Raw genomic sequence first — 57,406 nt, 5'->3', positions numbered from 1 at the left:
GCGCATCTGTCGAAGATCGAGCGTTCGCCGCTCTTTCTGCTCGTCGACCTCGAAGGCTCGGTGATGCCGCTTTCCGACTTGGGACGCTTGGCCGAAGTGTGCGAGCCGTCGGTTCAGGTCGTCGCGCTCGGGGAGCGCAACGACGTCGGCCTGTTCCGCAGCCTGCTCAAGATCGGCGTGCGCGACTATCTCGTCAAGCCGCTGACAGTCGAATTGCTGAAGCGCACCGTCAACGTGTCCGAGGGCAAGGTGAGCCCGGTCACGCTCGCGCGCGCGGGCAAGACCATCGCGTTCGCGGGCGCGCGCGGCGGCGTCGGCGTGACGACGCTCGCGCTCAATCTCGCGCGTTATCTGGCCGAAGACACGCACCGGCGCGTCGCGTACGTCGACCTGACGCTGTGCGGCGGCGCGGCCAACAGCATGCTCGGCACGCAGAGTAACAACGGTCTCGTCGACGTGCTGCAGAACGTGCATCGTCTCGATCCGCAATACGTGGAGCGCACGCTGGTCGCAAACGGCAGCCGCCTGTTCGTGCTGTCGGCGGATATCGATTACGGCGCCGTGAAGGAGTTCGAGCGGGGCGCGCTGCGTCGTGTGGTCGAGCTGCTGTGCGACAGCTTCCACTACGTGATTCTCGATATCGGCGATCCGAACGGCGCGCTGGCGGCCGAAGCCTTCGATCTCGCGTCGCGCGTCTATCTCGTCGCGGACCGCTCCGTGCATTCGACGCGCGAAAGCATCCGCCTTTTGCGCTATATCGAGGACCGCGACAACAATCCGCCGACTTCCGTGGTGCTCAACAATCCGAACGCCGCGGCCGCGGGCAAGGTGCAGCAGGCCGACTTCATGACCGCCGTGGGCCGCACCGTGCTACACGAAGTACAGTTCGAGCCGAAGACGCTCGCCACCGCCGAGAACCTCGGCGAAGCGCCGCGCGAGCGCGGCCAGAACAACTTCATGTCGACCATCGCGCGTATCGCCAACGATCTGACCGGCCAGCACGCCGCCGTCGAACGCACGTTCCTGAGCAAGTTCAAACTGAGGAGAGCGTGATGTTCGGACAGAAGCAGGCGCGCGTCACGCCGCCGTCCGAGCTCGCGGACGGCGCACCGCCGCAAGGCGAAGCGACGCCGCTTGCGCTCGTTGAAAAGCCGGCGGCCGTGCCCGTGCCTGCTCCCGCGCCCGCACGTTCGCAACCCGCCGACGGCGACGAAGCGCTCGTGCGCTCGGACCTCTTCAAGACGATTCGCGCGGGCGTATTCGCCGCGATGAATCCGTCCGCCGCGGTCGGAAAGACGCGCGAACAGATGAAGCCCGCCGTGGAGACGCTCGTGCTCGACGTCGCGGAGCGCGAGCGTCTGAACATCACGATCTCGGAGCAGGTGCAGATCGTCGGCGAGTTGTTGAACGACATGTTCGGCCTCGGCCCGATCGAACCCTTGCTCGCCGATGAAACCATCACCGACGTGCTCGTCAACGGCCCGGATCAGGTCTACGTCGAGCGGCACGGCCGGCTCGAACTGACCAACTGCAAGTTCCGCGACAACGCGCACGTGATCAACGTCGCGCAGCGCATTGCGGCGGGCGTCGGGCGGCGCGTCGACGAAAGCAGCCCGATGGTCGATGCGCGTCTCGCCGACGGCAGCCGCGTGAACGTCGTGCTGCCGCCGCTCGCGATCCACGGCGCGTCGATCTCGATCCGGAAATTTTCGAAGCGCAATATCACGCTGCATCGCATGTCGCAGCAGGGCAACATGTCGGCGGCGATGGCCAACGTGCTCAAGCTCGCGAGCACGTGCCGGCTCAACATCATCGTGTCGGGCGGCACGGGTTCGGGTAAGACGACGCTGCTCAACGCGCTGTCGCATTTCATCGGCCACGGCGAGCGCACGGTGACGATCGAGGACGCGGCCGAGCTGCAACTCGTCCAGCCGCATGTCGTGAGTCTCGAAACGCGTCCCGAGAATGCGGAAGGCCTCGGCTCGGTGACGCAGCGCGATCTCGTGCGCAACGCGCTGCGGATGCGCCCGGATCGCATCATCCTCGGCGAAACGCGCGGCGCCGAGGCCTTCGACGTGCTGCAGGCGATGAACACCGGCCACGACGGTTCGATGACGACCATCCACGCGAACACGCCGCGCGACGGAATCACGCGTCTGGAAAGCATGGTGATGATGGCGAACGGCAACCTGCCGCTCTTGTCGATCCGCCGCCAGATCGCGAGCGCGGTGCATCTGATCGTGCAGATCGAGCGCATGCGCGACGGCATGCGGCGCGTCACGCGCGTGACCGAGCTGGTCGGCATGGAAGGCGATGTGATCATCACGCAGGATCTGTTCACGTTCCGCTACGACGCGAGCGCATACAGCGAGGAAGTCAGAGGCGTGTTCGAGAGTGCGGCGGTGCGTCCGGCGTTCGCGGCGCGGGCGGCGTATTACGGTCTGGAAGACGCGCTGCTCGACGCGATGAAGCCATGAACCTCGTCAACCTCCTCACGGTCGCGTCTTTCGCCTGCGTGCTGCTCGTCGGCATCATGATCGTGATCATGCAGGACATGCGCAAGAGCCAGCCGCCGGTGCGGATCCGCGAGCGCATGCAGAAGAGTTTCGTGTCGCACGGCGTGCAGGCCGCGCAGACGGGCAAGCTCGACCTCGACGTCTTTCGCGTCAACCGCAACGACAACGCGCTCACGCGCTGGACCGGACCGCGTCTCGCGCGCCTGCGCACGGTGTCGGGTTCGAACGGCTTGCGCATCGTGATCGTCGCGGCGCTCGCGGGCGAGCTCGTCGCACTGCTGATGGTCAGGTTCATGCCGTTGCCCGATTTCACCAAGCCGCTTGTCACGCTGGGTTTGCCCGTGCTCGCACTGGTGCAGGCGTATCGCTTTCTCGTCGAGCGCTTTCGCAAGCGCTTTCTCGACGGCTTCCCCGATGTCATCGACATGATCGTGCGCGCGGTGCGCGCGGGCGTGCCGGTCACGCAGGTCATCGGCTCGGCGGCGAGCGAATGCGGCGAGCCGCTGAAAAGCGAGTTTCAGTTGATGGCCGACTCGCTGCAAGTCGGTCTCGACCTCGAAGAAGTGCTGACGGTGGCGATGCGCCGTATCGAGATCGCCGACTTCTCGTTCTTCTGCGTGTGTCTGCTGTTGCAGCGCGAGACCGGCGGCCAGCTCGGCGAAACGCTGGAGAACCTGTCGGGCATCGTGCGCACGCGCCGCGAGATCCGCCAGAAGACGCGTGCGCTGACGGGCGAGGCGCGCATCACGACGAAGATTCTCGCCGCCATTCCGGTGGTCATCATGGGGTCGATGTACGGCCTGAACCGCTCGTATCTGATGGTGCTTTTCAACACGCAGTCGGGGCACAAGCTGCTCACGTTCGGCGCGATCTCCATCACCATGGGGCTTATCGTCATCGGCAAGATGTCGAAGCTCGATACTTCTCGATGAACTCGAACAACAACGTCGAAACGCTCGTCAATCTGCTGATGCTGTTCGGCCTCTTCGCCGCGCTTGCGGTGTGGTGGGCGCACAAGCACGGCGGCAAGCGCGGGCGCATCGCGGAGCGCGCGCGCATGGCGGCTGCGACGCATCGCTTCGACAGCGCGTCGCTGCAGGTCGACGGCGAGACCACGTCGCTGCGCGAGCGCGCGTTGCGCCGGCTCGCGCGCATCGGCGACAAGATCCCGTTCTTCGACGGAAAGTACCGCCTCAAGCTGCAAAAGGAAATGGTGCGAAGCGGCTATCGCAGCAATCTCGCGGTGTCGATCCTGCTCGCGGTGAAGTTCTTCTGCGGACTCGCGTGCGCCGCGGCGACCGTGATGCTCGGCTCGAACATTCCGATGATCGGCGCCTACCCGGCGGCGCGCGGCATCGCGATGCTGATGGTGTTCATCGTCGGCATGATCGTGCCGGAGTACGTGGTCGCGTTCAAGGCGTCGCGCCGCCGCAAGGCGATGGGCGCCTGCCTGCCCGACGCGCTCGATCTGCTCGTCATCTGCACGAACGCGGGCAACAGTCTCGGCGTGTCCATTCGCCGCGTGGCCGACGAACTGAAGACGATCTGTCCGCCGCTCTCCGACGAGTTCTCGCTCACCGCCGACGAACTCAAGCTCTCCGGCGACAGCGCCCGCGCGCTCAACAACCTCGCCGAACGCATCGACCTGCCGTCGATCCGCGCGCTCATTTCGACGCTCACGCAGTCGATGCGTTACGGCACACCGATCACGCAGGCGTTGCGCACGCTGTCGCGCACCGAACGCGTTGCGCACATCGTGTCGCTCGAAGAGAAGGCCGCGAAGCTCGCGCCGAAGATGGTCGTGCCGATGATGCTGTTCATTCTCCCCGCGATCATCGCGATCGCGGCGGGGCCTGCCGTTATTCAGTTGCTTGCGTTCATCGCGGGAAATTCGACATGAAGTCATCCATTCAACAGGCCGCTCGCAGCGCTATTCTCGTCTGCGCGATCACGTTCGTATTCGCCGCCGTGGGCTGCACGACGACCACGCGCCAGGTCACCGATACGCGTCCCGTGCTGCGCAACTCCGCGCCGAGCACGATGAGCGAATTGCGTATCGCCGACACCGCGCTCGAATCCGGCAACTTCGACCTCGCGACTTCGCTCTATGAAAAAGCCTTGCAGGCCGATCCGAAGTCCGTGCCGGGTCTGACCGGCCTCGGCAACACGCTGTACGGCGTGGGCGATTACACACGCGCGGGCGTCTACTATCAGCGCGCGAGCCAGATCGAACCGAAGGCGACACCGCCGCTCATCGGCATTGCGCGCGTGGCCATTCATCAACGCCGCTTCGACGACGCCATCGCCACGTATCGCCGTGTGCTGACGCTTGCGCCGAACGATCCGCTCGCCTGCGCGGGCCTCGGCGCGGCGCTCGATCTCTCCGGCGATCACGCGCATGCGCAAGCGTTGCTGCGGGAAGCGCTGATCGCCAATCCCGGCGATCCGATGCTCTCGGTGAATCTCGGTTTGTCGCTTACGCTCGGCGGCGATCCGCGTCAGGGCGCGAACGTCCTACTCGACGTGACGCGTTTTCCCGCCGCGCCGCCGCAGGCCCGCCAGAATCTCGCGCTCGCGTACGGCCTGCTCGGCAACGACGACGCGGCGGCGGCGATTCTGTCGCGCGATCTGCCGAAGGCGTCGGTGCAGGACAACTTGCGCTTCTACGAGCTTCAGCGCGGCCGCGATGCGCAGACCGGACAGCCGCCGAAGAGCGTTGCCGTGTCGATGGTCGCGACGCCGAAAGTCCAGACGGCGAGCGTGAAGTGACGATGCGCGCCCGGTCGCCGCGAACCCGCCGCTTGCTCACGCGTCTCGCACGCGACGAGCGCGGCGTGTCGGCCATCGAGTTCGCGTTCGTCGCGCCGGTGGTGTTCATCCTGATCCTCGGCACGGTCGAAGTCGCGCTCGACATGATCGTCGATGCCTCCGTGCAGTTCGCGGCGCAGCAGGCCTCGCGCGCGGGACTCACGACGGTGGCGCCGTCGGACAGCACGCGCGACGCCGAGGCGCGCCGCATCATCAACAACGTGCTGGGCGGCTGGAAGAACATCGGCGGAACCGTGGACATCACGACGCGCGCATACAGCACCTACAACGACATCGCCGCCAACAACTATCAGGACACGATGGGCGGCTTCGGCGACGTCGTGCTCTATGACATCGTCGTGACGATGCCGACCTTCTCGGGCATTCCGAAGCTCTTCGGCGTCGACACGATGACCTTCCAGCGCAGCTATCTCGTGCAGAACGAAAAATGAAGCCCGCAACCGGAACGATGCGACCGGCGTTCTTCGCGGCTGCGCCAAGGCGCACGCGCCGTCTTGCGAAGCGGCTGATGCGCTCGGAGCGCGGCAGCGTGGCGATCGAGTTCGTGATCGTCGTGCCGATCATGCTGCTCATCCTGCTCGGCTTCACCGAGCTGTATCTCTACATGCGCGCCGTGAGCCTCGTCGAGCACACGGCGTTCACGCTCGCGGATTCGATCGGGCAGATGAGCAACGTCATCGACGACGGATCGAGCCAGAACAACGCGGCCAACGCAAACAGCCTGACTTCGATCTGGGCGGCCGCGGTCACGCTGGCATCGCCGAATCAGCTCAACGGCAACGGCGGCGTGATCGTCACCGCGATCTGCGATCAGGCGGTGAATTGCGGCTGCCAGTCGGTGCTCAATCCGACGCAGGACCCGGGCACGGCGACGATTCTGTGGGCCGCGAAGCCGTCGTGGCAACCGAGCGGCATGAAGTCGACGATCACGTCGACGAACGCGATTCCGACGAACTGGCCGTTCCGTTATGGCGATTCGGCCATCGCCGTCGAGGTCTTCTACAACTACACGCCGTTTGCGCTGACCTCGGCGTTCTGGAGCAAGGCGCCGGTCGCGACGACCATCTACGAGCGCGTCTACGTGCGTCCGCGCAACGGCCAGGCGCTCGCGCTGACGAATCCATCGGCAACGGGATCGGGATCGCAATGCGAAAGAAAGCCGGTTTCCTGAACGCGCGCACCGCGCGCAATCTCTTGCGCGGCGATCAGGGCGCCGTCACGATGGTGTTCGCGGTCTGCGCGAGCCTGATGATCGGCTCGATGTGCACGGCCATCGACGCGATCCACTACGAGATGACGCAGGCCCGCATGCAGATGGCGCTCGACGTCGCGACGCTTTCGGCGGGCGCCGACCTTGCGCATTACGACACGACCAAGCCCGCCGATCTCGCGAACTGGAAGCTCGACGCGCGCGCCTATTACGACGTCAACATGCCCTCGGGCTACATGGCGCTGAACCTGCCCGATGCGAAGTTCGCGGCGCAGGTGTCGGGCGCGCCGGCGACGGGGCAAACAATCCAGCTTTCCGCGACGGGCACGATGCCGCTCATCGCGCCGATCATCTTCGGCAAGAACACTGCGCAGGACGGCTCGGGTTCCGGCGGCGGTTCGGGCAACCCGAACCAGGCCAATCCCGACGCCGCGACCGTCACCGCGAGCAACGCCGCGCTGCGCCTGCCGAAGAGCACGCTCGAACTCGTGATGGTGCTCGACAACACGGGTTCGATGAGCGACTACGCGAACAGCAAGGACCACACGCAGGGCACGAAGATCACGGGTTTGCGCCAGGCGGCGCAGGGCCTCGTGAGCAATCTCTTCTCGGTGACCACCAACGATTCGTATGTCGGTCTCGTCCCGTTTACGACGATGGTCAACGTGAAGAACGCGCTGCAGCCGACCGGCAAGTGGCTCACGCCGCGCTTCGACAACTACAACGACCAGCAGATGTCGATGACGGCCGTGAAAAACTGGAAGGGCTCGGGATGGGGCGGTTGCGCGGTCGAGCCGCGCGACGCGAGCGACAACCTGCTTGCCGCGCCTTACGAGCCGGCCTCGTCGCCGGGCTTCAGGCCGTTCTTCTACAACGTGCCGAAGAACGGTTTCTCCGTCTACACGTACTCGACGTCGACCAAGAACAAGGTGACGACCTGCACGATCGACAAGAACCCGTCCGTTACGGCGGGCGCGCCGCTCACCTACCTCAAGAGCGGCAGCGTGACAACCTCGTGCAACACGACGTTCTCCGGCAAGACGCCGCCGGCGATCTACGATCAGTGGTACGTCAACAAGAGTTCAACCTCGACCTCCACGACCACGTACGATCAGAACGGCAACACCAACTACGGCGCGAACGGGCCGTGCAACATCGCGCCCGCGCTTTTCCTCACCAAGAGCCAGTCCGATCTGACGAACGCGATCACGAACATGCAGGCGGCCGGCTCGACGCTCATCCCGACCGGCCTGCTATGGGGCTGGCGCATGCTGAAGTCGTCGTGGTCGGACAATGTGGCGGGCAAGGGCAACGGCTGGATTTCGACCGATACGAGCTTGCCGCGCCCCGAGACGACGCAGGCGTTGCAGCGCGTGGTCATCGTGCTGTCCGATGGCGAAAACGATCCGGGCGGATCGACGGGCATCATGCCGCCGCAGGCGTTCAACGGACTGTCGGGCGACGGCCGGGCGGATCTGCTGGCTTCGACGGTCACCCGTCCAGATGGCTCTACGCTCGCGGACAAGCAAAAGCCTGGCTCGATGGGTTCCGTCGACGATCTCAACGCCTTTCAGCTCGCCGTCTGCTCGGCGATGAAGCAGGAGGGCATCATCATCTATTCGATCACCTTCGGCACCTACGGCACGGATACGGACAGCATCAACGCGCAGACGACGATGCAGTCGTGCGCGAGCCCCGGCAACTACTATCACGCGCCCAGCAACGCGACGCTCAACCAGATCTTCCAGCAGATCGCGGGCAATCTCGGTGTGCTGCGCCTGACGCAGTAAAGCTCTGCGAGGAAGGCGGGCACGCACGTTGCTCGCCTCGCAAGGGCAAGTCCACTTCATACGGAGGTCCGACATGCCCGAAAAGAAAACCCTCGAGCGCGCATCGAAGGCGAAGCGCGCAGGCAAGTCCCCGAGCACGCAGGCGGGTGCGTTCGTGAAGGAGCAGATCGATCACATCCGCGAAGGCAAGCACGGCGCGAAATCGGCGAAGCAGGCCATCGCGATCGGGCTGTCCGAGGCGCGCCGCTCGGGCGTGAAGACGAAGCCGCCGAAGAAGGGCGCGTCGTCCGAGGCCACGCGCAAGAAGGCCGCGCAGGACACGAAGGCTTCGCATCGCACGAAGAAGAGCGCGAGCACCGAGTCGAAGTCGAAGCGTTCAGCCGTGTCGACACGCGTGCTCAAGCGCGAAAGCACCAAGGCCGCTTCGCACAAGTCGTTGTCGCGCCAGTCGCATGCGGCTGCCAGCCGGCGTTCGGCGGCGGATCGTTCGGCGGCGGCGAAGAAGGGCTGGGCGACGCGTCGCGCCAACGCAGCGAAGGGCTCGCGCGCGCGTCACGCCTCGCGCTGAGCGGGCAGCATGCGCGCGAACGAGACGGCCATCGTCGCGAGCTCCTGCGCCGCGGGCGTCAGCGGCACGCCCGCGCGCCGCACGAGACACACCGGCGTTTTCGCGGCGCGCTCGGCGATCCGCACGATCTCGACGTGCTCCCGAAAGAACGCATGCCCCGCGAGGCTCGCGGGTTCGAGTCCGATGAAATCGCTCGACGCGATGCAATGCAGCGTGTCGAACACGGCTTCGGTCGTCGCGGCGATGCGTGGCGGCGCGAGCTTCGCGTGCTCGAAGAGCGCCGACAGCTTGTTGCCCAGCGCACCGCCGCCGCGTTGCCGCGTGCTGACCCATTCCGCATCGCGCAGATCGTGAAGCGTGCGTGAGCGTGCGAGCGGATGACCGCGCCGCGCGATCACCGCGACTTCGGTATCGAAGAGCGGCGTGGTGTCCATGTCGTGGATGTCGGCATCGGGCGAGATCAGCGCGAGCGCGAAATCGAGACTGCCGTCGCGAACCCATGATGTCAGCATGCGCGACGTCGCGCTCGTCAGATGCACGTCGATGCGCGGACAACGCTCGCGATAGCTCTCGAGCAGCGCGGGGAAGAGGCGCATCGTCGCCTCGGCGGCGAGCCCGAGCGCGACGCGGCCCGTCAGTTCGCCGCGCAACTGGCGCATTTCCTCTTCGGTCTTCCTGCATTCGCCGAGAATCAGATCGGCGCGCAGACGCAATCGCTCGCCGATCGGCGTGAGGCGCGCGCCGCGCACGTCGCGTTCGAACAGCGGCCCGCCCGCCAGCGTTTCCAGCTTCTGCAACTGTTGCGTGATGCCGCTCTGCGCGACATCGAGCTTTCGCGCGGCCGCGCGCACGCTGCCCGCATCGGCGACGGCGACGAACATGCGCAACTGCGTCAGAGTCAAATCCACGCTCGGCGTCTCCGTCGGGTGATCTCGAAAAGTGATCATGATAAGCAAAACGCCTCTTTTTCTGGGCATTTTGCACTCGTACCATCGGTGGCACCGATTCGCGATAATCCGGAGACACCGCGTTCATGTTCAGACTCAGCTCACTCTTGCTGGCCGCATCGCTCGTCGCGGCCTTACCGGTTCACGCGAAAGACGCCGACGCGCTGCGGCTCGGCATCGATCCCGGCTATCCGCCGATGGACGTGAAGACGCCCGATGGCCACGTCGCGGGCTTCGACGTCGATCTCGGCGATGAAATCTGCCGCCGCATCGCGATGCGCTGCCAGTGGGTCGAACTCGAATTCTCGGGGATGATCCCCGCGCTTCAGGCACGCAAGATCGACGCAATCATGTCGTCGATGGCGATCACCGACAAGCGCATGAAGCAGATCGCGTTTTCCACCAAGCTCTTTCAGTTCCGCTCGCGCCTGATCGCGAAGCAGGGCGCGCCGCTCACGGCGAGTGCGCAGGGCTTGCGCGGCAAGCGCATCGGCGTGCAGAGCGGCAGCCAGTTCGAAACCTATGCGCTCAAGAACTGGCAGCCGGGCGGCGTCGAGGTGGTGTCGTATCAGAGCATGGAAGGCGTGTTGAACGATCTGAGCGCGGGACGCATCGACGCCGCGCTGCTCGGCTCCGTGGAAGCGGAGCACGGTTTCCTGAAGACCCCGCGCGGCGCGGGCTTCGCGTTCGTGGGCGAGCCGCTTTCGATGGGCGATCACGGCGTGGGCATGGGTCTGCGCCAGGACGATACGGCGCTCAAGGCGAAGATCGACAAGGCCGTGAACGACATGCGCGCCGACGGCACGTATCAGAAGATCGCGCGCAAGTATTTTGACTTCGACGTGTACGGTGACTAAGGATTCTTCGATGCAAACGAAACGCCATTCACTCGTCTCGACGACGCTCGGCACGTCGCGCGAGCTCGTCAGCTTTCATTTCGGCGACGCGCAACGCGACGGCGAGACGGTCTATATTCAGGCGTCGTTGCATGCCGACGAAACGCCCGCGATGCTCACCGCATGGACGCTGAAAAAGCGGCTCGCCGCACTCGACGCCGACGGCCGCGTGCGCGGTGAAATCGTGCTCGTGCCGGTGGCGAATCCGATCGGCCTGTCGCAGAACGTGCTCGGGCAGTTTCTCGGACGCTTCGAGGCGAACAGCGGCCATAACTTCAACCGCAGCTTTCCGATGCCGCCCGCCGCCGCTTTGATCGAGCGCGTGGGCGCACGTCTTTCGTCCGCCGATGCCGCGCACAATGCGCGTCTATTGCGCGGCGCGCTCGTGGAGATGCTCGGCGAAATGACCGCAAAGAACGAGTTCGAATCGCTGCGGCTTACGCTGCTCACGCTGGCTTCGCGAGCCGATATCGTGCTCGATCTGCATTGCTCGCTCGAAGCGACGATGCACATTTACACGAGCCCCGCGAGCTGGCCCGCGATCGAACCGCTCGCGCGCCATCTCAACGCGAACGGCGTGCTGCTCGCGACGGATTCCGGCGGCCAGTCGTTCGACGAGGTTCATGCGCTGCTGTGGAACGAACTGCGCGAGCGGCTCGGCGACGACACGCCGCTCGGCGCGCCGAATATCGCGGCGACGATCGAGCATCGCGGGCAGCGTGACGTCGATTACGACACCGCCGCGCAGGATGCCGATGCCATCGTCGATTATCTGATCGCGCGCGGCGTGATCGACGGCGATGCGAAGGACGCGCCGCCGCTCGCGCAACCCGCGACGCCGCTCGCGGGCAGCCAGCAGTTGAGCGCGCCGGTGAGCGGGATCGTCGTGTATCGGGCGAAGGTGGGCGCGCGGCTGAGAGCGGGCGATCCGGTGTTCGATATCGTCGATCCGATCACGGACGCGGTGACTACGGTCGCCACGAACAATGACGGCGTGTTTTATATGCGGCGCGCGATTCGCTTCGTGTACGCAGGCGCGCCGATGGGGCGGGTGACGGGGGAGAAGGCGGTCAGGAGCGGGGTGTTGATCGGGGCGTGAGCGTCGCGAGCACGCCCGCCCCGTGCTCGCTAGAATGACTCCTCCCTCCCGCGTTCCCATTCGAGGAGTCTCGCCATGCTGGACTTCGGACGCCACGCCCGCACGCCGACGCTCGATATCGCCTACGCCGATTCCGGTCCCGCCGACGGTCCCGTCGTTCTCCTGATCCACGGCTGGCCCGACGCGGCGCGCGCCTGGAACGCGGTCGCGGCGCGGCTCAACGACGCCGGCTATCGCACCATCGTTCCGGAGTTGCGCGGCGCGGGCGGCACGCGCTTCCTATCCGACCACACCGTGCGCGACGGCTCAGGCGTCGCGCTCGCGAAAGACGCCGTCGATCTCGCCGATGCGCTCGGCATCGCGCAATTCGATGCCGTCGGTCACGATTGGGGCGCGCGCGCCGCGTACACGATCTCCGCGCTGTTTCCGGATCGCGTGCGCCGCATGGCCGCGCTCGCGCTCGCGTATCAGCCGCGCGGCGTCTTCGAATTACCGGATTTCTCTCAGGCACGGCGCTTCTGGTATCAATGGTTCATGTCGCTCGACGGCGGCCCGGACGCCGTCGCCGCCGATCGTAAAGGCTTCGCGCGCATTCAGTGGGACACGTGGTCGCCGCCCGGCTGGTTCGACGAAACCGAATTCGCGGCAACGGCCCGCGCTTTCGACAATCCCGATTGGGTGCCGATCACGCTGAACGCCTATCGGCGGCGCTGGCGCAGCGACCAGCCGTCCGATCCGGCGCTCGCCGAACTCTATGCGCGGCTCGGGACGATCGAGCGCATCGGCGTACCCGCGCTGATGATCCAGGGCGGCGCGGATTCCTGCGACGAACCGGCGAGCTCGGCAGGCCAGGACGCGTATTTCCCGGCGGGCTACCGGCGCGTCGTCATCGACGGCGCGGGGCATTTTCCGCTGCGCGAGGCGCCGGACGCCGTCGCGGATGCCGTCATCGCGCATCTGACGTGACGCGCGGATCAGGCGAGTGTCTTGCGCAGGGAAACGAACACTCTTGACACGTTTGGCGACAAACACTGTATGCGTGTACAGTACTGTTCGCTACGGCGGGCGCGCACGTCCGAACACTCGCGCGACCTCGCCCTCGGCTTTCAACGAGCCGCCTAACCTATTGAACCGGTTGAAAAATTGGCATCGAACAACGCAATCCGCATTCGCGGCGCACGTCAGCACAACCTCAAGAATCTCGACCTCGACCTGCACACCGGCCAGATGACGGTCGTGACCGGGCCGTCCGGCTCGGGCAAGTCGAGCCTCGTGTTCGATACGCTCTACGCGGAAGGCCAGCGCCGCTACGTCGAGACATTCAGCGCGTACGCGCGCCAGTTTCTCGACCGGATGGACCGCCCACAGGTCGATCGCGTGGACGGCGTGCCGCCCGCCATCGCCATCGACCAGACGAATCCGGTGCGCAGCTCGCGCTCGACCGTCGGCACGATGACCGAACTGAACGATCACCTGAAGCTCTTCTACGCGCGCGCCGCCGAACTGTTCGACAGGAAGACGTCGCAGCGCGTGCGCCATGACACGCCCGAAACGATCTACGCCGAACTGCTCGAACGCACGCGCGCCGACGATCCGCGTCTCGCGATCACGTTTCCCGTCGAATTGCCCGACACGGCGAGCGACGAGGAAGTCGAGCAATGGCTATCCGCGAGCGGCTACACGCGCGTGCAGGCGAAGCGCCGCGTGCAGACGGAAGCGGGCGCGCGGCAGCTGCTCGATGTCGTCGCGGATCGTTTTCGCCTGCAGAACACGGAGCGCTCGCGTGCGCTCGAGGCCATCGAAAGCGCATTGCTGCGCGGCACCGGCCGTGTCGACGTCTACGTGCTGAAGGACGAAGGCGAGCCGGACATCTGGCGCTTCTCCACCGGCCTGCACAGCCCGGAAAGCGACCTGCGTTACGCGGATCCGCAGCCGGCGCTGTTCTCGTTCAATTCGGCGTATGGCGCGTGCGAAACGTGCCGCGGCTTCGGTCGCGTGATCGGCGTCGATTACGGGCTCGTCATCCCCGACGATAAAAAGACGCTGCGCGAAGGCGCGGTCAAGACGCTGCAAACGCCCGCGTGGAAAGAGAATCAGGACGATCTCGTGAAGTACGGCGCGAAGGCGGGCATTCGGCTCGGCGTGCCGTGGAAGGATCTCACGCAGGAAGAACGCGACTGGGTCATCAAGGGCTCGCCCGACTGGACCGGCAAGTGGCAGAACCAGTGGTACGGCGTGCAGCGCTTCTTCGACTATCTGGAGTCGAAGGCGTACAAGATGCACATTCGCGTGCTGCTGTCGAAATATCGCAGCTATACGACGTGCCCGGTCTGTGCCGGCGCGCGCCTGAAAACCGAGTCGCTGCTGTGGCGTCTCGGCACGAAGGAACAGGCCGATGCGGTGTTGGCGCCGTGCAATCGCTTCATGCCGCAAGGCGTCGACTGGACGCGCGCGCAACTCGAAGCGCTTCCTGGCCTCACGGTTCATGATCTGATGCTGATGCCGATCGAGCGCATCCGCCGCTTCTTCGATTCGCTGACGCTGCCTTCGACCTTGCTCGACGAAGCGCTCAAGCTGCTGCACGCGGAAGTGCGCACGCGTCTGAAATATCTTTGCGACGTCGGCCTCGGCTATCTGACGCTCGATCGCCAGAGCCGCACGCTGTCGGGCGGCGAAGTGCAGCGCATCAACCTGACGACGGCGCTCGGCACCTCGCTCGTGAACACGCTCTTCGTGCTCGATGAGCCGAGCATCGGTCTGCATCCGCGCGATCTGAACCGCATCGTCGAGGCGATGCACCGGCTGCGCGACGCGGGCAACACGCTCGTCGTCGTGGAGCACGATCCTTCGGTGATGCTTGCGGCGGATCGTCTCATCGACATGGGACCGGGGCCGGGCGAGCGCGGCGGTCAGATCGTCTACGACGGCGCGCCCGACGAGATTCGAAGCACCGACACGTTGACCGGCGCGTATCTCGGCGGCCGCAAGCATGTCGCGCATGCGTCGAACTGGAACCGGCGCGCCGTCGATGCGAACACGCCGCGTCTCACGCTCGAAGGCGCGAGCGATCACAACCTGCGCGACGTGACGGTCGATATTCCGCTGCAACGACTCGTCTGCGTGACGGGCGTATCCGGCTCGGGCAAATCGACGCTGATTCAGGACGTGCTCGCGCCCGCGCTGATGCGTCATTTCGGCAAGGCGACCGAAGCGCCCGGCGCGTTTCGCGCGTTGAAGGGCGCGGAGCATCTGAGCGATGTCGTGTTCGTCGATCAGTCGCCGATCGGACGCACGGCGCGTTCGAATCCGGCGAGCTACGTCGGCGCATTCGACGAAATCCGCAAGCTCTATGCGAAGGCGCCGCTTGCGTTGCAGCGCAGTTACAGCGCGAGCATGTTCAGCTTCAACTCGGGCGACGGACGCTGCCCGACATGCGGCGGCTCGGGCTTCGAGCACGTCGAAATGCAGTTCCTGAGCGATGTCTATCTGCGCTGCCCGGATTGCGACGGACGGCGTTATCGCGCTGAAATTCTCGAAGTGAAGATCGAGCGCGGCCGCCGTCAATTGAGCGTCGCCGATGTGCTCGAACTGACCGTGAGCGAAGCCGTCGATCTCTTCGCCAACGACAAGGAAGTGCTGCGCGTGCTGCAGCCGATCGTCGACGTGGGTCTCGAATACGTGAAGCTCGGCCAGCCGGTGCCGACGCTGTCGGGCGGCGAGGCGCAGCGTCTCAAGCTCGCGGGTTATCTCGCGGAAACATCGCAAGGCAAAAGCAGCGAGCGCCGCCTCTTCATGTTCGACGAGCCGACCACCGGTCTGCATTTCGACGACATCGCCAAGCTGATGCAGGCGCTGCGGCGTCTCCTGGAACGCGGGCATTCGCTGATCGTCATCGAACATAACCTCGATGTGATTCGCGCGGCCGACTGGATCGTCGATCTCGGTCCCGAAGGCGGCGATGGCGGCGGGCAGGTCGTGTGCGTCGGCACGCCGGACGACGTGGCGGCCTGCGAGCAGTCGCATACGGGCCGCGCGTTGCTCGACTATGAAGAAGCGATGGCGCCGGGCGCCGCGGAAAAGCGCGCGGGCGTGCCGCTGCAACTCGCGGCGCAAGTCGCGAGCGCGCGCCGCGCATTGCAGGGCGAGAACGTCGTGCGCATCGTCAACGCGCGCGAACACAATCTCAAGTCGCTCGATGTCGATATCCCGCACAACAAGTTCAACGTCGTCACGGGCGTGTCCGGCTCGGGCAAGTCGACGCTCGCGTTCGACATTCTCTTTCACGAAGGCCAGCGACGTTACCTCGAATCGCTGAATGCGTATGCGCGTTCCATCGTGCAGCCCGCGGGGCGTCCCGAAGTCGATGCCGTCTATGGCATTCCGCCGACAGTCGCGATCGAGCAGCGCCTGTCGCGCGGCGGACGCAAGTCGACGGTGGCGACGACATCGGAAGTCTGGCACTTCCTGCGTCTCTTGTACGTGAAGCTCGGCATCCAGCATTGCATCCACGACGGCACGCCGGTGCAGTCGCAAAGCTCGGAGTCGATCGCCGCGCAGATCATGCGCGATTTCAAGGGGCAGCATGTCGGGCTGCTCGCGCCGCTTGTCGTGAATCGCAAGGGCGTGTACACCGATCTCGCGAAATGGGCGAAAGCGCGCGGCAACACGCATCTGCGTGTGGATGGCGAATTTTTGCCGGTGAGCCCGTGGCCGAAGCTCGATCGATTCCGCGAACATACGATCGAATTGCCGGTCGCGGATCTCGTCGTATCGGCGGATAACGAAGCCGATTTGCGCCGCCTGCTCGATGAAACGCTCGAAATCGGCAAAGGCGTGATGCATCTGTGCGCGCCGCTCGACGATCTGCATGGGTCGTGGCAGGACGGCGCGCGCCGTGGCAAGGAAGAAACGCGCGTGTTCTCGACGAAGCGCGCATGTCCGGTCTGCGGCACGAGCTATCCCGAGCTCGATCCGCGCATGTTCTCGTACAACAGCAAGCACGGCTGGTGCAATACATGCGTCGGCACGGGCGTGAAGCTCACGCGCGAACAGCGCGCCGCGTTCGACGACACATTGTTCGCGCAGGACGATCGCGGACGCGAGCAAAGCATCGGCTCGGTGGATCAGGAACCGGACGATATCGTCGATCAGCCGTGCCCTGAGTGCGAAGGCACGCGTCTGAACGAGGTCGCGCGCGCCGTAACCTTCGGCGATTATCCGATCACGGAGGTCGGGCGCTGGACCGTGAGCGATACGCGCGAGTGGATCGCCACGCTCAGGCTGAAAGGCCGCGATGCGGATATCGCACGCGACGTGGTCAGCGAAATCGAAGGGCGTCTGCAGTTTCTCGAAGAGGTCGGGCTCGGCTATCTGAGCCTCGATCGCGCCGCGCCGACGCTTTCCGGCGGCGAAGCGCAACGCATTCGTCTCGCCGCGCAGCTCGGCAGCAATCTGCAAGGCGTGTGCTACGTGCTCGATGAACCGACCATCGGTCTGCATCCGCGCGACAACCTGATTCTGCTTTCCGCGCTGAGAAAGCTGAACGACAAGGGCAATACGCTCGTCGTCGTCGAGCATGACGAGGACACGATTCGCCGCGCGGATCACATCATCGATATCGGGCCCGGCGCGGGCAAGCGCGGCGGCACGGTGGTCGCGCAGGGCAACGTGACGGATCTCGCGGCGCACAAGGCGTCGCTGACGGGACAGTTCCTCGCGAACCCGATCGTGCATCCGTTGCAGCCGCGCCGCGAAGTGCGCGCCGGGACCGCGAAACGTCCGGCGACGCCCGAGCGATGGCTCACCGTCGAAGGCGCTACGCTGCACAATCTGCGCAACGTGACGGCGAGCGTGCCGCTGAACCGGCTCGTTGCGATCACGGGCGTGTCGGGCTCGGGCAAATCCACGCTCGCGCGCGACGTGCTCATGACCAATCTGCTCGACGCCGTCGGCCGCTCGGTGCTTTCTTCGCCCGCGGTGCGGCGTGCGCGCAAGGCGGCGCAGGCGGATGCACCGGCCGCGAGACCGCGCGCCAGCGTGCTCGCGCGCGAGGCGCCGCGTCCGAAGTTCGATGTGGCGCATGCGTGGCAAGGATGCCGCGGCATCACCGGTTTCGAGGCGATCGATCGCGTGCTCGAAGTCGATCAGACGCCGATCGGCAAGACGCCGCGCTCATGTCCGGCGACGTACATCGGCATGTGGGACACCATCCGCAAGCTGTTCGCCGATACGCTCGAAGCCCGCGCGCGCGGCTACACGCCGTCGCGCTTCTCGTTCAACACGGGCGAAGGGCGTTGCCCGGCGTGCGAAGGTCAGGGCGTGCGCACCATCGCGATGAGCTTCCTGCCCGACGTGAAAGTGCCGTGCGACGTGTGCCACGGACAGCGCTTCAATCCGGAGACGCTCGCGGTGACATGGCGCGGCAAGAACATCGGCGAAGTGCTGACGATGGAGATCGACGAGGCCGTCGAATTCTTCGCGTCGATGCAGAGCATCGCGCATCCGTTGCAGTTGCTGCGCGATGTCGGCCTCGGTTATCTGACGCTCGGCCAGCCGTCGCCGACGCTGTCGGGCGGCGAGGCGCAGCGCATCAAGCTCGTCACCGAGTTGTCGAAAGTGCGCGACGACATCACGCGGCGCGGCCAGAAGCCGCCGCATACGCTTTACGTGCTGGATGAACCGACCGTCGGCCTTCACATGGCGGACGTCGCGAAGCTGATCCGCGTGCTGCATCGGCTGGTGGACGGCGGGCATAGCGTGATCGTCATCGAACACGATCTCGATGTGATCGCCGAAGCCGACTGGGTGCTCGATCTCGGCCCCGAAGGCGGCGTGAACGGCGGCACGATCGTCGCGGCGGCAGACCCGGACACACTCGCGACGCATCCGCGCAGCCACACGGGCGCGGCGCTGCGGCCCGTTTTGGGACGTACACGCGAGGCCGAAAATGCCGCGTGATCTCGATACGCTGATCGCATCGATGGAGCCCGAGTTGCAGCCCGGCGTCTACGTGTTCGCGTCGCTGCCGCACGATGCGGTGGCGAGCGGCGCGGGCATCGTCGCGACGTTTCGCGAGCGCGAAGGCTTGACGGTCGTGATGGAGGAAAGCGCGGCGCAGGCGGCGGGCATCGCGCCGCTTTTTCGCGCGGCGTGGATCACGCTGACCGTGCATTCGGATCTGAACGCGGTGGGTCTGACGGCGGCGTTCGCGCGTGCGCTCGGCGAGGCGAACATCAGCTGCAATGTGCTCGCGGCGGCGTACCACGATCACATCTTCGTGCCGGTGGACGACGCGGCGCGCGCCATGGATGCGTTATCCGCATTGCAACGGACTGCTGGTAAGCTTTCGGCCTCTCCAAGACCATAACCAGACAATAGATGGAAACGCAGGAAAAATCGCAGGACAAAGCCGTCGCGCTCAGAAGAATGAAATGGTTCGCCGCCGCGTTGCTCGTCGCGGCGGGTTGTCTGTTCGCGCTCGCGAAAAGCCAGCACGATGCGGGCGTGTGGGCGTGGGTATCGTCGTTCGCGGAAGCCGCGATGGTCGGCGCGCTCGCGGACTGGTTCGCGGTCGTCGCGCTGTTTCGCCATCCGCTCGGCGTGCCTATCCCGCACACGGCGATCTTGCCGGCGAACAAGGCGCGCGTCGCGGACAACCTGGCCGTATTCGTGCGCGACCGTTTCCTCGGCACCGATGCGCTCGTCGCGCGCGTGAATGCGTTCGATCCGGCGAGCCGTCTGTCGACGTGGCTTGCGGAGCCGAAAAACTCGGAATTGCTCGGCAGGAAAGCGGTGACGGCGGTCGGCCAATTGCTGTCTTTGGTCGATGACGAACGCGTCAAGACCATGCTCTACGAAACGCTGCGCCGCCGCGCGGATTCGTTCGATCTCGCGGGCGCGGCGGGCAGCGTGCTGGCGACGCTGACGTCCGATCGGCGTCATCAACTGCTGCTCGACGAAGGCTTGAAGCAGATGGCCGCATGGCTCGACAAGCCCGAGGTGCAGGAGATGCTGGCGACGCGCATCGTCGCGGTAGCGGGCGAGGAGTATCCGAAGCTCATCGGCATGCTGGGTTTTGTCGGACTGAACGCCGAGGATCTCGGCAACAAGTTCGCGGCGGGTCTCGTGCGCGGCGCGAATCAATGGCTGCACGACGTGAGCAGCGATCCGGAGCACGAGCGTCGCAAGGCTTTCGATGCGGCCGTGGAGCGTTTCGTCGAGCGTCTGAAAACGGACCCGTCGTTCAAGGCGCGTATCGACGAGCACAAGCGCGAATGGCTCGAGCGGCCCGAGTTGCGCGGTTATGTGAACGGGTTGTGGGACGAGTTCATCGCATGGCTCGATGCGGATATCAGGCGGCCGGATTCGGCGCTGCACGCGAAGGTCGTGGCGATGGCGGGCGGTTTCGCCGAAGCGCTCGGCAGCGATCCGGCGCTACGCGATTCGATCAACGAGCATATGCGCGATGCGTTGAAGGCGCTCGCTCCGGAGCTGCGCGATGGGATCGCGAATCATATCGCCGCGACCGTCAGGCAGTGGGATGACGCGACGCTCGTTCGGGATGTCGAGCTTAATATCGGGCGGGATTTGCAGTTTATTCGCGTGAATGGGACGTTGGTTGGGGGGGCGGTTGGGATTCTTATTCATGCTGTGATGGTTTGGGTGGGGTGAGGTCTTCTAACTGCCGGAACCCGTATTCATATTGGTTCATTAACATTGGCATGCAAACCTTGCGTTCCCCGACGAACAGCCGACCGCTGGCAGTCTAAGCACCGCGGAAATGGCGTTTCGCAGTATTCGGACATCGCGCGCGTCGGCACGGATTATCCGGAAACGGTATGACGCGTGGGCATCAACGGTGAGGTGCGCTTCAAGTCGCAATGCTCCAAGGTTTCGAGTGCGTCGGCTGAGCTGCCCATCGCGTTGCGGGCATGTAGCGAAACCGATGGCAGCTACGACGTGTACTTTGCTCATCATCGAATCGATACCGTCAGCTTGAAGGGACGCGGCAAAAGGAGCTAAATGTGTTACCCATGTCCTGACACACCTGTCACCCATGTCTCCGGTCCGTACACGCTAGCCAAAGAAAGTGACTGCCGCCCCGCACAGGGGCAGTGCCAATAGACCGACACGAGAACAGGATTCCACCGCGACCCAAGCGCAAAAAGACAAATGCCCAACGCCAACACCGAGCTAATAGAACGTTTCTACAAAGCGTTCCAGACTTGCGATGCTGAGTCGATGTCCGCCTGCTACGCCCCCGACATCCAGTTCCAGGACCCCGCCTTTGGCGTCCTTCGCGGCAAGGAAGCCGGCGACATGTGGCGCATGCTCCTCGGCCGCGCCGCCGATTTCACGCTCACCTACGCCAACATCGCATCGACCGGTCAGACGGCGAGCGCTAAAGCCGTCGCGCGTTATACCTATTCCGCGACCGGCCACAGCGTCGTCAACGAAATCGACTCGCGCTTCGCGATCCGCGACGGCTTCATCGTCGAGCAAACCGATGTCTTCGATCTCTGGCGCTGGAGCCGTCAGGCGCTCGGCGTGAGCGGCTGGCTGTTCGGCTGGACGCCGCAAATGCAGCGCGCCATTCAGGGCAAGGCGAGGAAGGCGCTCAAGGAATTCCGTCAGAAGACGCCGACACCATGACGCGCATCGAACGCCCCGACGCAAGCAATCTCGAAGACGAATGGCTCGAAGCCGATGCGTACGGCGGCTTCGCATCCGGCACCGTCGGCACGATGCGCACGCGGCGCTATCAGGCGCTGCTGCTCGCCGCGACGCAGCCGCCCGCGGGACGCGTCGTGCTCGTCAACGGCATCGAAGCATGGCTCGAACTGGACGACAGGCGCTTGCCTCTGACGATGCAACGCTACGCACCCGATGTGCTCTATCCCGACGCATCCCCGAGCCTGCTGTCCTTCGACACCGAACCGTGGCCGACATGGCGATATCGCATCGACGCGGACACGGTCATCGTCGCGGAAGTGTTCGTCGCGAAGGAAAGCCGCGAGACCGTGTTGCGCTGGCGTCTCGAAGGCGCATCGACAGCCGCGAAGCTCGACGTGCGTCCGCTTCTTTCAGGGCGCGACTATCACGCGCTGCATCACGAGAATCCGAATTTTTCATTCGACGCCACGCTCGAAGGCGAGCGCGTGCAATGGCAACCGTACGGCGATCTGCCCGCGATCTGCGCGACGTCGAACGGCGCTTACGAGCACGCGCCCGACTGGTATCGCAATTTCTGCTATGTGCGCGAGCGCGAGCGCGGGCTCGATTTCACCGAAGATCTCGCGACGCCCGGCTTCTTCACCTTCGACTTCGCGCGCGGCGACGCCGTGATGATCCTGCACGCGCACGCGGGCCGCGAGAAGCCGTTCGAAGACAGCGCGATCGCGCATGCATCCCATCTGGCGTCGCGGGAAACGCAGCGCCGCGCGTCGTTCGGCTCGCGGCTCGCGCGCTCGGCGGACGCGTATGTCGTGAATCGCAATGTCGGGCGCACGATCATCGCGGGCTTTCCGTGGTTCACCGACTGGGGCCGCGACACCTTCATCTCGATGCGCGGCCTTCTGCTCGCGTGCGGCCGGCATCAGGAAGCGGAATCGATCCTGCTCGAATGGGCCGACACGATCTCCGAAGGCATGGTGCCGAACCGCTTTCCGGACAGCGGCGGTTTGCCGGAATACAACGCCGTCGATGCATCGCTGTGGTTCATCGTCGCCGTGCAGGATTTTCTGGCGACCGGCTACGCTCACGCCGCCACGACGAGCCGCCTGCAACGCGCCGCCGATGCGATCCTGCAAGGCTATTCGTCCGGCACGCGCTTTAACATCGCCGCCGATACCGACGGCCTGCTGCGCGCGGGCACGCCCGGCGTGCAACTCACGTGGATGGACGCGAAGGCGGGCGACTGGGTCGTGACCCCGCGCATCGGCAAGCCGGTCGAGGTGCAGGCGCTATGGATCAACGCGCTGTCCATCGCAAGCGCTTGGAATCCGCACTGGCAGACCTTGCGCGATCGGGCGCTGCGGTCGTTCGCGGCGCGTTTCGTCGATCCGGACACGCGCACGCTCTTCGATGTCGTCGACGCCGATCACGAGCCCGGCAAGGTCGATCGCTCGATTCGTCCGAATCAGATCTTCGCGCTCGGCGGGCTGCCGTTTCCGCTCGTCGATGGCGATATCGCGCATGCCGTCGTCGCGCAGGTCGAGACGCAGTTGCTCACGCCGCTCGGCCTGCGCACGCTCGCGCCGTCCGATCCGGCGTACAAGCCGCACTATGCGGGCGGCGTGCTGGAGCGCGACGGCGCGTATCACCAGGGCACCGTGTGGCCGTGGCTGATCGGGCCGTTCGTCGAAGCGTGGGTGCGCGTGCACGGCGCGGCGGGCGCGCGCGAGCGCTTTCTTGCGCCGCTCTACGCGCATCTGGACCGCTTCGGCCTCGATCACATCAGCGAAGTCGCCGATGGCGACGCGCCCCACGCGCCCGGCGGCACGCCGTTCCAGGCGTGGTCGCTCGCGGAACTCCTGCGCATCGAAAAACTGCTCGGCGCGCAGTAGGCGCACGGCGCGCGGGCCGCCATCGAAACGCGCTAAATTACGTGTCTTGCCCGCGGCTTCGCACGCCGCCAACGAGGAGAGCCCCATGCCGAAATCGCGCCCCGTCAACCAGCTCGATACCGTCGAGGGCTCGAGGCTCCATTCGAAGGATTGCTCGCGCTGGCAGCGTTGGGGGCCGTATCTGAGCGAGCGCCAGTGGGGCACGGTGCGCGAGGACTACAGCGAGTTCGGCACCGCATGGGAATACTTTCCGCACGATCATGCGCGCAGCCGCACGTATCGCTGGGGCGAGGACGGTCTCGCCGGCTTCGGCGACGACAAGCTCAACTGGTGTGTCTCGCTCGCGCTATGGAACGGCTGCGATCCGATCATCAAGGAGCGGCTCTTCGGTCTGACGAACCAGGAGGGCAATCACGGCGAGGACGTGAAGGAACTGTACTTCTACATCGACGGCACGCCGACGCATTCCTACATGCGCATGCTCTACAAGTATCCGCATGCGGCGTTTCCGTATGCCGATCTCGTCGATGAAAACGCGCGGCGCGGCGCCGACATGCCCGAGTACGAAGTGCTCGACACCGGCGTATTCGACGACGAGCGTTACTTCGACGTGCAGGTGGAATACGCCAAGCACACGGCCGACGACATCGTGATGCGCGTGACGATCGAGAATCGTGGCGACGTGTCCGCGGCTCTCGACGTGCTGCCGCAGATCTGGGCGCGCAATACATGGTCGTGGACGCCGACGCCCGCGAAGCCGTCGCTGAAAGTGGCGACGGTGCAGAACCAGGGCACCTACGTGCTCGCGCAACAGGGCAATCACGAGCCGATGGTCGTCACCGCGTGGTCGCCGGATGCCGCGGACATCGAGTGGCTCTTCTGCGAAAACGAGACCAACGTCAGGCGTCTCTTTCACATGGAAGGCGAAGGACCGTTCAAGGACGGCTTCAACGATTACATCGTGCAAGGCGACGAACACGCGATTCGCCGCGACGAGGGCACGCGCGCGGCCGCGCATGCGCATCTGGAACTGGAGCCGCACGGCACGGCCGTGGTGTATCTGCGCTGGCGGCCCGAGTCAGCGCCGGACGCCGTGCCGCTCGATGTCGATGGTCTCTTCGAACGCCGTCTAGCGGAAGCGGACGAGTTCTACGGCGCGCTGCAACACGACATCGCCGATGCCGATCAGCGGCTCGTGCAGCGCCAGGCGCTCGCGGGCATGCTGTGGTCGAAGCAGTATTATCAGTTCGATGTGACTCGCTGGCTGGACGGCGATCCGCTCCAGCCGAAGCCGCCGAAGCAGCGCCGCTCCGGGCGAAACGTGGACTGGCGGCATCTGTGCAACGCGGACATCGTATCGATGCCGGACAAGTGGGAATACCCGTGGTACGCGTCGTGGGATCTCGCGTTTCATGCCGCCGCGTTCGCGCTGATCGATCCGGAATTCGCCAAGCGCCAGTTGCTCCTGCTCGTGAAGGACCGCTATCAGCATCCGAACGGCCAGTTACCCGCGTACGAATGGGCTTTCGGCGATGCGAATCCGCCCGTGCATGCCTGGGCGACGTGGCGCGTCTACGAGATCGACCGCGCGATCACCGGCCACGGCGACCGCGACTTCCTGGAGCTCGTGTTCCACAAGCTGCTGCTGAACTTTTCGTGGTGGGTCAACCGCAAGGACGCCGACGGCAAGAACGTCTTTCAGGGAGGCTTTCTCGGGCTGGACAACGTGGGCATCTTCGATCGCTCGTCGCCGCTGCCGACGGGCGGCCACATCGATCAGGCCGACGGCACCGCGTGGATGGCCGCGTATGCGCTCGACCTGATGCGCATCGCGCTTGAACTCGCGTACGCGAACAAGGTGTTCGTCGATATCGCGGTGAAGTTCTTCGAGCACTTTCTGTATATCGCGGAGGCGGTGAGCTGCGAGGACGACTGCGACACCGGTCTCTGGGACAGCGAAGACGAGTTCTTCTATGACAAGCTGCGTTTGCCCGACGGAACCAACGTGCCGATGCGCATCCGCTCGATCGTCGGGCTGATTCCGCTCTTCGCCGTGCATGTGCTGGAGCCGAAGGTGTATCGCTCGCTGCCGGAGCTGCGCGAGCGCCTGCACTGGTTCCTGGAACATCGCACCGATCTCGCGCGGCTCGTGTCGCGCTGGAACGTGGCGGGGCAGGGCAACAGCGTGCTGCTGTCGCTCTTGCGCGGGCATCGCATGAAGGCGCTGCTCAGACGCATGCTCGACGAAACCGAGTTTCTCTCCGATCACGGCGTGCGCGCCCTGTCGCGTGTGCATCTCGATAACCCGTTCGTCTTCTATCACAACAGCGAGAGCTTCAGCATCCGCTATCTGCCGGCGGAATCGGACTCGCGTGTGTTCGGCGGCAACTCGAACTGGCGTGGCCCGGTGTGGATGCCGGTGAATTATCTGCTGATCGAATCGATCCATGAGTTTCATCGCTACTACGGCGACGATTTCCGCGTCGAATATCCGACGGGCTCGGGGCAAAAGTTCTCGCTCGCGCAGATCGCCGACGAGCTCGCGCGCCGCGTGACCACGCTCTTTCTGCTCGACAAAAACGGCGAGCGTCCCGTGATGGCCGCGTATCCGCTGCTTCAGGCCGATCCGCGCTCACGCGATCTCGTGCTCTTTCACGAATATTTTCACGGCGACAACGGGCGCGGCGTGGGCGCATCGCATCAAACGGGCTGGAGCGGCCTCGTCGCGCTGCTGTTGCAGCCGCACGCGACTGGACCGTCCGGCGTGGTGCCGCTCGCGGGCGAAGCCGATGCCGAGATCCAGGAGTTTGCGGGGGCGAAGTAGCACATTGCCGTTTTCGACGTTTGGGCGAAAGTCAATGGTATGACGTTGAAATCGTTTTGTTCGGATTATTCTGGTGTTGTCCATGTCCCTGACTGCGTAGATTCGTGCAAACACAAATCGACGACAGTTGGAATAACGGAATGAATCAGTCCACCGGCACGTATTCCTTGAGCGGCTACCAGCTCGGCATGGGAACCTGCGGCAACACCCGTGTCGAATACGAGCATTGTCCGCCGCTCATCCTGGTCGTGGTGGTGTTCGCCGCCGCCATGCTGGGCGGCGCCTGGTTCTGCGACACATTCGACAGCTTCGCCGCCGGGTGGATAGCGTGGGTCGCGATCCTCGCCGTGCTGGGCGGCTTCGTCGACCGCCGGTTCAGCGGCGCGGCCGCGCTCGAACGCCGCATCCGTCAACGTGAAAAAGCGCGCCTCCATGCGCTTTGCAGCATGTCTGCGGCGCGCAGCCTCAGGCGGCAATGGCCTGTTCGGCGGACGTCAGCAGCACTGGAATGGACTTCGACGTCGGCGTACCGGCGCCATCCGCAACCGACGACAACGGCACGAGCGGGTTGGTCTCGGGATAATACGCACCGAGGCAACCGCGTGGAATATCGTATTCCACGAGTTTGAAGCCGTTCACGCGCCGCTCCACGCCGTCGTCCCATACGCTCGTGATATCCACGAGTTCGCCCGGCTCGAAGCCGAGCATGTCGATGTCCTCGCGGTTGGCGAACAGCACGTGCCGCTGTCCGTACACGCCGCGATACCGGTCGTCGAGGCCGTAAATCGTCGTGTTGTACTGATCGTGCGAGCGCGTCGTCATGAGCGTCATCAGGCGCTCGCCGTAGAGCGCGCGGGCACGGTGAATCGGCGTATCGGTTGCGATCTTGTGCACCATGAATTGCGCCTTGCCGCTCGGCGTCTTCCAGACGCGGTCGCGCGAGGCCACGCCCAGATGGAAGCCGCCGGGCTGCTTCAGACGTTCGTTGTAGCGCTCGAAGCCATCGAGCACTTTCTCGATGCCATCGCGGATCAATGCATAGTCGGCTGCATGCGCGCGCCAGTCGACCTTCGACGAGCCGAGCGCCGTATGCGCCATGCGCGCGACGATCGCCACTTCGGAAAGCAGATTCGGCGAGGCCGGCTTGTTCATGCCGTACGAGATGTGCACCATGCTCATCGAATCCTCGACGCTCACGCCTTGCGGCACGCCGTTCTGAAGATCGATCTCGGTGCGGCCGAGCGTCGGCAGAATGAGCGCGTCGCGGCCGTGCACGAGATGGCTGCGGTTGAGCTTCGTCGTGATATGCACGGTGAGATCGCACGAGCGCATGGCTTCCCAGGTGCGCGGCGTGTCGGGCGTCGCGATGGAGAAATTCCCGCCCAGTCCGATGAACACCTTCACCTTGCCTTCGAGCATCGCGTGAATGGTTTCGACCACGTCGTAGCCGTGCTCGCGCGGCGGCTCGAAATCGTAGGCGGCGCCGAGCCGGTCGAGGAACTCCTGCGTCGGCTTTTCCTCGATACCCACGGTGCGGTCGCCTTGCACGTTCGAATGACCGCGCACCGGGCATAGCCCCGCGCCACGCCGGCCGATATTCCCGCGCATCATCATCAGGTTCGAGAGCAGTTGAATCGTCGGCACGGAATTCTTGTGCTGCGTGAGGCCCATGCCCCACGTCGCGATGACGGCACGGCCTTTCGCGTAGATATCGGCGAGCTTCAGCAGATCGGCCATTTCCACGCCGGATTCTTCGATGATCGCGTCCCAGCTTTCGGCGCGCAGATCGTCGGCGAAGGCGTTGAAGCCGACCGTGTGCTGTGCGATGAAATCGACATCGAGTACGCGCTCGCCGCCGTTCGCGCGAGCTTCGTCGTCCAGTTCGATCACGCTTTTCGCGACGCCCTTGATGAGCGCGAAGTCCCCGCCGACTTTCGGGCGGATGAACACCGAGCTGATCTTGACGCCCTTCGGGGAAAGCATGTCGAGCGTGTGCTGCGGGCTCGCGAAGCGCTCGAGGCCGCGCTCCTTCAGCGGGTTGATCGACACGATGGTCGCGCCGCGCTTCGCGCAGTCGCGCAACTCGCCGAGCATGCGCGGATGGTTCGTCGCCGGGTTCTGGCCGAAGAGCAGGAGCGTGTCGGCGTGCTCGAAGTCGTCGAGCGTGACCGTGCCCTTGCCGATGCCCACGGTGTGCGGCAAGCCGCGGCTCGTCGCTTCGTGGCACATGTTCGAGCAATCGGGGAAATTGTTGGTGCCATACATGCGCACGAACAATTGATACAGAAACGCGGCTTCATTGCTCGCGCGGCCCGATGTGTAGAACGCGGCGCGGTCCGGATCGTCGAGTTTTTTCAGGTGCGAGGCGATCAGGTCGAACGCATCGTCCCATTCGATCGGCACGTAGCGATCGCGCTTCGCATCGTAGACGAGCGGGTCCGTGAGCCGCCCGTGCTGCTCCAGCTCGTAATCGGTTTGCGCCATCAGCGCGGAGACCGTGTGCTCTTCGAAGAACGCCGGCGTGACGCGCTTGCTCGTCGCTTCCGCGGCGACGGCCTTCACGCCGTTCTCGCAGAATTCGAAGGTCGAGCCGTGCTCGCGGTCCGGCCACGCGCAGCCGGGGCAATCGAAGCCGTTGGGCTGATTCTGCTTGAAGAGCGTCCGGTAGTTTCCGCCCGCCACCTTTTCCTTGACGAGATTGATGGCGACCTGCTTCAACGCGCCCCAGCCCGCGGCGGGATGCGTGTACGGTTCGATGCGTGGTTCCGGCTTCTTCATGGCATTCGTCTTCGATAAGGCATGCGATGACACCAAGGTTACTGTGTCCCGAATCGAACGCGGCGCACAGAAAATACGAAATACGAGGAGTACAGTTGCGACGTTTTGACATAGACTGCATGTCACGTCGGAACGAAAGGGAGCACCCGCGTTGAAGCTCTACGAAAAGCTCGCCGATGAAATCGAGGAAGCCGTGCGCCGCGGCGTGTTCGCGCCGGGCGAGAAGATCGCGTCGGTGCGGCAGGCGAGCCAGCAGCACGGCGTCAGCATCAAGACCGTGCTGCACGCCTACGCGATTCTCGAAAGCCGCGGCATTCTGGAGACGCGCCCGCAATCCGGTTATTTCGTGCGCGCGAAGCCGCAGGCGGGCGCGGCGCACAGTCAGCCCAAGCGCGTGATCGCGACGGCGTCGGAAGTCGATGTCAGCCGGCTCGTGCTATCGACTTTGCGCAGCATCGGCGCGCACGACGCCGTGCCGTTCGGCTCGCCGTATCCCGATCCCGGCCCGTTTCCGTGGCGGCGCATCAACCAGTATGCGAACGCGATCGCGCGGCGGCATGCGAGCTGGAATCTCATCGACGATCTGCCGCCGGGCAATCCGGAACTGATCCGCCAGATCGCGCGGCGTTATGCGGAAAACGGCGTGCCGGTCGATCCGGACGAGATCGTCATCACCGTCGGCGCGACGGAGGCGATCAACCTGAGTCTGCAAGCCGTCGCGAAGCCGGGCGACACGGTAGCGGTCGAGTCCCCGACTTACTACGCGATGCTGCACGCGATCGAGCGTCTCGGCATGCGCGCGATCGAGGTGCCGACGCATCCGGCCGATGGCATCGACATCGAAGCGCTGGCGCAGATCATCGGGCGCGGCAAGATCGCCGCGTGCATGGTGATGCCCAACTTCCAGAATCCGCTCGGCTTCCAGATGCCCGACGTGCGCAAGCGCCAGCTCGTCGATCTGCTGTCGACGCATGAGATTCCAGTCATCGAAAACGATGTCTATCACGAGCTTTATTACGGCGATGCACGCCCGTCGACGCTCAAAAACTTCGATACGAAAGGGCTCGTGTTGCATTGCGCGTCGTTTTCGAAGAGCCTGACGGCGTCGTACCGCATCGGCTGGGCGATGCCGGGTCGGTATCGGGCGCAAGTCGAAAAGCTGAAGTTCCTCAACACGTTGACGACGCCCTCCGTGCCGCAGGTCGCGATTGCCGATTATTTGCGGCAGGACGGCTACGACCGGCATCTGCGACGTGTGCGCAGGCTGTATCGGCAGCAGTCGCGCATCATGAGCGCGATGGTCGAGCGCTTCTTTCCGCCGGGCACGCGGACGTCCGCGCCGCAGGGCGGCTACGTGCTGTGGGTCGAATTGCCGGAACGCGTCGATTCGATGCGGCTGTATCGCGCGGCGCTCGATTGCGGCATCACGGTCGGACCGGGCTATATGTTTTCGACGCGCAACGCCTTTAGCCACTTCATCCGGCTCAACTACAGTTATCCGTGGACCGCGCAGAGCGAGGCCGCGTTGCAGCGGCTGGGCGAGCTTGTCGGCGAGATCGGCACGCGCGCGGGCAAGGACACGAAGAAGGGAGAACGCGTATGAGCGATGACATCGATCCGGCGCTCGTCGCCGTGCTGGCGCAGTTGTGGCGCGCGCGGACGGAAACGCCCGGGCGCGCGTGGTCGCTCGCCAGGATCGCGAAACAGGCCGGCTTGCCGATGAGCGCATTGCGGCGGCAATTGACCGGGCTCACGGACGGCGGGCTGGTCGATATGCAGATGACCGAGGAAGGGACGGGAAGCGCGTGGCTGACCGAGCAAGGCGCGGCGTTGTGTCAGGAGGTATTCGGCAACTCCGAAACCTGATATACGATTTGTATGTCGTACAGCGAGGTTGAGTGGGACGTATTTGATTGCCCTGCCTGACGAGCAAATAGACGAACTCGCGGCGATCGGCGCTAAACAGCAACGCCCGCGAGCCGCCGTCATTCGCGACGCGATCGGTGCTTATATTGCCAGCAACAAGCGCCGGTCGAGCGTTATGAAGAGCGTTCGATCAGCATCGTCAAACTGATGGAGGTCCGTTTGGGAGCCACGCCGGACAACGAATCGTCGCTTCGGGCATGGCTGTCCACCTTCGATCTCGTGTCGCCCGATGCGTCCGTCGCGGATCGCGCCGTCGGCATACGCGAGAAGTCGCGCATCAAGCTGCCGGACGCGATCGTATGGGCGTCGGCGCAATCGGTGAATGCGCCTCTGGTTTCACGAAACTCGAAGGACTTCCCGCCCGATGATCCAGGCGTGCGGATGCCCTATCAACTGTAGTCGTGCCGGTCGCTATCGCCCTTGGACATCCACATCACCCTGCACGGCCGCCGCGACCTGACCGGCCAGATCTACGGCCAACTGCGAGCGGGCATCGTCGAAGGACGGCTGGCCGCGAACGCGCGGCTGCCATCCACGCGCGATCTCGCCGCGCAGCTCGGCGTCTCGCGCAAGACCACGCTCGATGTCTTCGAACGGCTCATCGCCGAAGGTTATCTGCGCACGCGCGCAGGCGACGGTACGTTCGTCGCCGAAGGCCTCACGCGGCTGCCATCCGCGCAGGCCGAACCCGTCTCGGCGCGCGCCCGTGCGACGGGCATCTGGCGCAAGATGCCCGAGCGCATGGCCATGCCGATGCCGCCCGCGCACGAAACGCTCGACTGCGATTTCAAGGGCGGCGTGACCGACAAGACGCTCTTTCCCTACGACGCGTGGCGGCGCTGCCTCCATCAGGCATTGCGCACGCAGGCGCGCGCGACCGACGGCTTCGCGGGCTATCGCGATCCGGGCGGCGAACAGGAACTGCGGCTCGGCATCGCGCGTTATCTCGGGTTCAGCCGCGCGGTCGTGTGCAACTGGCAGGACGTGATCGTGACGCAAGGCGCGCAGCAGGCGCTCGATCTGCTCGCGCGCATCACGATCCAGCCGGGCGATGTCGTCGCGGTCGAGGAACCGGGCTATCCGCCCGCGCGCGCGTTGTTCGCGGCGCTGGGCGCGCGCATCGCCTACGTGCCGGTCGATGGCGAGGGCATTGTCGTGAAAAAGCTGCCGCGCAATACGCGCCTCGTCTACGTGACGCCGTCGCATCAGTTTCCGCTCGGCATGCCGATGAGCCTCGACCGGCGCGTCGAACTGCTCGAATGGGCCGCGAAGCGCGGCGCGATGATCGTCGAGGACGACTACGACGGCGAATTCCGCTTCGAAGGAAGACCGGTGGAATCGCTGAAAAGCCTGGATCGCGCGGGGCTCGTCGCGTATGTCGGCACCTTTTCGAAGACGCTTTTCCCCGATCTGCGGCTCGGCTACGTCGTGCCGCCCGCGACGCTATCCGAGGCGATGTGGAACGCGAAGCAAATCTGCGACTGGCACAGTTGCATGATGACGCAAACGGCGCTCGGCGCGTTCATGCTCGACGGCGAATACGCGAAGCACCTGCGCCGCATGCACAAGGCTTACGCGCAACGCCGCGCGATCCTGCTCGACGGCCTGAAAGGCGAGCTTGCGCCCTGGTTCGAGCCGATGCCGTCGACGGCGGGCATCCATCTCGTCGCGCGGCTCGCCGGTTCGCTGCGAGAGGACGATGTGGTCGCGGCGGCGCGCGCCGTGTCGGTCGGACTGTATGGCATCCGCGCGTTCTACGCGGGCGAGCCGGCGCAGCAAGGCGTGCTGTTCGGCTACGGAGGAACGAGCGCCGCGGCGATCGAGCGCGGCATGAAACGCCTGGCCGCGCTCATGCCGACGCTCGCCCGCTAGCTTCGGCGCATCACTGATCGCACAGCAGCAGCAGCTTTTCCTGCGCGCTGCAGCTCGCCTTTTTCGGCTTTTGCGCGGCTGCGTCCGCGTCGCGGGCCGCGACCTTGCGCGCCGGAGTCTGCGATTGCTCGGCCGCCGCCGTGCGTTGCGCGATGCACGCGCGCAAGTGCTTCTCCATCGGCGGGTAGTATTTCCAGCCTTTCGTGAGCGGCGGCAGTTCGAGGTGCACCTGTTTCCACTTCGGATGGCCGTTGGCCTGCAGTGTGTCGAAGTTGGTGCACAGCGAATCCGCGAATTTCGAGAGCGCCCCGACCGTGCCGCGCAGGCCGTAATCGTAGGTCACGAGAAAAGCCTTCACGGTGAGCGTCGGCGTGTCTTCCTGAATCCAGTTCGGATAGCTCGACGTGCGGATCGTCGCGGGGAAATAGGTCTGCTTCGCGCGCGCGGTTTCGGGCGCGCTCGAATCGAGGCGCAGCAGCTTGATCTGCTTGAGCAACTCGGGATTCATGTCCTGAAAGAGCTTCGCCGGCTGGCCCGCGACGATCACCGCGACATCGATCTTCCCGACGATCAGCCGCGCGAGCGAATCCTCGTTGTTCAGATGCTGCTCGTTGGCATCGGCGATCGGCTCGCCGAACATCAGCCGATACAGCGTCTCCGCCGATTGCGCCGTGCCGCTGCCGATCGGCCCGACGCTGATGTTCTTGCCCTTGATCTCGTGGATGAACTTCATCGGCGAGTCGGCGCGCGTCACGAAGTAAATTTCCTCGTCGTAGAGCGGCATGATGAGCCGCAACGGCTTGATGATCTTGCCCGCGTCGGCGTTGCCCGAGGTCGCCATGTCCATGTACGCCTGATACACGTCCGACTGCACGAGCGCGAACTTCACGCCGGGCTCGTAGCGCATGCGCTGCACGTTTTCCGCCGATCCCTTCGACGGCAGCACTTCCAGTTCGATGCCCGCCGGTTCGGCCACGTACTTCGACAAGTCCTGGCCGATCTGGATATACGTGCCGCGCTCCTGACCCGTCGTGATCTTGTAGGGGAGCGGATCGGCGGCGAAGCTCGATCCCGCGCCGATCAGCCCGGCTGTGGCAAGGAGCGCCAGCGCGCCCCGTGCGGCGTTGCGCATGCTTTTTGTGGTGAACATGATTGACCCTTTGATCTGAGTTGGACGGGTGCTTTTGAAACTCGCGCGACGCGGAAATCGTCCGCAAAGCGCGCAATTCGCTCATGCCCGGTTGCTCACATGCGGCTCAACGCGAAGGTGCGTGGCGCGTGCTTGCCGTGCGTCGTCGTTGTCTCCGTGTGTTCTTCTGCTTTTTTCTCAGCGCGACGGCTTGGACGCCGGGTCGCCGCCGCTCCAGCCGTATTGCTTGATGGCGCGCTCGAGTTCTTCGGACTTGTCGGAGTCGAGATGCGACCCCGCCGGCACGTTGCCGAATTGCGGCGATGCCGCAGCGCTCGTCTGCGTGGCGCGCGCGGTCGCGTTCGTCTGCGCGACGGGCTGATTCACGACCGGCAGCGCGCGCTGCACGGCGGCAGTCTGCGCGACGGGTTGCGCGACGGCTGCGGCCGCTGCCGCGGGCGGGTGCGGCACGGCGGCTTGCATCGTTGCGGTGGATGGCGGCAGCGCGCTGCTCTGGTTACCGGATTGCGGCGGCCGCGGCACGGCGGCCTTCGTCGCCGGCGCCGATGGCTGCGGCGGATCTTCGCCGAGGTAATACGCGCCGCGCGGATTGGCCGGGCGAGCGGCCTGTTGCGGCGGCTCGTCGCCGAGATAGTAGGGCGCCGCGCGTGGATTCGCGGGGCGCGCGTTGTTGGCGGCGGCGGATGGCTGCGCGTCTTCGTCGCCGAGATAGTAGGGCGTGCGCGCCGCCTGCGTGACGGGCGCCGGAGTGGCTTTCGCCGCCGGCTGCGAAGGCGCGGGCGCGGCGGCCTGCGTGGTCGCTTGCGGGGCCGCCTGCGCGGCGGGCGCGGGTGCGGTGGCCGCGGGCTTCGTCATTGTCGTGGCGACGGCGGGCGCGGTGGGCGCGGCGGGAGGCACGATCGTCATGGCGGTGATCGCCGCAGTCGCCGCCTGCGCGCGCGCGATCTTGTCCGCACGCGATTCGTAGGCTTCGTCGTCGGCCTGGCGCGCGGCGCTGCGCTGACCCGCGCGCCGCTCCACGGCGGGTTTCTGCGCGACGACGTTCGACTTCGTACCCGGCGCGACCGCTGCAACGTTTGCCTGCGCGGAAAGCGGCGCGGGCGTGGCGGCGGTCGTGTTCGTCGTATCGGGCGTATTCACCACCGCCGACGGAGCCGCCGTGCCCGGACCCTTCCTGGCGAGCGCGGCCGCCGCTGTCGGCGCGAGCCAGCCCGCATGGGAGACCACGCGTTCGAGCATCGACTGGGATTCGATATTGCCGCCGTCGAGCGCGAGCGCCTCGCCCGCGTTCTGCTGCACGCAGGCCCACGCGGAGGTCCGCTCGCAGGCGCGCGCGAGTTGCAGCGCGGCGTCGCGTTGCGATTCACGCTTGACCAGTTCGTCCTTCAGGCTTTCGTATTCCGCGCGCGCCTGCTGCTGCGCCGGAAGCATTTTGAGCCGCGCGCGGGCGGTGGCGAGGTCGTGCTGATCCAGCGCGACGCGCACGCCTTGAAGCGTATCGCCGGCGGCGAGCGCACGCGTGTCGGCCGCAGCGCGACGGTCGGCGGCGGTGGGAGCGTCCGTCGCGCCGCGCATGAGCGAGCCGACTTTGGAATCGATCGCGCCCGAGACGCTGTGATCGGCGGATGGCGTGCTGCCGCTGCCATCGGAATCGCCGAGCTGGTAGTAAAACATCGCGCCGAGCAGCAGCACGAGCCCGCATGCGCTCGCAATCACCGTCTTCTTCGTGCTCCAGCGCTCGGAGCCGGGGAGGGCGTCGGGATCGTTGCCGGATTCGGCATAGGCGCTACGCGCGGATTCTTCGGCGCGCCGCGCGCGATATTCCGCCGCTTTCTGCGCGATGCGCTCGCTCGCGCGCTCCGTCCAGCGCGAGCGCATGCCCGGCTCGACGCGCTCGGAAGTATCGGTGCCGATCGCGGCGGAAGTGGACGATGCCGAAGCCGCCGCCGTTGCAAGCGGCGCGGCCGCTTCTTCGAAAACGTTCGCACGCGGCTTGGCCGGCGCGGATTCGCGCTGCTGCCCGAACGCGGCGTTGCGATCGGCGCCGCAATTGGGGCAACTGTCGGCGTTTTTGCGCACCGTGCTGCCGCACCGCTGGCAGACGACGGAGAACATGGATGCGGGGAACGTCAGACGCGTGGTCATGCTGGAGCCCTCGAAGGACATGTGCGTGAGGTTGCCAAAATCGCGTGGCCGCCAATGCGCGCCGGGTCGTCGCGCCTGTACGCAGGAACGCAGTCCCGCAACAGCAATCCTTCGTATTCTCTTCCCGAGCGGCTTGCGCGCCGGCGGGAACGAATTCCGACTATGGTTCAACCGCTATCGGACGTCAATTGTCTTTCGCACCTATTTCCGGGCCGCAAGACTTAAGCGACTACACCATTGCGTCGCGCCTCGTACGGCACATACGGAGCGAAGCGTCCGGCGCATAGCCCGATGTCGATGTGAAAGCGTCGCGGACCGGCTCGCGCGGCGCGCCTCGCTTCTATCGCTCACGATATTTCCGACATTTTGGGATCGCGCCGGCGGTTTGGAGACGCCAATCCTTAGCCGTTAAACGACAAGGGGACGCGATCGGCGGATAACCCACTGATGCGAAAGCGTTTCGCGCGTCCGGCGAGGCGTTGTTCAGCGCCCACACGGACGAGTCGAATGATCGACAAATAATAAGCGATCCGAAGCATCGTCGAATATCTCGCAAAGCGACGAGGGCCGCGAGCGCATCTCGCGCCGCGGCCCTCGTCAGTCCGATCGAAAAAAGGAAGTCTTACTCGGCTAGTTGCAGCTTGCCGTCGATCCGGCGGTTCAGTCCGAGCGGATTGTCCGTCTTCAATGCGTCGGGCAGGAGCGCGTCAGGCAGATCCTGATAGCTCACCGGACGCAGAAAGCGGTTGATCGCGAGGCTGCCGACCGAGGTCGAGCGGCCATCTGCCGTCGACGGGAACGGGCCGCCGTGCACCATAGCATGGCCCACTTCCACGCCCGTGCCGAAGCCGTTCACCAGCAGGCGGCCGGTGCGGCGTTCGAGCGCGGGGAGGACGCGCTTCGCATCGGCGTAATCCGCTTCGTCGATGTGCAGCGCCGAAGTCAACTGTCCTTCCAGCGATTCGACCAGATCCAGCATGGTCGCGAGATCCGGGCAACGCACGACGAGCGACGACGCGCCGAAGATCTCTTCCTGCAGTTCGTGGCTGTTGCGGAACGCGTCGGCAGTGGTGACGAAGAGCGCCGACTGCCCCTGATTCTCGCCTTTCGCCTCGACGCCGCGCGCGGCGGTCGTCACGCCGTCATGCCCGGCGGCGCGCTCGACGGCGCCCCGATAGGTCTTGCAGATGCCCGGCGTGAGCATCGTCTGCGCGGCGGTTTCCGAAAGCGCCGCCGATGCCGCCGCGATGAACGTGTCGAGAGCCGGACCGTCGACGGCCAGCACCAGACCCGGATTCGTGCAGAACTGGCCCGCGCCGAGCACGAGCGACTGCACGAACGCCTTGGCGATGGCTTCGCCGCGGTTCTCGAGCGCCGCCGGGAACAGCAGAACCGGGTTGATGCTGCTCATTTCCGCGTAGACGGGAATCGGCTCGGTGCGCGCCGCCGCAAGTTTCATCAGCGCCGTGCCGCCGCCGCGCGAACCGGTGAAGCCGGCTGCCTTGATGCGATTGTCCTTGACGAGACCCTGACCGATGTCGCGGCCGCTGTCGAACAGCAGCGAAAACGTGCCTTCGGGCATGCCGCAGTCCTTCACCGCCTTCTGCACTGCGCGTCCGACGAGTTCCGCCGTGCCCGGATGCGCCGAGTGCGCCTTGACGATGACCGGGCAGCCGGCCGCGAGCGCCGACGCCGTGTCGCCGCCGGCGACGGAGAACGCGAGCGGGAAGTTGCTCGCGCCGAACACGGCGACCGGGCCGACGCCGATGTGGCGCAGGCGCAGATCGACGCGCGGCAGCGGCTTGCGCTCGGGCTGCGCCGGATCGATGCGCACGCCGAGGAAATCGCCGTTGCGGACCACGTCCGCGAACATGCGCAACTGGCCGACCGTGCGGCCGCGCTCGCCTTCCAGACGCGCGCGCGGCAGGCCACTTTCGATCATGCACCGCTCGATCAGATCGTCGCCGATATCGAGGATGTTCTGCGCGATCGTTTCGAGAAACTTCGCGCGCGCCTCCGGTGCGGTTTCGCGATAGACATCGAACGCGGCCCACGCGAGCGCGCACGCGCGGTCGAGATCGGCGAGCGTCGCGCCGCCGAATGCCGGTTCGATGGCCGCGCCGGTCGACGCGTTGACGGCCTTGATCGAGCCGTTCGAACCGAAGACCGATTCCTGACCGATGAGCAGATTGCCAGTGAGTTGCATGTTGTCTCGTCCTTGCTTGGAGTGATTCGCGGCGGCCAGTTGTACGATGACTGCCTCATGCCCGACTATACGGCGTCGCGCGGGCGTCTGTATAGTGAAACCTTTCCATCGCTTGATCGCTTTTTGGAATCACCCCGCGCTTTTCCGCAGGCCGAAGAATGAAGAACACGCTCGACGTATTGATGTCGCGGCTGCGCATGAAGCAGTTGCAGTTGCTGATCGCGCTGGACGATCACAAATCGCTGCACAAGGCGTCGAGCGCGATGGCGATGACGCAATCCGCCGCGAGCAAGGCGCTCGCCGAACTCGAATCCATGTTGGAGGCGCCGCTGTTCGAGCGCGCGAAGAGCGGGCTGATCCCGAATCCGTTCGGCCGCTGCGTGGTGCGCTACGCGCGCGTGCTGGCCGCCGATCTCAACGCGCTGTGCCAGGAAGTCGCGCAGATCCGCGCGGGCACGGGCGGGCGGCTGACGGTCGGCACGATCATGGGCGCGGTGCCGGGCGTCGTCGCGCCGATCGTCAACGAGATGCACGCGAGACACCCGGATCTGGCCATCGAGATCGTCGAGGATACGAGCGCACGCATGCTGCCGATGCTCGACGACGGCCGCGTCGATCTCGTGATCGGCCGGTCGAGCGTGTCGGATCAGCCGTCGAAATATCACTATCAGCCGCTCGCGGACGAGCCGCTTTGCGTGGTCGTCGGCCACGCCCACGAGCGCACGGGCGAAGAGGATGTGCGTTTCGCGGACCTCGCCCGTTATCGCTGGGTCACGTATCCGAGTTTCATGCCGATGAGCGCGCTGCTCGAACGCGAGCTCGATCTCGCCGGCCTGCCGATGCCGGCCAATCTGATTTCCACCGCCTCGCCGCTCATGACGGTGACGCTGCTGCAGGAAAGCCCGGAACTCGTGTCGATCCTGCCGGCGAGCGTCGCGAAGGTGTTCGAGCGTAGCGGCATGCTGCGCGTTCTGCCGGTGCGCATGAAGTCGAAGTCGCAGACCTACGGCATCGTCACGCGCAAGGGCGGGGAACTCTCGCCGGCCGCGCGCCAGTTCGTGCAGATGCTGCGCGAACAGAGCCGGCCGCATTGAAGCTCAGCCAGACTCAGCGAGTCGCGACGATGAAGATGCGCGGGAAGGGCAGCAGCACCGTGCCGTCGTCGAGCACCGTGTAGGCGGCTTGCAGCGCCGTGCGATAACGATCGAGGAACGCGGTCGTTTCGTCTGCGCCGAGCTTCGCAAGGAACGGCCGCAGCCCGCTGCCTTTGAACCATTCGATGACCGCGTCCACGCCGCCATTGAGCGGATGATGGTAGGTGGTGCGCCACACGTCCACACGCGCGCAATGCGGCTTGAGTAGCGAGTAGTAGGCGTCCGCCCGGTAGCGCGCCGTGCGTTCCACGCCTTTGAGCTTGTCGCGCCACGGACCGTCGGCGGCGGTTTCGCGCATCAGCCGATGCGCGGGCTCGTCGAGATTGTCGGGCATCTGCACGGCGAGCCTGCCGCCCTCCGAGAGCTTGCCGACGAGCGACGGAAACAGCGTCTCGTGCTCGGGCACCCACTGCAGCGACGCGTTCGCGAGGATCAGATCGAACGGACCTTCGCGGTGCCACGCGGAAATATCGGCGAGTTCGAATTCGACGTGCGGCAGACGCTTTCGCGCCGCATCGATCATGTCGCTGGAATTGTCGACGCCGATGACGCGCGCGTTCGGCGCGTAGTCGATAAGCGTTTCGGTCGAGTTGCCGGGGCCGCAGCCGAGATCGACCGCCGTGCGCGCGGTCTGCGCTTGCGTCGCGTTCAACAGATCGCGCACCGGACGCGTGCGCTCCGCTTCGAATAGCGCGTACTGGCGGGCTTGCCAGTCGGCCGATGATGTCGTCATGTCGGGCTCCAGTCGATCGTGTGATGGGAACAGGCGCAATTCTGCACGTTCCTGCCGATGGGTCGAACTTGTGCGCATCAAAACCCCGCAGCGACATCTGAATGGAATACTGAATCCAGTGCATGCGGCGCGTTAGGAAAAGTCCAAGGGATAACTCGGATATGTCCCATCCGCGCAAGCATCGCGCCTATACTGGCGAAGCATTCGCGGGCGGCTCCGGGCAACATCGGGAAATGCTTTCGGGTGCCTATCACGATCACCGCGCGCCGTCCTCCGGCGCCCTAAGCAATCGGGGACTCGCAGATGAGCGACACGTCAGTCGGCGGCTTGAAGGGTCTCGTGGCCGCGCTGCGCGAGCAACAACCCGCACTCACCGAGCGATGGATGAAGCTCGTGTTCGGCGATCAGGAAGTCGAACATTCCGATCAACTCACCTACCGGCAGCTCGCCGATCATCTGCCGAGCATCTTCGAGGAAATCTGCGTCGTGCTGGAATCGCGCAATCTGCGCGACCAGGAAGGCGCGATCGAACACGACGCGCGCCAGCACGGGCAATGGCGCTGGCAGCAGGGTTATCGAGTCGATGAACTCGTGCGCGAGCTCGATCTGTTCCGTCAGGTGCTGCTGCTCGCGATCGGCGAATATGCCGGCACGCATGACGATTTCTCGCGCGCGGACGAGGAGCACGCGCGCCTCATGACCGACGAGGTGGTGAGCTTCGTCACGCTCGCGTCGATACGCGAGGCGATCGGCGAACGCGATCGCAAGATCGACGAATACACCGGCATGCTGGAGCGCGCGAACTATGAACTGACGCTGCGGCAGAAACTCATCAGCGATCTGTACGAGACGCGCATGCAAATCACGCGGCGCGTCGCGCACGATCTGCGCAACTTCCTGAACGTGTTCTCGACGGCGCTGCAACTCGCCGGGCGCTCGCCCGCGAAGCGCGATACGGCGCTCGGTCTCGCGAACCGGCAGGTCGGCGACATGGCGACGCTCGTCGATGAAATGGTCGAATATTCGAAAGTGCTCGGCGACGATTCGCTGCTCACGGTCGAGCCGTTCGATCTCGTCGGCCTGTTCGACGAGCTGATGCAGGCGTGCCGCGTCTCGACCGAGGCGAAGGGGCTCAAGCTCATCGGCCAGTTCGATCCGGTGCTTTGCACGGTGACGTCGAACCGGCTGAAGGTGAAGCAGGTCGCGCTGAATCTGCTGACGAACGCGATCAAATACACGTCGTCGGGGGAGATCGTGCTGGCGATTGCCGCCGCGCCCGACGCACGCTGGAAGCTGCGCGTCGCCGATACGGGCGTGGGCATCGGCGCGGCGGATCAGGAGCGCGTGTTCGAAGAATTCGAGCGTGCCGCCGATGACGATATCCCCGGCGCGGGGCTCGGGCTTGCCATCGTCAAGGAGTTGTCGCGCACGCTGGAAGGGGAGTTGCGGTTCCAGTCGTCGAAAGGGCACGGCAGCGTGTTCGAGGTGACGTTCCCTATCGTGCTGGAGCCGAAGCCGCCAGAGGCCAGATAAACAAAAAAAGGCGAACGGGTTGCCCCGTTCGCCTTCCGGTCACTACGACGTCCGCGCTACGCTCAGGCCGCCGCTTCTTCTTCGACCACTGCTTCGTCTTCCACCGACGCGCGGATCAAATGATCGAACGCCGACAGCGATGCCTTCGCGCCTTCGCCGGCCGCGATCACGATCTGCTTGTACGGGACCGTCGTCACGTCGCCGGCGGCGAACACGCCCGGCAGCGACGTCGCGCCCTTCGCGTCGACGATGATCTCGCCGAACTTCGACAGCTCCACCGTGCCCTTCAGCCATTCGGTGTTCGGCACGAGGCCGATCTGCACGAACACGCCTTCCAGCTCGACATGATGGCTCGTGCCCGTCGCGCGGTCCGTGTAGGTGATGCCGTTCACTTTCTTGCCGTCGCCGGTGATTTCGGTCGTCTGCCCCTCTGTGACGATGGTCACGTTCGGCAGGCTGCGCAGCTTCTTTTGCAACACCGCATCGGCGCGCAGCTCGTTGCCGAACTCGATCAGCGTGACCGCCGAGACGAGCCCCGCGAGATCGATCGCCGCTTCGACGCCCGAATTGCCGCCGCCTACCACCGCGACGCGCTTGCCCTTGAAGAGCGGGCCGTCGCAGTGCGGGCAGTACGCCACGCCGCGGCCGCGATACTCGCGCTCGCCTGGCACGTTGATCTCGCGCCAGCGCGCGCCGGTCGACAGAATCACCGTCTTCGCCTTCAGCACCGCGCCGTTCGCGAGATGAATCTCGTTGATGCGGCCCGGCACGAGCCTTTCGGCGCGCTGCAGGTCCATCACGTCGACTTCATAGCTCTTAACGTGCTCTTCGAGCGCGGTCGCGAACTTCGGTCCTTCGGTTTCCTTCACGGAGACGAAGTTTTCGATCGCCATCGTGTCGAGCACCTGGCCGCCGAAGCGCTCCGCGACGACGCCCGTCGCGATGCCCTTGCGCGCCGAATAGATCGCCGCCGCCGCGCCCGCAGGGCCGCCGCCGACGATCAGCGTGTCGAACACCGGCTTGTTGTCCAGCTCCTTCGCCGCTCGCGCCGATGCGCCCGTGTCGAGCTTCGCCAGAATTTCCTTCACGCCCATGCGGCCCGAACCGAAACTGTCGCCGTTGACGAACATCATCGGCACGGACATGACCTGGCGCGCTTCCACTTCCTTCTGGAACAGCGCGCCGTCGATCGCGACGTGCTTGATGCGCGGGTTGATGATCGCCATCACGTTCAGCGCCTGCACGACTTCCGGGCAGTTCTGGCACGACAGCGAGAAATACGTCTCGAAGGCGTAGTCGCCGTCGAGATTGCGGATCTGCTCGATGGTGGCGTCGTCGAGCTTGATCGGATGGCCGCCCGTCTGCAGAAGCGCAAGCACGAGCGACGTGAATTCATGGCCCATCGGGATGCCGGCGAACCGGATGCCCGCGGGCTTGCCCGCTTCGCCGATGGTAAAGGACGGACGACGCACGCTGGCGTCCTCTTTCTCGACGACGCTGATCCGATGCGACAGCGAGGCGATCTCGTCGAGCAGGCTTTTCAGCTCGCGCGACTTGTCGCCGTCGTCGAGGAAGGCGACGAGTTCGATCGGCCGGGAGACTTTTTCCAGATACGCTTTTAATTGGTTCTTGAGATTGGCGTCGAGCATGGCGATGTCCGTTCCTTGACTTGGGGTGATGCAGACGCACCTCGCCGCGACGCTGCGTTTATCGCAGCGCCGGACGAAGGCGTCTTTTGGGGTGAACCTGCCGCCACTCGCGGCAGATTCGATGCAGCGCTCGCGAAAAACGAGGCTTAGATCTTGCCGATCAGGTCGAGCGACGGGGTCAGCGTTTCAGCGCCCGGCGTCCACTTGGCGGGGCACACTTGACCCGGGTTCTTCGCGATGTACTGAGCAGCCTGAACCTTGCGGAGCAGTTCGCCGGCGTCGCGGCCGATGCCGTTGTCGTGCACTTCGCACAGCTTGATCTCGCCTTCCGGGTTGACCACGAACGTGCCGCGCAGCGCCAGGCCTTCTTCCTCGATCAGCACGTCGAAGTTGCGCGACAGCGCGAGCGTCGGGTCGGCGAGCATCGGATACTGGATCTTCTGGATCGTGTCCGACGTGTCGTGCCATGCCTTGTGCGTGAAGTGCGTGTCGGTCGAAACCGAGTAGATTTCCACGCCCAGCTTCTTGAATTCTTCGTAGCGGTCAGCCAGGTCGCCCAGTTCCGTCGGGCACACGAACGTGAAGTCGGCCGGGTAGAACACGAACACCGACCACTTGCCCTTCAGGCTTTCGTCGGTGACGGTCACGAATTCGCCGTTGTGGTAGGCGGTTGCTTTGAACGGCTTGACTTGGCTGTTGATGATAGGCATTTACCAGGTTCCTTTTGGAGTGGTGTTGAAGAAGTAAGTGAACTATACAGGAAAACTATCGTATCTGCGAAATGGATTGATTTTATTGACGGAATAGAAAAGGGCTATCGTCCCGATATTCGTCGTTTTCCCGTACGCGGCATTGTGATTGCACAGCACCCTCGCAGGTTCCTTTGAAAGCACGTCGTTGCTTTCAGTTCTATTTCAAGGAGGCAGTATGAAAATCGGAATTATCGGCGCAGGGAATATCGGGACGGTGCTCGCGCTGAGGTTCGGCGAGAACGGGCACGACGTGCGCATCGCCAATTCGCGTGGACCGGCATCACTTGCGGACGTGGAACGCGAAACCGGTGCGACGGCCGTCGAGGCGCGGGAAGCGGTGAAGGAAGCGGATGTCGTCGTCGTGACGATTCCCGAGGCGAAAGTGCCGAATCTGCCGAAAGATCTGTTCGCGGACGTGCCCGCGAGCGTCGTCGTGATCGATACCGGCAATTACTATCCGCAACAGCGCGACGGACGTATCGATGGCATCGAAAAGGGCACGCCGGAAAGCCGTTGGGTCGAGCAGCAGATCGGGCGGCCGGTCGTGAAGGCGTTCAACAATATTTACGCGGATCATCTACGCAACCGCGGCAAGCCCGCGGGCACGCCGGGGCGCATCGCGCTGCCGGTCGCGGGCGACGACGCGAAGGCGAAAGCCGTCGTCATGAAGCTCGTCGATGAAATCGGCTTCGATCCCGTCGATGCGGGCGCAATCGACGATTCGTGGCGTCAGCAACCCGCGACGCCTGTCTATACCGCAGACCTCGACGCCGAGGGCGTGCGCGCGGCGCTGCAAAAAGCCGATCCGGTGCGCAAGCCCGAATGGCGCGCGACGGACAGCAGTCCCGGCAATTTCGAGAACCCGGCGTGAGAGGAAGAAATGTGAGAGAAGGCGAGAAAGCAGGCGTTCGATAAGCGGAACGCCCGTACGGGAAAGCGCGGGAAGCGGCGCGCGCCGTGCGACAATCTGCAAACTTTCCCGATGGGCTTTAACATGGCGAACCGGGCTGGCGCGATGGGGCAGGAATGATCGGGCCGGTGTCCGGCGTCGTGGACTCGCAGATTGACCTATGAAAACCGCTTCTCCCCCGCTGGACGTGCACAACCCGCAACACCGCTTCGGCGAGTGCGAAGCGTGCGCGGATGTCGAACTCGTGGCGACCGCCACCATTCCGACGCGCTACGGCACCTTCGATTCCTACGTCTATCGCGTGAAGCATACGGACGTCGAGCACATCGCGTTCGTGATGGGCGACGTGAGCAACGGCGAATCTGTGTTGACGCGTCTGCATTCCGAATGCGTGACCGGCGACGTGTTCGGCTCATATCGCTGCGATTGCGGCGAGCAGCTCGATCTGGCGCTGCGCTATATCGCCGCGGAGGATCGCGGCATTCTGCTGTATCTGCGCGGGCATGAAGGGCGCGGCATCGGTCTGGCGAACAAGATCCGCGCGTACGCGCTGCAGGAGCAGGGGCTCGATACCGTCGATGCGAACCTGCATCTCGGCCTGCCCGACGACGCCCGCGAATACGATTCGGCCGCCGCGATCCTGCGCTCGATGAACGTGAAGTCGGTGCGTTTGATGAGCAACAATCCGTCGAAGTTCGACACGCTGCTCAAGCACGACATTCCCGTTTGCGAACGCGTCGCGCTCGCGATCCCGATGCGCGAGGAAAACGAGCGCTACATCAAGACGAAGCAGGCGCGCTTCGGGCATTACTTCGACGAGAACGAATAAGCCGCGCGCTCACTGCGCGTCGTGAAAGATCACGCCGAGCATATGCCGCCGCCCCGATCTCAAGCGGCTCACGCCGTGCTTCATGTTCACCCGATACGGCCCGCGCGTGCCTTGTACCGGCCGGTGGTGCACCGCGAAGAACACCGCATCGCCTTGTGAAAGCGGCACGGCTTCCACACGCGACTGCATTCGCGGACGCTGCTCCGTCATCACGAATTCGCCGCCGGTGAAATCGCGGCCGGGGGCGGAAAGCAGGATCGCCATCTGAATCGGAAAGACGTGCTCGCCGTAGAGATCCTGATGCAGGCAGTTGAAATCGCCGGGCACGTAACGTAGCAGGAGCGGCGTCGGCCGTGTCTGCCCCGCGCGATGGCAGCGCTCGATGAACGCCGCGTGCTCGCGCGGATAGCGCGTCTCGATGCCCATGACCTCGTTCCAGCGATCGGCGATCGGCGCGAGATGCGGATAGACCGCGCGCCGCGCGTGCTGGATCGCGTCAGGCAGCGGATACGCGAAGTATTTGTATTCGCCCCGCCCGAAGCCGTGGCGCTCCATCACGACGCGGCTGCGAAAAATGCCGTCGCGGTCGTACAGCGCGGCGAGCGTTTCGCATTCGGCTTGCGAGAAGAGGGCGGGCGCGGTGGCACAGCCGAAGCTGTCGAGTTGCGCTTCGAGATCGGCCCAGTCGAGCGAGTCGATGCGTTCGCCGATATCGTCGGCCGTCGCGCGTTCGAGCACCTTCATGTCGTGTCTCCGGGTGTGCGTGAATTGCCTGCAAGTGTGCGCCACGCGCGCGGCGATCGCACTCCGGGTCTTGCTGTGCAATTCGCGCAGGCGTCAGTGCGCGACCGCAGCCTCGGCGATGCGCTGCTGCAGCGCGGCCTTGCGTGCGGCCATGTTCGCGCCGATCGCGACGAGGTCCATCCGCGTCTTGCGCACTTCGGGGAACAGCGTCGTCTCCTCTTCCTCGATGTGATGCGTCGTGTTCTCCTTGAGCACCTTGAAGGTCGCGTCGAAACCGTCGTCGCCGGCTTTCAGGCTCGCGAATCGTTCGATCAGCGTCTTCACCAGAAAATGCTCGACGTAGGCTTCGTCAACGTCGATGCGTTGATCCGCGCCGAGCGCGTTCTGCGCGACCGGATAAAGCATTTCTTCCTCGACAATCGCGTGGATCGTCAGCAGCTCGCACACGCGCTGAACGAGCCTGTTCTTGCGCTCGAAATCGTCGCGTTCCGCGCGTTCGAAGGCATCGAACAGTTGTTCGATGGCGCGGTGTTCGGCTTCGAGCATGTCGAGCGCATCGATGGGTCGCGGGATATGAGCGGCAGACATGTGGGTTCTCCAATAGTGGGCTCTCTCGGCCCCTGTAGCGAGACATCTCCGTGTCCCTGAGGCGCCCGAGAGCAGCAAGACGAATGCCCGCGATAACCCGTTAACGGCGGTGCCGTGCGCGTCTAAATAGTCGGATGTCCCGATTCGCCCAGGTCACGTTGCCGCAGCACTTTGACCTGCCACCACGCGGGCAAAAGACGCCGGACTTCCGCGTGTGCGAAACGGTCGTCGATCAGATAGAGCACGCCGCGATCTAGAGGCCCGCGGATCACGCGCCCGGCCGCCTGCACGACTTTCTGCAAGCCGGGAAAAAGATACGTGTACGCGTAGCCCTCGCCGAACGCCTCGTGCATGCGCGCTTTCATTTGCTGGTTGACGGGGTTGAGCTGCGGCAAACCGAGCGTCGCGACGAACGCGCCGATGAGCCGCGTGCCGGGCAGATCGATCGCTTCGCCGAACGCGCCGCCGAGCACGGCGAAGCCGACGCCGCGCCCATCGGCGGCGAAGCGCGCGAGAAACTCGCGTTGCGCCGCTTCGCTCATCGCGCGGGATTGCTGCCAACATGGAATGGACGGATGACGAACCGCGAGCGCCGCCGCGACTTGCGCCAGATATTCGAAGCTGCTGAAGAAGCTCAGGTAGTTGCCTTCGGCGCTTTCGAACTGCGCGGCGATGAGATCCGCGATGCGGTCCACCGAGCGCGCGCGGTCGCGATAGCGCGTGGACAGGTCGGCGATCGCGCGCACGTCGAGCTGTTCGGCGGAAAAGGGCGATTCGACATCGACGCGCACGCTCGACGCCGGCAGGCCGAGCGTATCGGTGTAGAAGTGCGCGGGCGTGAGCGTCGCGGAAAAAAGCGCCACGCTGTGGGCGCGGGCGAAACGCGGCGCGAGATGCGGCGCGGGAATCACGTTGCGCAGGCACAGCACGGCGTTGCGTTTCTTTGCGCTCGAACTCGCCCGGCCAAGCGTGATGTCGAAGATCGAATGCGGACCGAAGCGTTCGGCGATGCGCGTGAAATGCATCGCATCGAAATAGAAGCGCAAGGTCTCGGGCGTGATGAGCTCGGGTTGCTCGCCGAGCGTTTCCGTCATCAGCGAGACGGCTTGCCCGAGCGCTGTCAGCATCCGCGCGGGCGTCTGCGTGTGCGCCGCGTATTCGATGTTGGCCGCGTCCTGCTCGCGCGTGATTTCGTTCCAGCTTCGCGCGACGCGCCCGAGCGCCTGCTTCAGCACGAGCGGCGCGCCGCGGCGCATCGCGTTGAAGGCGGCCTGATCGAGCGTCGCAGAATACATGCCGCGCGCCCGTTCGACGAGGTTATGCGCTTCGTCGACGAGCACCGACACGCGCCAGCGATTCGCCTCCGCGAGCGCGAAGAGCATGGCGCTCGTATCGAAGTAATAGTTGTAGTCGCCGACGATCACGTCGCCCCAGCGCGACAGTTCCTGGCTCAGATAGTATGGGCAGACTTCGTGCCGTCGTGCGACCTCCGCGATCGACGCGCGATCGAGTTGCGCGCAGTCGAGCGCGGCGGCGCGCGCCCCGGCGAGCCGATCGTAGAAGCCCCGCGCGAGCGGACACGATTCCCCGTGGCACGCGCGATCGGGATATTCGCAAGCCTTGTCGCGCGCGACGAGTTCGACGACGCGCAACGGCCTGGCGGCGAGCGTCGTCAGCGCATCGAGCGCGAGTTGCCGTCCAGCGCTCTTCGCCGTGAGAAAAAAGATCTTGTCGAGCCGCTGGCCCGGCCACGCCTTTAACAGCGGAAAGAGCGTGCCGACCGTTTTGCCGATGCCGGTCGGCGCCTGCGCCGCGAGACAGCGGCCGGACACCGCCGAGCGATACACCGCTTCCGCGAGCGCGCGCTGGCCGGGCCGAAAATCCGCGTGAGGAAAGGCGAGCGCTTTGAGCGCGTCATCGCGCGCCGCGCCGTGCGCGAGCTCCTGCTTCGCCCACGCGATGAAAAGCTCGCACTGCGCCTCGAAATGCGCGGCGAGCGCGTCGGCGGTCTGCGTTTCGACGAGCACGCTTTCCGACTGAGCGACGATATCGAAATACACGAGCGCAATCTCGATGGCGTCGAGCCCGAGCTTGCGGCACATCAGATGCCCATACACACGCGCCTGCGCCCAATGCAGATGTCGATGATTCTGCGGCATCGATTCGAGCTTGCCGCGATGCGTCTTGATCTCTTCGAGACGGTTGAGCGCGGGATCGTAGCCATCGGCACGGCCGCGCACGCAGAGCGGCCCGTAGGTTTCCGAAAGCGAGATTTCCTTCTGATATCCGGCCGGCCGACGGCTCGTCACCGTGACGTGGCCCGCGACGCCTTCCTGCGCGCTCGGCGTGGGCGTGAAGCGCAGATCGAGATCACCTTGTTTCGCGGTGAACTCGCAGAGCGCGCGCACGGCGACGGTGTAGGCGGACTCGGATACTGTATGCATGTACAGCAGTCTAGCATGCGCAAAATCACGCGCAAACCAACGTCAAAGCGCCTTCTAAGATTCCGCGCACAGCAGTTCGCCGAGCGTTTTCATCGCGTTTTCGACCTGCGGCGACCATGGATGCCCGAAGTTGATGCGCACGTAATTCCCGAACGCGTGACGCGCGGAGAAGATCGGCCCGGGCGTCACGTTGATGCCGTGTTCGAGGCCACGCCGGTGCAACTGCATCGCATCGACATGTTCGGCGAGTTGCAGCCACAGAAAATAGCCGCCGGCCGGCCGCACGAACGCGACCTCCGGCGGCAGCCAGCGCGCAATGGCCTGTTCCATCGCGCCGCGTTGCGTGAGAAGCGCGCCGCGCAGTTTGCGCAAGTGTTTGTCGAAGCCGCCGTGCTGCAGATAGTCGGCGATGCCCGCCTGAATCGGGATGCTGGTCGAAATGCTCGTCATCAGCTTGAGCCGCCGGATCGCATCGGCGTAGCGGCCCGCCGCGACCCAGCCGAGCCGGTAACCCGGCGCGAGCGTCTTCGACAGCGACGCGCAATGCAGCACGAGACCGGTCGTATCGAAGGCTTTCGCGGGCGGCGGCCGATCCTGCGCGAAATGCAGCTCGCCGTAGACATCGTCTTCGATGAGCGGAACCGCATGCTTCGCGAGCAAGCCGACGAGCGCGCGTTTTTTCTCGATGGAAAGCGTGACGCCCGTCGGATTCTGAAAGTTGGTCATGAACCAGCAGGCGCGCACCGGATGCTTGACGAGCGCTTCGGCGAGCACGTCGAGATCGAGCCCTTCTCGCGGATCGACCGGAATCTCGACCGCGCGCAAGCCCAGATGCTCGACTGCCTGCAACGCCGCGTAGAAGCAGGGCGATTCGATCGCGACGACATCGCCCGGCTTCGTGACGGCCATGAGGCTCAGCGTGAGCGCTTCCATTGCGCCGTTCGTGACGATGAGTTCCTCGACCGGCTGCGCGATACCCATGCCGATGTAACGCAGCGCGATCTGCCGCCGCAGTGGCTCGTTACCCGGCGGCATGTCGACGACCGTGCTCCACGGATCGAGCATGCGCGTCGCGTGCGCGAGCGACTTCGCGAGACGCGCGAGCGGAAACAGCTTCGGCGACGGAAACGCGGAGCCGAGCGGCACGACATCCGGACGCTTGAGCGCATCGAGCACGGAGAAAACGAGACTGCTCACGTCGATGGCGGCAGGTTCCGCGAGCGGCGCGGGCGTGCTTGCCTGCGCCGATATCTTCGCGCCGGGCGCGACGTAATAACCGGAACGCTCGCGCGCGCGAATCAGGCCCCACTCTTCGAGCAGGTAGTACGCGCGAAAGACCGTCGATTGGCCGACGCCGTATTGCGTCGTCAGATGCCGCACCGACGGCAAACGCGCGCCGACGGGCAGCCGGCCCGCGCGAATCTCGGCGGCCATCGTGTCGGCAAGGGCTTGGTAGCGCTTCATCGCGTCCTTGGGAGAGAGGGCGCGAAATTGTCTCACGGGTTCGAAGGAATATCGGCGCACCGCCGCGCGTTTAATGAGCAAGCGGCTCGATCGCCGTGCCCGTCTTTTCAAACCTTTCGGAGTTCACTTCATGAAGCTCGCCAGAATCGCAACAGTCGTGCTCGCTCTGCTCGCCGGTTTGCTCGCGGGATGTCAGACCGATGGCAGTTCCGCGTCATCCGGCACGACGTCCGGCAGCGGCAGCAGCGGCGGATATTGAGCGCGACGGCGCTGCCGCCGGGCGTGCCGGCGGCGCAGTTCCAGGCGGCGCTCGCGGCCTTCGCGGCCGCGCTCGGCAGCGACGCGGTGTCGTACGATCCCGCCTCCTGGCTCGATCCATTCGCACCCGGCGATGCGCTCGCGCACGCGCCGTCCGCCGTCGTGCTGCCGAAGGATGTCGAAGGCGTGCGCGCGGCGCTGGCGGTGGCGAATCGCTATCGCGTGCCGCTCTGGACCGTATCGACGGGACGCAACTTCGCTTACGGCGGCGCCGCGCCGCGTATGCGCGGCTCGGTCGTGCTCGATTTGCGGCGGATGAACCGCATCATCGAAATCGACGAGACGCTCGGTTATGCGCTGGTCGAGCCGGGCGTGACCTATTACGAACTGCATCGCGCGCTGGGCGCGCCACGGCGGTTCTGGCTCGATCCGCCCGCGGCGGGCTGGGGCAGCGTGATCGGCAATACGCTCGAACGCGGCTATGGCACGACGCCCTACGGCGACCACGCGGCGCACCAGTGCGGCATGGAAGTCGTGCTTGCCAACGGCGATGTCGTGCGCACCGGCATGGGCGCGATGGCGTCGAGCCGCGACTGGCAGGTTTTCAAAGGCGGCTTCGGGCCGTCTTACGACGACATGTTCATGCAGTCGAATTTCGGCGTCGTCACGAAGCTCGGCATTCAGCTGATGCCCGCACCCGAGGGCTACATGATCTGCCGCTATGCGTTCGCGCACGAAGACGATCTCGAACGCGTCGTCGATACGCTGCGTCCGCTCAGAATGGACGGCACGATTCAAAGCAACGCGGTCATCGAAAGCGCGGTGCGCTGGGCGGCAGGCGTATCGACGCGGAGAACCTGGTACGACGGCGAAGGCGCGATGCCCGACGACGTCATCGACGCGATGGCGCGCAAGATCGGCATCGGCCGCTGGAATCTGCGCTTCTGTTTGTATGGGCCGCCGTCGCTCGTGAAGGCGCGGCGCGATATCGTGCATGCGCGTTTTCAGCCGATCGCGGGCGCGACGCTCTTCGAAACGCCATATCGCGATGCGTCCGTCGAACCGGAAGGCGGCGGCGATCGCGCGCAAGTCGGCATTCCCGGGCTGGAAGCGTTCAATTTGCTGAACTGGCGCGGCGGCTCGGGCGCGCATATCGATTTCTCGCCGATCTGCCCGCCGCTCGGACGCGACGCCGTGAAGCAAGTCCGCATGGTGCGCGAGCGCGCCGCGCATTTCGGCTTCGATTATTACGGCGGTTTCACCGCGGGCAAGCGCGCGATGCATCACATCTTCGCGGCCATTTTCGATCGCGACGATCCGAAACAATCGCACGCTGCCGGCGCGCTGATCGACACGCTGATCCGCGATGCGGGCGCGGCCGGCTACGGGCAATATCGGACGCATCTCTCGTATATGGATCTGGCCGCCGCGCAATACGACTTCAACGATCACGCGCTGATGCGACTCTCCGGCACGATCAAGAAAGCCCTCGATCCGAACGGAATTTTGTCGCCCGGCAAGCAGGGCATCTGGCCCGCGAAGCGTTCGGACGTCGCGGATGGAGAAGGGCGATGAACCCGGCGCGGCGCGCGTTTCTCATCGCAGCGGGCGCATCGGGATTGCCGTGGATTTCGTTCGGTCGCGAGAAAACGGCAGCGGCGCGAATCTGGGTCGTCGATGAAGACTTGCCGCACAGCCGCCTCATCGTGCGGCGCGCGCGTCTGACGAGCGGGCGCGTCGAATCGCTTGCGGGCGATGCGGGCTGGCTTTGGATCGAGCGCTTGTCGAAGGATGCGATGTCGTCGCCGCACGCAATCGGCGGATTGACGCGCTTCGCCGACGCGTTCGTGTTGTCGCAGCTCGGCGCGGGCATCGGCATGCGGGCGACCCATCATCGTGCGTTCGATGACGGCGCCGTGCTCTGGACGCTCGAACGTTGCTGAATGCGGTCCGCTAAAATGAGACCTGTCTCAATATGGCCGCGCACGGATGAAACGATGAACGCCTCGGACACCCGCACGATCGCCGACTGGCACGCGCATGTCTATTTCGACGCCACGAGCCGCGACGCGGCGTGGCAGCTTCGGCTCGTCATCGAGCAACGATTCGCAACTGAGCTGCAAAGCGGCGCATTACGGCTGGGGCGGTTTCACGAGCGTCCGGTCGGACCGCATCCAATGTGGTCGTTCCAGTTGGGATTCGGCGGCGAACTGCTCGCGCCGATGCTTGCATGGCTCACGCTCAATCACGGCGCGCTCGATGTCTTCATGCATCCGAACACGGGCGACGCGCTCGTCGATCATCGCGATTCGGCGGTGTGGATCGGCCGCTCGCATGAACTGCTGCTGAAGAGCCTGGGCGCCTGACGCGGCAAAAGAAAAAGGCGGAACGCGTCCGCCTTTCTTTTTGACATCCGCGAAATTACTTCTTCGCGCTCGCCGGTTTCGACGATACGGCGCGCACGGCCGTCTCACTTGCGATGGTGGCGTCGTTCTGCGCCGTTTCGACCACCTGCTTTGCAGCTTTCTTGGCGGCTTCGTAAGCCGAATTCGCCGATTGGGTCGCGGCATCGATCGCGGTCTTCCACGCCGTCACGACCGCTTCGCTGCCGACGGGCGCGCTGCTCACCAGGCTTTCGACGAGCGCCTGCACGTTGCGCTGCGATTTTTCGATCTGATCCTGCGCCGTTTCCAGATAGCCGCCGCGCACGCCGGTCGCGATCTCGTAGACGCTCGTCCAGTACGCCTGCACGCGCTGCGCGCTGTTTTGCAGATGCTGATTCTGGAGCGCGAAGAACTCCTGCGGATCGCGCGCGGAGAGCGCTTTGGCGATGAGCGCCTGATGCTCATCGAGCGCAGTTCTGGCCGTGCGCACGTTCAGATCGATGAGCTTTTCGAAACCCCCGACGGCTTGTGCGGCGAGACCGAACGTCGTGTCGACGCCCGCCTTCTGTGACGCAATTACTTTTTCCGGCGCAAGACTGCTCATGCTCGACTCCATATGAAGTTGCCAATTGATTATGCAAACGATTTGTGCAGTGCAGCGATTGGTCTATTCTAAAGGAAGCGTGTGGAGTGTCAATTACGTCTTCCGCGTTCGACTTTAAACCATGTCGCCCGTTATTCAAAAATCGCGGCTGGCAATAAGTAAATGAGCAGGCTCATTAAAAGCAACTGCTTTGATCACACATCACATAATCCGCGACGATTCTTGATCGCCGGCAATATTGCGGAAAGGATGGAAAATGCCGAACGGAGGAAGCGCGCATCGGCGCGCCGGGTAAGCGATCCTATCGTAAACACCTAAGCGAAAACTTACCGAATGCGTTGTTTACCCACTTGACGCATTGGTGCATGAATTGGAAGAATCTCGCACTGCAACACGCGCGGCGGAGCACTTCGCGGGCACAGTGATAACCGGTATTTCTGTCACTGCCCCGTCATCGTAAATCCGTAGGATTCACCTTCGCGCGAAATGAGCCGGCGCTGAACGGCATAAAGATATAAATCGAGAGAATTGAAGAAAATGGGGCGACATTCCCAAACCCTTGGCCACCTTGAACGCAGTCACGAAGACAACGCCTTGCGGCGCGCCATGGCCGCACGACTCGACCGGGCCTTGCAAAAAGCAAACGTCAGTTCCGCAAAAGCCGCCGGCTGGCTCGATGTGAGCGAGCACGACGTGCAGTTCTGGCGGCGCGGCATCACGGTTCCGCCGCTCGCTGCATTCAACCGCATCGCGCGGGCGCTCGACATCGATCCGCACTGGCTCTGCACGGGCCAGGCGATACACGCGCATACCGCCAACTGATTGCGCGCAACTTTCGCGTTTCCCTGAAGCGTCAGCTTTCCGTCGATACGGCCTGCGCCGTCTTGCGTCCGTGCAGCAGCACGGTGCCGATGCCGCTCGCCGCGATCACGCACATGCCGATCGACATCCAGAGGTCGGGCGCCTGTCCGAACAGCAGCCAGCTGAAAAGCGCCGCGAACGCGAGCTGTCCGTAGGAAAACGGCGTCAGCACGGAGAGCGGGGCGCGCTTCAATGCCTGAAGCATGAGCCCGTGCCCGACGGTCGCCATCGTCGCCATGAAAACGACGAGCAGCCAGCTCCCGATCCGCACCTGCGCGAGCGCGGGCAGGGTCTCGGCCTGATCCATCCAGACGAGCACGCACAGCAGGATGGTGGCGACGAGCGCGGTGAGAAAGTTGGTCGTGATGGCATCGTCGACGCGCGAGAGATGGCTCGACACCACCTGAAAGCACGCGAACGTCGTCGCTGCGCCGATCGGAAAGATCACGGTCCAGCTGAACTCGCTGCCGCCCGGCCGCACGACCAGCAGCATGCCGATGAAACCCAGGACGACCAATGCCCATTTGCTGCGCGGCACGTCGTCTTTGAGCACGAGCGCGGCGAGCAGCGTGGAAATGAGCGGTGCGAGCATCGCAAGGGAAGTCGTGACCGGCAGCGGCAGATGTCGCAACCCCGCGAAGGTGCATGCGGAATTGATGAGCAGCAGCACCGCGCGCACGATCTGCAGCCTGACGCTGCCCGAGCGAAAGAGGCCGAACGCGCGGCGCCGGACTTGCCACACGCCCATCACGATCATCTGAAACAGATAGCGCACCCAGAGCAGAGCTAGCAGAGGGACCGCGGTGCCGATCAGCTTGACGGTGGAATCGCTTGCCGCGAAGGTCGCCGTCGTCAGGATCATGATGGCGATACCGGCGCCGGTGTTCTCGGTATCGATGCAGTATCGCGCCTTGCCCTCTAAGGTTGCCATCGAGCTCTCGTGGTTTGCCGCCGTGTTCAGCAAACCGTTGCCCGGCGTACCGCTGACGACATGGATTGAGGAGCGGCTTTTAGGCCGTTGCTTCATTCTCCGGGCATTGCCAGGCCGTGGCAAGGCAACAGTAAAGTCCATCTCGCCGTGTTGTGCGCTGGTTACGACCCCAAAAATGTACTAGACGGTTCGAACAATTTTAGTTTCGACGCCGGTCAGGCGCGGCACGAGGCTTTAGCGTGCCGTTGCTGGATTTCGCTCAAGCATCGCTTGCCTTGGATAACGCACGGCCGCAAACGTCGGGACGGCGGACAACATGTCCTTAACGTTCTTCGCGCAGTACTACCGCCTCGGCGTCGCCGTCGTTTCGCCGGGCGATGTCCACGCCATCGTCATCTTTACCATGAACTATCAGTAGGACACCGGTCCATTGTTACGCACAAAGCGCTTGCCATAGTGGCTTCGCCGCCTACACTTAAAGTAGTTTCTCAACTGCTTCAAGGGAGGCAACAATGAGAACGAGAACCCGCGAAGTCGTACGCATGCTCGCGACTTTTCGCCATTCGGCGCATTGCCGACGATTGCGTGCCGCGGCGGCGGCTCAGGAAGTGCGCGATCTCGCCGACGAAGCGTCCTCCGATGAAACAGCCGAAGAGGACGAGCGCGGCGAACCTGAGACACGGTCCATCGCGCGCAAGCCGCATCCCGGCATGCACTGAGATGCGCGCGCTCATACGCCTGCCGGATTCCTGAACGGCGAGAAGCGCCAGTGCCCGCTCGCGTCTTTCACGGCGATCGCGCCATGCTCGTGCAGCACTTCGCCGATAGCGCCCGGCTTGATGTCATCGGAGATGTGGATGACGAGCAACGTACGCTGTGGCGTGGCGTCGTCGGTGGCTGAAGGGGCGGACGGCCGCTGCGGCAACGGTTCTTGCGGCACGAACCGGTTACGCGCACCGATCACGCCCTGATGCTCGCCGTGCGCCACATACTCGGCATCGTCTTCGTCGTGCGCGGGTGGCAGGAACGCATCGATATCGATTTCACCGCGTCCTGCGCGATAAAGATGCGCATCGTCGCGCCGAAGCCCGGCCAACTGCAATGCGCGAAGCGCGTCATGTCCGTCGCGATAACAACTGAACACTCCAACTATGACCTGATTCATCGTCGCCCCCTTTTGTCGGCTCGCATCGTTTAAAGAACCAAGCAATCGATGCCACCGTGCGCGGTTTCAATTCGCCTTCCGCG

50 protein-coding genes (1 of these 50 only partly in view) are annotated in these 57,406 nt (G+C 64.7%); 34 read left to right on the top strand and 16 right to left on the bottom strand.

The annotated features are described in order from the left end of the window. From NCS28_RS19495 to NCS28_RS19455, 9 genes are all read left to right on the top strand, one after another. Positions 1-1,053, top strand: partial view of a CpaE/TadZ family protein gene (locus tag NCS28_RS19495; protein ID WP_250515400.1) — the 3' portion only. Its footprint begins 168 nt before the window's first position; 1,053 of the gene's 1,221 nt are visible here — the last part of the coding sequence; the start codon falls outside the window, past its left edge; the stop codon is at positions 1,051-1,053. Further along, on the top strand, positions 1,053-2,477 hold the full coding sequence (locus tag NCS28_RS19490) for a TadA family conjugal transfer-associated ATPase (protein WP_250515399.1): 1,425 nt from the start codon (positions 1,053-1,055) through the stop codon (positions 2,475-2,477). The genes NCS28_RS19495 and NCS28_RS19490 overlap by 1 nt, the downstream gene beginning before the upstream one ends. After that, positions 2,474-3,448 carry a type II secretion system F family protein gene (locus NCS28_RS19485; RefSeq protein WP_250515398.1) on the top strand — a complete coding sequence of 325 codons (975 nt, stop codon included), beginning with the start codon at positions 2,474-2,476 and terminating at the stop codon, positions 3,446-3,448. The genes NCS28_RS19490 and NCS28_RS19485 overlap by 4 nt, the downstream gene beginning before the upstream one ends. Then, on the top strand, positions 3,445-4,416 hold the full coding sequence (locus NCS28_RS19480) for a type II secretion system F family protein (protein WP_250515397.1): 972 nt from the start codon (positions 3,445-3,447) through the stop codon (positions 4,414-4,416). Before NCS28_RS19485 ends, NCS28_RS19480 begins: the two co-directional genes overlap by 4 nt. Further along, complete coding sequence (locus NCS28_RS19475; protein WP_250515396.1) at positions 4,413-5,285, top strand: tetratricopeptide repeat protein; 873 nt, start codon at positions 4,413-4,415, stop codon at positions 5,283-5,285. The genes NCS28_RS19480 and NCS28_RS19475 overlap by 4 nt, the downstream gene beginning before the upstream one ends. A 32-nt stretch (positions 5,286-5,317) precedes the next feature. After that, positions 5,318-5,776: a TadE/TadG family type IV pilus assembly protein gene (locus tag NCS28_RS19470; RefSeq protein ID WP_250515395.1), complete on the top strand. Its 459-nt coding sequence runs from the start codon at positions 5,318-5,320 to the stop codon at positions 5,774-5,776. Beyond that, the gene (locus tag NCS28_RS19465) at positions 5,773-6,516 is read left to right on the top strand and encodes a TadE/TadG family type IV pilus assembly protein (protein WP_250515394.1); all 744 of its coding nucleotides are present in this window, start codon (positions 5,773-5,775) and stop codon (positions 6,514-6,516) included. The genes NCS28_RS19470 and NCS28_RS19465 overlap by 4 nt, the downstream gene beginning before the upstream one ends. Further along, positions 6,492-8,345, top strand: a complete 1,854-nt coding sequence (locus tag NCS28_RS19460; protein WP_250515393.1) for a VWA domain-containing protein — start codon at positions 6,492-6,494, stop codon at positions 8,343-8,345. Before NCS28_RS19465 ends, NCS28_RS19460 begins: the two co-directional genes overlap by 25 nt. Before the next feature lie 73 nt (positions 8,346-8,418). Next, positions 8,419-8,913, top strand: a complete 495-nt coding sequence (locus tag NCS28_RS19455) for a DUF6496 domain-containing protein (protein ID WP_250515392.1) — start codon at positions 8,419-8,421, stop codon at positions 8,911-8,913. On the opposite strand, the gene NCS28_RS19450 is transcribed toward NCS28_RS19455, so the two are convergent. Beyond that, on the bottom strand, positions 8,898-9,821 hold the full coding sequence (locus NCS28_RS19450; protein WP_250515391.1) for a LysR family transcriptional regulator: 924 nt from the start codon (positions 9,819-9,821) through the stop codon (positions 8,898-8,900). The genes NCS28_RS19455 and NCS28_RS19450 overlap by 16 nt on opposite strands. A 125-nt stretch (positions 9,822-9,946) precedes the next feature. Here NCS28_RS19450 and NCS28_RS19445 point away from each other — a divergent pair, with 125 nt between their 5' ends. From NCS28_RS19445 to NCS28_RS19405, 10 genes are all read left to right on the top strand, one after another. Continuing rightward, the gene (locus NCS28_RS19445) at positions 9,947-10,717 is read left to right on the top strand and encodes a transporter substrate-binding domain-containing protein (RefSeq protein ID WP_250515390.1); all 771 of its coding nucleotides are present in this window, start codon (positions 9,947-9,949) and stop codon (positions 10,715-10,717) included. 10 nt (positions 10,718-10,727) lie between these two features. Then, a complete protein-coding gene (locus NCS28_RS19440) occupies positions 10,728-11,855 on the top strand; it encodes a succinylglutamate desuccinylase/aspartoacylase family protein (protein ID WP_250515389.1) in 1,128 nt (375 codons plus the stop codon). Positions 11,856-11,930: 75 nt separating this feature from the next. Continuing rightward, the gene (locus NCS28_RS19435; RefSeq protein ID WP_250515388.1) at positions 11,931-12,821 is read left to right on the top strand and encodes an alpha/beta fold hydrolase; all 891 of its coding nucleotides are present in this window, start codon (positions 11,931-11,933) and stop codon (positions 12,819-12,821) included. Between the two features lie 177 nt (positions 12,822-12,998). Continuing rightward, positions 12,999-18,812, top strand: a complete 5,814-nt coding sequence (gene uvrA / locus NCS28_RS19430; protein ID WP_250515387.1) for an excinuclease ABC subunit UvrA — start codon at positions 12,999-13,001, stop codon at positions 18,810-18,812. Then, complete coding sequence (locus NCS28_RS19425) at positions 18,802-19,221, top strand: ACT domain-containing protein (protein WP_250515386.1); 420 nt, start codon at positions 18,802-18,804, stop codon at positions 19,219-19,221. Before uvrA ends, NCS28_RS19425 begins: the two co-directional genes overlap by 11 nt. 11 nt (positions 19,222-19,232) lie before the next feature. Further along, positions 19,233-20,525: a DUF445 domain-containing protein gene (locus tag NCS28_RS19420; RefSeq protein WP_250515385.1), complete on the top strand. Its 1,293-nt coding sequence runs from the start codon at positions 19,233-19,235 to the stop codon at positions 20,523-20,525. 174 nt (positions 20,526-20,699) lie between these two features. Next, positions 20,700-20,876, top strand: coding sequence for a hypothetical protein (locus NCS28_RS33540; RefSeq protein WP_502801216.1), 177 nt, complete (start codon positions 20,700-20,702; stop codon positions 20,874-20,876). Between the two features lie 150 nt (positions 20,877-21,026). Continuing rightward, on the top strand, positions 21,027-21,506 hold the full coding sequence (locus NCS28_RS19415) for a nuclear transport factor 2 family protein (RefSeq protein WP_250515384.1): 480 nt from the start codon (positions 21,027-21,029) through the stop codon (positions 21,504-21,506). After that, the gene (locus tag NCS28_RS19410; protein WP_250515383.1) at positions 21,503-23,419 is read left to right on the top strand and encodes an amylo-alpha-1,6-glucosidase; all 1,917 of its coding nucleotides are present in this window, start codon (positions 21,503-21,505) and stop codon (positions 23,417-23,419) included. The genes NCS28_RS19415 and NCS28_RS19410 overlap by 4 nt, the downstream gene beginning before the upstream one ends. An 85-nt stretch (positions 23,420-23,504) precedes the next feature. Then, complete coding sequence (locus NCS28_RS19405; protein WP_250515382.1) at positions 23,505-26,243, top strand: MGH1-like glycoside hydrolase domain-containing protein; 2,739 nt, start codon at positions 23,505-23,507, stop codon at positions 26,241-26,243. Between the two features lie 65 nt (positions 26,244-26,308). Here the strand turns inward: NCS28_RS19405 and NCS28_RS19400 are convergent, their stop codons facing one another. Together NCS28_RS19400 and NCS28_RS19395 are read right to left on the bottom strand one after the other, a co-directional pair. Continuing rightward, positions 26,309-26,677 carry a hypothetical protein gene (locus tag NCS28_RS19400; protein ID WP_250515381.1) on the bottom strand — a complete coding sequence of 123 codons (369 nt, stop codon included), beginning with the start codon at positions 26,675-26,677 and terminating at the stop codon, positions 26,309-26,311. A gap of 31 nt (positions 26,678-26,708) precedes the next feature. Beyond that, positions 26,709-29,021 (bottom strand): FdhF/YdeP family oxidoreductase, encoded by a 2,313-nt coding sequence (locus tag NCS28_RS19395; protein ID WP_250515380.1) that lies wholly within the window; start codon positions 29,019-29,021, stop codon positions 26,709-26,711. A 151-nt stretch (positions 29,022-29,172) separates the two neighbouring features. Between NCS28_RS19395 and NCS28_RS19390 the strand changes: the two genes are divergently transcribed. The 4 genes from NCS28_RS19390 to pdxR all read left to right on the top strand — a co-directional run bounded on the left by NCS28_RS19390 (position 29,173) and on the right by pdxR (position 32,819). Next, on the top strand, positions 29,173-30,624 hold the full coding sequence (locus NCS28_RS19390) for an aminotransferase-like domain-containing protein (RefSeq protein WP_250515379.1): 1,452 nt from the start codon (positions 29,173-29,175) through the stop codon (positions 30,622-30,624). Continuing rightward, the gene (locus tag NCS28_RS19385) at positions 30,621-30,887 is read left to right on the top strand and encodes a helix-turn-helix domain-containing protein (RefSeq protein WP_250515378.1); all 267 of its coding nucleotides are present in this window, start codon (positions 30,621-30,623) and stop codon (positions 30,885-30,887) included. The genes NCS28_RS19390 and NCS28_RS19385 overlap by 4 nt, the downstream gene beginning before the upstream one ends. Positions 30,888-31,106: 219 nt before the next feature. After that, positions 31,107-31,346 carry a PIN domain-containing protein gene (locus tag NCS28_RS19380; RefSeq protein WP_250515377.1) on the top strand — a complete coding sequence of 80 codons (240 nt, stop codon included), beginning with the start codon at positions 31,107-31,109 and terminating at the stop codon, positions 31,344-31,346. A gap of 21 nt (positions 31,347-31,367) precedes the next feature. Then, positions 31,368-32,819 carry a MocR-like pyridoxine biosynthesis transcription factor PdxR gene (gene pdxR, locus NCS28_RS19375; protein ID WP_250515376.1) on the top strand — a complete coding sequence of 484 codons (1,452 nt, stop codon included), beginning with the start codon at positions 31,368-31,370 and terminating at the stop codon, positions 32,817-32,819. A gap of 10 nt (positions 32,820-32,829) precedes the next feature. Here pdxR and NCS28_RS19370 read toward each other — a convergent pair whose 3' ends face one another. The 3 genes from NCS28_RS19370 to NCS28_RS19360 all read right to left on the bottom strand — a co-directional run bounded on the left by NCS28_RS19370 (position 32,830) and on the right by NCS28_RS19360 (position 38,320). Continuing rightward, positions 32,830-33,969, bottom strand: a complete 1,140-nt coding sequence (locus NCS28_RS19370) for a TAXI family TRAP transporter solute-binding subunit (protein WP_250515375.1) — start codon at positions 33,967-33,969, stop codon at positions 32,830-32,832. A 177-nt stretch (positions 33,970-34,146) separates the two neighbouring features. Further along, the gene (locus NCS28_RS19365) at positions 34,147-36,114 is read right to left on the bottom strand and encodes a zinc ribbon domain-containing protein (protein WP_250515374.1); all 1,968 of its coding nucleotides are present in this window, start codon (positions 36,112-36,114) and stop codon (positions 34,147-34,149) included. A 622-nt stretch (positions 36,115-36,736) separates the two neighbouring features. Further along, positions 36,737-38,320 carry an aldehyde dehydrogenase (NADP(+)) gene (locus NCS28_RS19360; RefSeq protein ID WP_250515373.1) on the bottom strand — a complete coding sequence of 528 codons (1,584 nt, stop codon included), beginning with the start codon at positions 38,318-38,320 and terminating at the stop codon, positions 36,737-36,739. 158 nt (positions 38,321-38,478) lie between these two features. Here NCS28_RS19360 and NCS28_RS19355 point away from each other — a divergent pair, with 158 nt between their 5' ends. Then, on the top strand, positions 38,479-39,414 hold the full coding sequence (locus tag NCS28_RS19355; protein ID WP_250515372.1) for a LysR family transcriptional regulator: 936 nt from the start codon (positions 38,479-38,481) through the stop codon (positions 39,412-39,414). 13 nt (positions 39,415-39,427) lie between these two features. On the opposite strand, the gene tam is transcribed toward NCS28_RS19355, so the two are convergent. Beyond that, entirely contained in the window at positions 39,428-40,207 is a 780-nt protein-coding gene (gene tam, locus NCS28_RS19350; protein WP_250515371.1) for a trans-aconitate 2-methyltransferase, read from the bottom strand. A 303-nt stretch (positions 40,208-40,510) separates the two neighbouring features. On the opposite strand from tam, the gene NCS28_RS19345 reads away from it, so the two are divergent. Next, positions 40,511-41,740, top strand: coding sequence for a sensor histidine kinase (locus NCS28_RS19345; protein ID WP_250515370.1), 1,230 nt, complete (start codon positions 40,511-40,513; stop codon positions 41,738-41,740). Positions 41,741-41,802: 62 nt separating this feature from the next. Here the strand turns inward: NCS28_RS19345 and ahpF are convergent, their stop codons facing one another. Together ahpF and ahpC are read right to left on the bottom strand one after the other, a co-directional pair. Continuing rightward, the gene (gene ahpF / locus NCS28_RS19340) at positions 41,803-43,389 is read right to left on the bottom strand and encodes an alkyl hydroperoxide reductase subunit F (protein ID WP_250515369.1); all 1,587 of its coding nucleotides are present in this window, start codon (positions 43,387-43,389) and stop codon (positions 41,803-41,805) included. A gap of 146 nt (positions 43,390-43,535) precedes the next feature. Further along, positions 43,536-44,099 carry an alkyl hydroperoxide reductase subunit C gene (gene ahpC, locus NCS28_RS19335; protein WP_250515368.1) on the bottom strand — a complete coding sequence of 188 codons (564 nt, stop codon included), beginning with the start codon at positions 44,097-44,099 and terminating at the stop codon, positions 43,536-43,538. Between the two features lie 217 nt (positions 44,100-44,316). Between ahpC and NCS28_RS19330 the strand changes: the two genes are divergently transcribed. Both NCS28_RS19330 and ribA read left to right on the top strand, forming a co-directional pair. Next, positions 44,317-45,012 (top strand): NADPH-dependent F420 reductase, encoded by a 696-nt coding sequence (locus NCS28_RS19330; RefSeq protein ID WP_250515367.1) that lies wholly within the window; start codon positions 44,317-44,319, stop codon positions 45,010-45,012. A gap of 199 nt (positions 45,013-45,211) precedes the next feature. Continuing rightward, positions 45,212-45,880 (top strand): GTP cyclohydrolase II, encoded by a 669-nt coding sequence (ribA, locus tag NCS28_RS19325; protein WP_250515366.1) that lies wholly within the window; start codon positions 45,212-45,214, stop codon positions 45,878-45,880. Between the two features lie 9 nt (positions 45,881-45,889). Here ribA and NCS28_RS19320 read toward each other — a convergent pair whose 3' ends face one another. From NCS28_RS19320 to NCS28_RS19305, 4 genes are all read right to left on the bottom strand, one after another. Further along, positions 45,890-46,624, bottom strand: a complete 735-nt coding sequence (locus tag NCS28_RS19320; RefSeq protein ID WP_250515365.1) for a 2OG-Fe(II) oxygenase — start codon at positions 46,622-46,624, stop codon at positions 45,890-45,892. Positions 46,625-46,717: 93 nt separating this feature from the next. Further along, positions 46,718-47,212, bottom strand: coding sequence for a hemerythrin domain-containing protein (locus tag NCS28_RS19315; protein WP_250515364.1), 495 nt, complete (start codon positions 47,210-47,212; stop codon positions 46,718-46,720). A gap of 122 nt (positions 47,213-47,334) precedes the next feature. Continuing rightward, positions 47,335-49,656 (bottom strand): ATP-dependent DNA helicase, encoded by a 2,322-nt coding sequence (locus NCS28_RS19310; protein WP_250515363.1) that lies wholly within the window; start codon positions 49,654-49,656, stop codon positions 47,335-47,337. Between the two features lie 54 nt (positions 49,657-49,710). Then, the gene (locus NCS28_RS19305) at positions 49,711-51,120 is read right to left on the bottom strand and encodes an aminotransferase-like domain-containing protein (RefSeq protein ID WP_250515362.1); all 1,410 of its coding nucleotides are present in this window, start codon (positions 51,118-51,120) and stop codon (positions 49,711-49,713) included. A gap of 130 nt (positions 51,121-51,250) precedes the next feature. Here NCS28_RS19305 and NCS28_RS33215 point away from each other — a divergent pair, with 130 nt between their 5' ends. From NCS28_RS33215 to NCS28_RS19290, 4 genes are read left to right on the top strand one after another with little or no spacing between them, the layout of a single operon-like run. After that, complete coding sequence (locus NCS28_RS33215; RefSeq protein WP_284505172.1) at positions 51,251-51,379, top strand: hypothetical protein; 129 nt, start codon at positions 51,251-51,253, stop codon at positions 51,377-51,379. Then, positions 51,376-52,953 carry an FAD-binding oxidoreductase gene (locus NCS28_RS19300; protein ID WP_250515361.1) on the top strand — a complete coding sequence of 526 codons (1,578 nt, stop codon included), beginning with the start codon at positions 51,376-51,378 and terminating at the stop codon, positions 52,951-52,953. The genes NCS28_RS33215 and NCS28_RS19300 overlap by 4 nt, the downstream gene beginning before the upstream one ends. Continuing rightward, entirely contained in the window at positions 52,950-53,321 is a 372-nt protein-coding gene (locus NCS28_RS19295) for a hypothetical protein (protein WP_250515360.1), read from the top strand. The genes NCS28_RS19300 and NCS28_RS19295 overlap by 4 nt, the downstream gene beginning before the upstream one ends. A 54-nt stretch (positions 53,322-53,375) precedes the next feature. Then, complete coding sequence (locus NCS28_RS19290; protein WP_250515359.1) at positions 53,376-53,744, top strand: DOPA 4,5-dioxygenase family protein; 369 nt, start codon at positions 53,376-53,378, stop codon at positions 53,742-53,744. A gap of 55 nt (positions 53,745-53,799) precedes the next feature. Here NCS28_RS19290 and NCS28_RS19285 read toward each other — a convergent pair whose 3' ends face one another. Continuing rightward, the gene (locus tag NCS28_RS19285; RefSeq protein WP_250515358.1) at positions 53,800-54,366 is read right to left on the bottom strand and encodes a phasin family protein; all 567 of its coding nucleotides are present in this window, start codon (positions 54,364-54,366) and stop codon (positions 53,800-53,802) included. Between the two features lie 537 nt (positions 54,367-54,903). On the opposite strand from NCS28_RS19285, the gene NCS28_RS19280 reads away from it, so the two are divergent. Next, positions 54,904-55,188, top strand: coding sequence for a helix-turn-helix domain-containing protein (locus NCS28_RS19280; RefSeq protein WP_250515543.1), 285 nt, complete (start codon positions 54,904-54,906; stop codon positions 55,186-55,188). A 31-nt stretch (positions 55,189-55,219) separates the two neighbouring features. On the opposite strand, the gene NCS28_RS19275 is transcribed toward NCS28_RS19280, so the two are convergent. Continuing rightward, on the bottom strand, positions 55,220-56,158 hold the full coding sequence (locus NCS28_RS19275; protein ID WP_250515357.1) for a DMT family transporter: 939 nt from the start codon (positions 56,156-56,158) through the stop codon (positions 55,220-55,222). A 316-nt stretch (positions 56,159-56,474) separates the two neighbouring features. Between NCS28_RS19275 and NCS28_RS19270 the strand changes: the two genes are divergently transcribed. After that, entirely contained in the window at positions 56,475-56,576 is a 102-nt protein-coding gene (locus NCS28_RS19270; RefSeq protein WP_250515356.1) for a fimbrial protein, read from the top strand. A gap of 94 nt (positions 56,577-56,670) precedes the next feature. Then, positions 56,671-56,877, top strand: a complete 207-nt coding sequence (locus NCS28_RS19265; RefSeq protein ID WP_250515355.1) for a hypothetical protein — start codon at positions 56,671-56,673, stop codon at positions 56,875-56,877. An 11-nt stretch (positions 56,878-56,888) separates the two neighbouring features. On the opposite strand, the gene NCS28_RS19260 is transcribed toward NCS28_RS19265, so the two are convergent. After that, positions 56,889-57,323, bottom strand: a complete 435-nt coding sequence (locus NCS28_RS19260) for a hypothetical protein (protein WP_250515354.1) — start codon at positions 57,321-57,323, stop codon at positions 56,889-56,891. Positions 57,324-57,406 lie beyond the last annotated feature (83 nt).

The sequence above is a fragment of the Caballeronia sp. INDeC2 genome (assembly GCF_023631325.1).
GTDB lineage: Bacteria > Pseudomonadota > Gammaproteobacteria > Burkholderiales > Burkholderiaceae > Caballeronia.
The sequence above is the reverse complement of the archived record's forward strand: the minus strand, read 5'-3'. Positions and strand labels throughout refer to the sequence as shown.

What these genes read in the sequence shown, in the direction of transcription:
- NCS28_RS19490 (WP_250515399.1), top strand. Translation starts at nt 1,053, where the DNA reads ATGTTCGGACAGAAGCAGGCGCGCGTCACGCCGCCGTCCGAGCTCGCG.
- NCS28_RS19485 (WP_250515398.1), top strand. Translation starts at nt 2,474, where the DNA reads ATGAACCTCGTCAACCTCCTCACGGTCGCGTCTTTCGCCTGCGTGCTG.
- NCS28_RS19480 (WP_250515397.1), top strand. Translation starts at nt 3,445, where the DNA reads ATGAACTCGAACAACAACGTCGAAACGCTCGTCAATCTGCTGATGCTG.
- NCS28_RS19475 (WP_250515396.1), top strand. Translation starts at nt 4,413, where the DNA reads ATGAAGTCATCCATTCAACAGGCCGCTCGCAGCGCTATTCTCGTCTGC.
- NCS28_RS19465 (WP_250515394.1), top strand. Translation starts at nt 5,773, where the DNA reads ATGAAGCCCGCAACCGGAACGATGCGACCGGCGTTCTTCGCGGCTGCG.
- NCS28_RS19460 (WP_250515393.1), top strand. Translation starts at nt 6,492, where the DNA reads ATGCGAAAGAAAGCCGGTTTCCTGAACGCGCGCACCGCGCGCAATCTC.
- NCS28_RS19455 (WP_250515392.1), top strand. Translation starts at nt 8,419, where the DNA reads ATGCCCGAAAAGAAAACCCTCGAGCGCGCATCGAAGGCGAAGCGCGCA.
- NCS28_RS19445 (WP_250515390.1), top strand. Translation starts at nt 9,947, where the DNA reads ATGTTCAGACTCAGCTCACTCTTGCTGGCCGCATCGCTCGTCGCGGCC.
- NCS28_RS19440 (WP_250515389.1), top strand. Translation starts at nt 10,728, where the DNA reads ATGCAAACGAAACGCCATTCACTCGTCTCGACGACGCTCGGCACGTCG.
- NCS28_RS19435 (WP_250515388.1), top strand. Translation starts at nt 11,931, where the DNA reads ATGCTGGACTTCGGACGCCACGCCCGCACGCCGACGCTCGATATCGCC.
- NCS28_RS19425 (WP_250515386.1), top strand. Translation starts at nt 18,802, where the DNA reads ATGCCGCGTGATCTCGATACGCTGATCGCATCGATGGAGCCCGAGTTG.
- NCS28_RS19420 (WP_250515385.1), top strand. Translation starts at nt 19,233, where the DNA reads ATGGAAACGCAGGAAAAATCGCAGGACAAAGCCGTCGCGCTCAGAAGA.
- NCS28_RS19415 (WP_250515384.1), top strand. Translation starts at nt 21,027, where the DNA reads ATGCCCAACGCCAACACCGAGCTAATAGAACGTTTCTACAAAGCGTTC.
- NCS28_RS19410 (WP_250515383.1), top strand. Translation starts at nt 21,503, where the DNA reads ATGACGCGCATCGAACGCCCCGACGCAAGCAATCTCGAAGACGAATGG.
- NCS28_RS19405 (WP_250515382.1), top strand. Translation starts at nt 23,505, where the DNA reads ATGCCGAAATCGCGCCCCGTCAACCAGCTCGATACCGTCGAGGGCTCG.
- NCS28_RS19400 (WP_250515381.1), bottom strand. Translation starts at nt 26,677, where the DNA reads ATGGAGGCGCGCTTTTTCACGTTGACGGATGCGGCGTTCGAGCGCGGC.
- NCS28_RS19395 (WP_250515380.1), bottom strand. Translation starts at nt 29,021, where the DNA reads ATGAAGAAGCCGGAACCACGCATCGAACCGTACACGCATCCCGCCGCG.
- NCS28_RS19385 (WP_250515378.1), top strand. Translation starts at nt 30,621, where the DNA reads ATGAGCGATGACATCGATCCGGCGCTCGTCGCCGTGCTGGCGCAGTTG.
- NCS28_RS19370 (WP_250515375.1), bottom strand. Translation starts at nt 33,969, where the DNA reads ATGTTCACCACAAAAAGCATGCGCAACGCCGCACGGGGCGCGCTGGCG.
- NCS28_RS19365 (WP_250515374.1), bottom strand. Translation starts at nt 36,114, where the DNA reads ATGACCACGCGTCTGACGTTCCCCGCATCCATGTTCTCCGTCGTCTGC.
- NCS28_RS19360 (WP_250515373.1), bottom strand. Translation starts at nt 38,320, where the DNA reads ATGCAACTCACTGGCAATCTGCTCATCGGTCAGGAATCGGTCTTCGGT.
- NCS28_RS19355 (WP_250515372.1), top strand. Translation starts at nt 38,479, where the DNA reads ATGAAGAACACGCTCGACGTATTGATGTCGCGGCTGCGCATGAAGCAG.
- tam (WP_250515371.1), bottom strand. Translation starts at nt 40,207, where the DNA reads ATGACGACATCATCGGCCGACTGGCAAGCCCGCCAGTACGCGCTATTC.
- NCS28_RS19345 (WP_250515370.1), top strand. Translation starts at nt 40,511, where the DNA reads ATGAGCGACACGTCAGTCGGCGGCTTGAAGGGTCTCGTGGCCGCGCTG.
- ahpF (WP_250515369.1), bottom strand. Translation starts at nt 43,389, where the DNA reads ATGCTCGACGCCAATCTCAAGAACCAATTAAAAGCGTATCTGGAAAAA.
- ahpC (WP_250515368.1), bottom strand. Translation starts at nt 44,099, where the DNA reads ATGCCTATCATCAACAGCCAAGTCAAGCCGTTCAAAGCAACCGCCTAC.
- NCS28_RS19330 (WP_250515367.1), top strand. Translation starts at nt 44,317, where the DNA reads ATGAAAATCGGAATTATCGGCGCAGGGAATATCGGGACGGTGCTCGCG.
- ribA (WP_250515366.1), top strand. Translation starts at nt 45,212, where the DNA reads ATGAAAACCGCTTCTCCCCCGCTGGACGTGCACAACCCGCAACACCGC.
- NCS28_RS19320 (WP_250515365.1), bottom strand. Translation starts at nt 46,624, where the DNA reads ATGAAGGTGCTCGAACGCGCGACGGCCGACGATATCGGCGAACGCATC.
- NCS28_RS19315 (WP_250515364.1), bottom strand. Translation starts at nt 47,212, where the DNA reads ATGTCTGCCGCTCATATCCCGCGACCCATCGATGCGCTCGACATGCTC.
- NCS28_RS19310 (WP_250515363.1), bottom strand. Translation starts at nt 49,656, where the DNA reads ATGCATACAGTATCCGAGTCCGCCTACACCGTCGCCGTGCGCGCGCTC.
- NCS28_RS19305 (WP_250515362.1), bottom strand. Translation starts at nt 51,120, where the DNA reads ATGAAGCGCTACCAAGCCCTTGCCGACACGATGGCCGCCGAGATTCGC.
- NCS28_RS33215 (WP_284505172.1), top strand. Translation starts at nt 51,251, where the DNA reads ATGAAGCTCGCCAGAATCGCAACAGTCGTGCTCGCTCTGCTCGCCGGT.
- NCS28_RS19295 (WP_250515360.1), top strand. Translation starts at nt 52,950, where the DNA reads ATGAACCCGGCGCGGCGCGCGTTTCTCATCGCAGCGGGCGCATCGGGA.
- NCS28_RS19290 (WP_250515359.1), top strand. Translation starts at nt 53,376, where the DNA reads ATGAACGCCTCGGACACCCGCACGATCGCCGACTGGCACGCGCATGTC.
- NCS28_RS19285 (WP_250515358.1), bottom strand. Translation starts at nt 54,366, where the DNA reads ATGAGCAGTCTTGCGCCGGAAAAAGTAATTGCGTCACAGAAGGCGGGC.
- NCS28_RS19280 (WP_250515543.1), top strand. Translation starts at nt 54,904, where the DNA reads ATGGGGCGACATTCCCAAACCCTTGGCCACCTTGAACGCAGTCACGAA.
- NCS28_RS19275 (WP_250515357.1), bottom strand. Translation starts at nt 56,158, where the DNA reads ATGGCAACCTTAGAGGGCAAGGCGCGATACTGCATCGATACCGAGAAC.
- NCS28_RS19270 (WP_250515356.1), top strand. Translation starts at nt 56,475, where the DNA reads ATGTCCTTAACGTTCTTCGCGCAGTACTACCGCCTCGGCGTCGCCGTC.
- NCS28_RS19265 (WP_250515355.1), top strand. Translation starts at nt 56,671, where the DNA reads ATGAGAACGAGAACCCGCGAAGTCGTACGCATGCTCGCGACTTTTCGC.
- NCS28_RS19260 (WP_250515354.1), bottom strand. Translation starts at nt 57,323, where the DNA reads ATGAATCAGGTCATAGTTGGAGTGTTCAGTTGTTATCGCGACGGACAT.